A 57,671-nucleotide genomic window follows, 5' to 3' on the forward strand; every position below is an offset into this window, starting at 1 on the left:
TCAGGAAATTTGAACAATAACGCGTGGAAAACCCGAACACCAATCCCGATTGACAGCGGGAGTCATATCAGCCGTTCAGCACGTACGGCTGCGTCATCACTTCGAGGAAGTGACCGTCCGGATCGTCGAAGTACACGCCGCGTCCGCCGTTGTGGCGGTAGATGTCATCGGCTTGCCGCTTCGCCGGATCGGCCCAGTGCGGCAACCCGCGTTCGCGGATGCGTGCGAGCACGCGATCGAAGCCGGCTTCGTCGATCAGGAACGCGTAATGCTGCGACCGGATCTCCCCCGCCTGTTCGTAAAAATCGAGCGACACGCCATTGTCGAGCGCGACGACCAGCATCGCGCCAAACGGCGTCGGCGGCGGCAGTTCCAGCAGGTCGGTGAGGAAGCGGCTCGATGCGCGCTTGTCGCGGCACCAGACGATCGTGTGGTTGAGCTGGACGTTCATGGCGGGTTCCCGGGAAGGGCGCGGCCGTGGGCATGCACACACGATAGCTGATTGCTGCCGGTGTTCAAGCGCGGAAAGCGCCCGCCTGGGCGGCGGCCGCTTTCCGTCACTCGCCGGCGACCGCCGGCCCGCCGGTATTGCCGCGGCGGTTGCGGCGCTTCTCGGCCCACACGCGCAGCCGGTCCATGTACAGGTAGACGACCGGCGTCGTATAGAGCGTCAGCACCTGCGACACGATCAGGCCGCCGGCGATCGCGATCCCGAGCGGCGCGCGCAGCTCGGCGCCGTCGCCGCTGCCGAACGCGAGCGGCAGCGCGCCGAGCAGCGCCGCCATCGTCGTCATCATGATCGGCCGGAAGCGCAGCAGGCACGCCTCGTGGATCGCATCGAACGACGACTTCCGGTTGTTGCGCGTCTGGTCGATCGCGAAGTCGACCATCATGATCGCGTTCTTCTTCACGATGCCGATCAGCAGGATCACGCCGATCAGCGCGATGATGCTGAACTCGGTCTTGAACAGCAGCAGCGCGAGCAGCGCGCCGACGCCGGCCGACGGCAGCGTCGACAGGATCGTGATCGGGTGGATGTAGCTCTCGTACAGGATCCCGAGCACGATGTAGACGGCCAGGAGTGCCGCGAGGATCAGGATCGGCTGATCGTTCATCGATTGCTGGAACGCCTGCGCGGTGCCCTGGAAGCTGCCGACGATCGTCGGCGGCACGCCGATCTGCGCCATCGTCTGATAGATCACCTGGGTCGCCTGCGACAGCGACACGCCCGGCGGCAGGTTGAACGAGATCGTGGTCGCGACGAACAGCCCCTGGTGGTTGACCGACAGCGGCGTCGTGCTCGGCCCGAACGTCGCGATCGCCGACAGCGGGATCATCGTCGACTTCGACGTCGACACCGACGCGCCCGACGACGCGCTCGACTTGCCGCTCGCCGCGATCGCGTTGAGCGCCTGATTGCGCGCGGAATCGGATGCGATCGCCGCGGCGCTCTGCGTGGCCGTGCCCGCGCTCGACGTGCCGGCCGAGGTCGCGACGAAGGTGCCGGCGGCCGCGTTGGTGGTCTGCGAGCCGTTCGCGCTGCCGCCCGACGTGCTGATCCACACCTGGTTCAGCATCTCCGGGCTCTGCCAGTACTTCGGCGCGACTTCCATCACGACGTGGTACTGGTTCAGCGGGTTGTAGATCGTCGAGACCTGGCGCTGGCCGAACGCGTCGTACAGTGTGTTGTCGATCTGTGCAGGCTTGATGCCGAACCGTGCGGCCGTCGCGCGGTCGATCGTCACCATGGCCTCCATGCCGCCTTGCTGCTGGTCGGAGTTCACGTCGGTCAGCTCGGGGCGCTTCTGCAGCGCCTCGGTCAGGATCGGCCCCCACTTGTACAGGTCGGCGCTCGAATCGCCGAGCAGCGTGAACTGGTACTGCGCGTTGCTCTGCCGGCCGCCCACGCGAATGTCCTGCGCGGCCTGCAGGAACGTGCTCGCGCCTGCCACGTCCGCCAGCCGCGGGCGCAGTTGCTGGATCACCTGGTCGGCCGACAGCTTGCGCTCGGTGCGGTCCTTCAGCGTGACGAACATGAAGCCGGAGTTGGTCTGCGTGCCGCCGGTGAAGCCCGCGACGCTCTTCACGTTCGGGTTGGCCTGCACGATCCGCATCATCTCGGAGAACTTCAGCTTCATCGCCTGGAACGACGTCGACTGGTCGGCCCGAATGCCGCCGATCATCAACCCGGTGTCCTGCTGCGGGAAGAAGCCCTTCGGCACGACGACGTACAGGTAGACGTTCAGCCCGATCGTCGCGAACAGCGTCAGCAGGATCAGCAGAGGCCGGCGCAGCGCCCACGACAGCGAGCGCTCGTAGCCGCGCTGCATGCGCGCGAAGCCGCGTTCGAGGAAGCGCCCGAAGCGGCCCTCGTCGCGCGGGTCGTGCTTGTCGGGCAGCAGGCGCGCGCACATCATCGGCGTGACCGTGAGCGACACCGCGAGCGACACGGCGATCGCGAGCGACAGCGTCAGCGCGAACTCGCGGAACAGCCGCCCGACGATCCCGCCCATCAGCAGGATCGGCAGGAATACCGCGACGAGCGAGATGCTCATCGACAGCACCGTGAAGCCGACTTCGCGCGCGCCGTCGAGCGCCGCCTGCATCCGCGACTTGCCGTTCTCGATGTGCCGCGCGATGTTCTCGAGCACGACGATCGCGTCGTCGACGACGAAGCCGGTCGCGACGATCAGCGCCATCAGCGACAGGTTGTCGATGGAAAAGCCGAGCAGGTACATCGCGCCGAACGTGCCGACGATCGAGATCGGCACCGCGACGCTCGGGATCAGCGTCGCGCGCCAGTTGCGCAGGAACAGGAACACGACCATCACGACGAGGCTGATCGCGATCAGCAGCGTGTGTTCGGTGTCCTTCAGCGACGCGCGGATGGTGGTCGAGCGGTCGAGCACCGGCGTGACCGTGATGTCGGCCGGCAGCGACGCGGTGAGCTGCGGCAGCGCCGCGCGCACGCGATCGAGCGTCTCGATGATGTTCGCGCCGGGCGAACGGTAGAGGATCACGAGCACCGCGCGCTTGCCGTTCGACAGGCCGAGGTTGCGCAGGTCCTCGACCGAATCGACGACGTCGGACAGATCGGACAGCCGCACGGCCGAGCCGTTGCGGTACGCGACGACGAGGTCGCGGTATTGCGACGCCTGGGACGCCTGGTCGTTCGTATAGAGCTGGAAGCGCTGCGGGCCGAACTCGATCGCGCCCTTCGGCGCGTTGGCGTTCGCGGAAGCCAGCGCCGCGCGCACGTCCTCGAGGCCGATCCCGTAGTGGAACAGCGATTGCGGTTCGAGCTCGACGCGCACGGCCGGGTTCGCGGAGCCGCTCACGGTGACCTGGCCGATCCCGTCGATCTGCGACAGCGACTGCTGCAGCACCGTCGACGCCGCGTCGTACACCTTCGCCGGCGACGCCGTCTCCGACGTCAGCGACACGACCATGATCGGCGAATCGGCCGGGTTGACCTTGCGGTAGGTCGGATTGCTCTTCAGCGCGGCGGGCAGGTCGGCGCGCGCCGCATTGATCGCGGCCTGCACGTCGCGCGCGGCGCCGTCGATGTCGCGGTTCAGGCCGAACTGCAGGATGATCCGTGCGTTGCCGACCGTGCTCGTCGACGTCATTTCGGAGACGTCCGCGATCGATCCGAGGTGCCGTTCGAGCGGGCTCGTCACGCTGGTCGCGACCGTTTCCGGGCTCGCGCCCGGCAGCGACGCCTGCACCGAGATCGTCGGGAAGTCGACCTGCGGCAGCGGCGACACCGGCAGCTTGATGAACGCGAACAGGCCCGCGAGCGCGACGCCGAGCGCGAGCAGCGTCGTCGCGACGGGGCGGTTGATGAAGGGGCGCGACAGGTTCATGTCGGCACTCGCTGGGCCGCCGCGTGTTCCGACGGATGCGTTTTCGGGAGATGGGGGGGCTGCGCCCCCCCACGCGAACGAAGTGAGCGTGGGGGTTGTTTCATTTACGCACCCGTGTGCTTGCCTGCATCGGCGCCCGGCCCGTGGCGTTCGAACCAGCCGCGCACGCGGCGCGCGAGCGAGTCGAAGCCGAGGTAGATCACGGGCGTCGTGAACAGCGTCAGCACCTGCGACACGATCAGGCCGCCGGCGATCGCGATCCCGAGCGGCTGGCGCAGCTCGGAGCCCGCGCCCGAGCCGACGATCAGCGGCACCGCGCCGAGCAGCGCGGCGAGCGTCGTCATCAGGATCGGCCGGAACCGCAGCAGGCACGCCTGGTAGATCGCCTCGCGCGGCGGCTTGCCTTCGATGCGTTCGGCCTCGAGCGCGAAGTCGATCATCATGATCGCGTTCTTCTTCACGATGCCGATCAGCAGCACGATGCCGATGATCCCGATGATGTCGAGGTCGTGCCCGGTGATCATCAGCGCGAGCAGCGCGCCGACGCCGGCCGACGGCAGCGTCGACAGGATCGTGATCGGATGGATGTAGCTCTCGTACAGCACGCCGAGCACGATGTACATCGTGACGACCGCCGCGAGGATCAGGAACAGCTGGTTCGACAGCGACGCCTGGAACGCGAGCGCCGCGCCCTGGAAGCGCGTCTGGAACGAGCCGGGCAGGCCGATGTCCTTCTCGGCGGCCTCGATCGCCTTGACCGCTTCGCCGAGCGACGCGCCTGGCGCGAGGTTGAACGAGATCGTCGTCGACGGAAACTGCGACAGGTGCGCGACCAGCAGCGGCGACGGCCGCTCGTGGAACGACGCGATCGACGACAGCGGCACCTGGCCGCCGCCGGCCGACGGCAGGTAGATGTCGTTCAGCGATTGCGCGTAGTGCTGCTCCTTCGGCTCGGACTCGAGAATCACGCGGTACTGGTTCGATTGCGTGAAGATCGTCGACACGATGCGCTGGCCGAACGCGTCGTACAGCGCGTTGTCGACGGTCGCCGGCGTGATGCCGAAGCGCGCGGCGCTCGCGCGGTCGATCTCGATGTACACCGACTGCCCGTTGCTCTGCAGGTCGGTCGCGACGTCGGCGAGCGACGGCTCCTGCTGCAGCCGCGCGACGAGTTTAGGCACCCAGGTCGCGAATTCGTCGGCGTTCGGGCTCGTCAGCATGAACTGGTACTGCGTGGGGCTGACCGTCGAGTCGATCGTCAGATCCTGCACCGGCTGCATGAACAGCGAAATGCCGGTGATGTTCGACACGCGCTGCTGCAGGTCGCGGATGATCTGCGCGGCGGTTTCGTTGCGTTCGTCGCGTGCTTTCAGGTTGATCAGCATCCGGCCGCTGTTCAGCGTGATGTTGCTGCCGTCGACGCCGATGAACGACGTGAGGCTGTCGACGTTCGGATCCTTCAGGATCTCGGCCGCGAGCGCCTGCTGGCGTTCGGCCATCGCGCCGTACGAGATCGACTGCGGCGCCTGCGTGATCGCCTGGATCACACCGGTGTCCTGCGCGGGGAAGAAGCCCTTCGGCACGTAGACATAGAGCAGGGCGGTCAGCCCGAGCGTCAGCAGTGCGACGACGAGCGTCGAGCGCTGCCGGTTCAGCACCCATTCGAGCGCCACCGCGTAGCGCGCGATCACCCAGTCGATCGCGCGGTGCACGCGCGCCTCGAAGCGATGGCTCTCCGGCGGCGGCGAATGGCGCAGCAGCTTCGCGCACATCATCGGCACGAGCGTGAGCGACACGATCGCCGAGATCACGATCGTCACCGCGAGCGTGATCGCGAATTCGTGGAAGAGGCGCCCGACCACGTCACCCATGAACAGCAGCGGGATCAGCACCGCAATCAGCGAGACCGTCAGCGAGATGATCGTGAAGCCGATCTGCCGCGAGCCCTTCAGCGCGGCCTCGAGCCCCGATTCGCCTTCCTCGACGTAGCGCGCGATGTTCTCGATCATCACGATCGCATCGTCGACGACGAAGCCGGTCGCGATGGTGAGCGCCATCAGCGACAGGTTGTTCAGCGAGAAGCCGGCCATGTACATCACCGCGAGCGTGCCGATCAGCGACAGCGGCACCGACAGGCTCGGGATGATCGTCGCGTAGACGTTCGCGAGGAACAGGTACATCACCAGCACGACGAGCGCGACCGCGAGCAGCAGCTCGAACTGCACGTCGCGCACGGCCGCGCGGATCATCGTCGTGCGATCGGTGACGATCTCGACGTCGAGCGCGGCCGGCAGCGTCTCCTGCAGCTTCGGCAACTGCGCCTTGATCGCGTCGACGGTCGCGATCACGTTCGCGCCCGGCTGGCGCTGCACGTTCAGGATGATCGCGGGGTCCGAATTCACCCACGCGCCGAGCTTGGTGTTCTCCGAGCCGGCGACGACCGTTGCGACGTCGGTCAACATCACCGGGCGGCCGTTCTTGTACGCGACGACCGCGCTGTTGTACTGGTCGGCGCTCGTCAACTGGTCGTTCGCGTTGATCGTGTACGCGCGCGTCGGGCCGTCGAAATTGCCCTTCGGCGTGTTGACGTTCAGGTTCGAGATCGTCGTGCGCAGGTCGTCGAGGTTCATCCCGTACTTCGCGAGCGCGGTCGGGTTCGCCTGGATCCGCACGGCCGGCCGGTTGCCGCCCGACAGGCTGACGAGGCCGACGCCGGCGATCTGCGAGATCTTCATCGCGAGGCGCGTGTCGGCCAGGTCCTGCACCTGCGTGAGCGGCAGCGTCTTCGACTTGACGGCGAGCGTCAGCACCGGCGCATCGGCCGGGTTCACCTTCGCGTAGATCGGCGGGGCCGGCAGATCGGACGGCAGCAGGTTGCCGGCCGCGTTGATCGCGGCCTGCACTTCCTGTTCGGCGATGTCGAGCGGCAGGTCGAGCGAGAACTGCAGCGTGATCACCGATGCACCGGCCGAGCTTTGCGACGACATCTGGTTCAGCGACGGCATCTGCCCGAACTGGCGTTCGAGCGGCGCGGTGACCGACGACGTCATCACTTCCGGGCTCGCGCCCGGATAGAAGGTCTGGACCTGGATCGTCGGGTAGTCGACCTCGGGCAGCGCGGCGAGCGGCAGGAACCGCAGCGCGACGAGACCGGCCAGCATGATCGCCGCCATCAGGAGAGCGGTGCCGACCGGCCGGAGAATGAAGAGGCGGGATGGATTCATCGAGCGGCCCGCGCGTTACTGGGCCGCGGGGGCCGCTGCCTGCGACGCGCCGTGCCGGTGTCCGCCGCGATGACCGCCGGCACCCGATGCGCCCGATGCCGCGCCTGCGCCGTGCGCGCCCGACGCGCCTTTCGGCTTGTCGGCCGGAATCGAGATCTTCGCGCCTTCGCGCAGGCGATCCGAGCCGTCGGTCACCACGCGCTCGCCGAGCGCGACGCCGCTGACGATGCTCGTGCGTTCGCCGTCGACCGGGCCGACCGTGACCTTGCGCACGGTCACCGTGTTGTCGGGTTTCACGACGTAGACGAACTGGCCGATCGAGCCCGTCAGCACGGCGGAGGTCGGCACGATCGTCGCGTTGCGTATCACGTCGACGAGCAGCCGCGTGTTCACGAACTGATTCGGGAACAGCATGCCTTCCTTGTTATCGAAGTTCGCGCGCAGCTTGACCGTGCCAGTGCTCGTGTCGATCTGGTTGTCGAGCGTCGCGAGCGAGCCCGTCTCGAGCGGCACCGTGTTGTTGCGGTTGTAGGCGGTGACCGACAGCTTCCGGCCCGCGTTCACCTGCTTGAGAATCTGCGGCAGATTGTCTTCCGACGTCGTGAAGATCACGCTCATCGGCTGCAACTGCGTGATCACGACGATGCCGTTGGTGTCGCCCGGCGTCACGTAGTTGCCCGGGTCGACCTGGCGCAGGCCGACGCGACCGGAGACGGGCGCCGTGATGCGCGCATACGTGAGATTGAGTTTCGCGGAATCGATCGCGGCCTGGTCGGTTTTCACCGCGCCTTCGTACTGCTTGACGAGTGACGCCTGCGTATCGACGGTTTGCGACGCGATCGAGTCCTGCGACAACAGCGTCTGGTAGCGCTTCAGGTCGAGGCGGGCCGTCGCGAGCAGCGCCGCGTCGCGGGCATGCGTGCCTTCGGCGTTCTCGAGCGCGACCTGGTACGGGCGCGGATCGATCTGCGCGAGCACGTCGCCCTTCCTGACGATCTGACCTTCCTGGAACGACACCGACTGCAGGTAGCCCGACAGTTGCGTCTTCACCGTCACGTTCGCGAGCGGCGTGACGGTGCCGAGCGCGGACAACACGATCGGCATCTCGCCCTGCGTCGCGGTGGCGACCTGCACCGGCTGCGGCACGTTCGCCATCGCAGCAGGGCCGCCGCGGCCGCGATGGCTGCCCGCAGCGGCGCTGGCGCCCGCGCCTTTCGCGGTGTTGCCTGCCGCCGGCGTGCGGTTCCACGGGTGCCACCACAACAGGCCGCCGATGACGACGACCGCGACGGTCCCGAGCAGCAGCGTGCGGCGCGGGCGGCGTGCGATGGTGGGTGCGGGGTCTTTCGAAGGGGGCGTGGGCTTTTGTTCGTTATCCATCGTGTTCTGTCAGGAAGACGGCGCGGCGGCCCGGAAATCGGGCTGCTCGGCTGCGCGTGGGGCGACGCGACGGGGCGGCCCGGCTCGGTCCGGGGCCCCGCCGATCCGCGCGGGAAAAGAGCGGTGCACACCGCGAATGCGGTGCGACGATGGGCATGATCCTACGTGCCGTCCCCGTTACAGTCCAGCGGTCTATCTTTCAACGGGTTACGGTCGTTACACAACGCGACACGCCGATGACGAAACGATTACGAGCCGACACGCCGGGCCGGCGCGCCGCCGATTTCGCGGGTGATTTTCGCGATGCATTCGTGCAGTGCGGGCACGACGTGTTCCTGCAGCCATTCGGGCGGACACTGGTGCGACGCGCCGCCGCAATTCACCGAATAGCGCTGGCCCGACGGGCCGACGAAACCGGCCGCGACCGCGTTCAGGCCTTCGCGCCATTCGCCGATCGCGATCGCGTGGCCGTCGCGCATCGCATCGTCGAGCGCGGGCGTCAGGCGGGCGGACACATGCGGCCAGTCGTCGCCGGCGGTGGTGCGCAGCGACTCGAGCAACTGGCGGCGCTCGTCGTCCTCGAGCGCGGCGAGATACGCGCGGCCCACGGCCGTACGTGCGATGTCCATCCGCGAGCCGATTTCGAGGCGCGTGACGAGCACGGCCGAACGCGGGCGGATCACGTCGATCGCGACCATGTCGAGCCGGTCGCGCACCGCGAGGTGCACGGACAGCGACGTGCGTTCGGCCAGCTCGATCATGAACGGCCGGGAACGCGCGCGGATGTCGAAGTTGCGCAGGAAGCCGTGGCTGAGTTCGAGCACCGACGCGGTCAGCACGAAGCGCTCGCTGTCGGGCAACTGGAACAGGAAGCCGGCGCTGACGAGCGTCGCGGTGATGCGCGAGACGGTCGGCTTCGGGATGCCGGTCAATTCGGTCAGTTCGCGGTTGCTGACGGGGGCGTCGGCAGCCGCGATGCGGCGCAGCACGGCGAGACCGCGGGCGAGGGCGGTGATCTCGTCGGGCGACGATTCACGGTCCCGCGACGCGGGAGAGGTTACAGTGGTCGACACGAGGGATTCTCTCTAATTCCGAAACTCGATTTCAATTTTGTTGGTATTGTAGGACTATTGCCAAAAGATGCATGTTCCGCGGGTGAATCGGTCATTGGATGAGATTTTACGGGTTCACCCTTGGTTTATTGGGAAAACACTCAAATGAGCGTTGTCGGAAAGTGCATGAACCGGTGCAAATACCGCTTGACTTGTCGGGCGGAAACGGAAAGAATGTCTCACGTTTTCGAAACATCGTTTCAAGAGTTTAACCGGCAACGATGTTTCGCGCAGTCTCTCAGGTTCTAGCACGGCCCTCGGAATGGCTAGAACTTTTTTAGCGCCACGGTCTCCGTGGCGCTTTTTTTTGCCCGTTTCCGACCGTCCGCCCGGACGCGTCAGGCCCGTATTATCCCCCGATCGCCGTAATCGCCCGTCTGGGCCAATTTCGTGGCTGCTTGCACGCGGGATTGACGTCGCTTGCACGAGATCCCCACGCGCAAAAAAAAGCGCGATGCCGCAATGGGCATCGCGCGTGAAACGGCGTGGAGCGCCGACGAATGAACGGTGATGAAGAAAAGAAGCTTGCCCAGGGGCGCCCGGCCAGGCGCCCTGCAAGGAGCAACGCCCCTCGCGCGCGGCCCGTCAGCCCTTCGCGAGCTTGATGCTGGTCTGCTCCGCAGTCAGGTAGCCGACGCTCGCGCCGAAGCGATCCTTGTAGTTCGCGCGCACGAGCGGGTCGAGGGTCGGCTTGACCTTGTCGTGCAGCGGCGATTCCCAGTCGCCCGCGTGCTGGAAGTTGCTCATGATGTAAGTCCAGCCGTTGATCTCGTCGACCGCGTGCAGGCCTGTCGATTCGGCGCCCGCCGGGCACGACAGCACGCGCGCGAGCGACTTCGTGTCGACGTTGTAGGCCCACAGGAAGTTGTTCACGTGCATGCCCGAGTCTTCGCCGATGAACAGCGTGCGCAGCTTTTCGGAGAACTTCAGGTTGTCCGGGTTCGCGATCTTGTCCGGGTTCGCGAGGTTGCCGAGCGCGTCGGCCGCGGCGAGATCCTCGCCGACGAGCGCGGCGGGCGCGCCCATGTCGACCGGCACCCATTCGCTGTCGATCGCGCCGCCCGTCGTGTCGCGCTGGCCGGCCTTCAGGTTCAGCGCATAGACGGCGCCCGCGGCGATCTTCTTGTCGACCGCGACGTCGCGCGACACCGCGTTGCCCTTGACCATCGACGTTTCGATCCGCGACATCGCCGTGTAGACGATCTTGTCCTTTGCGTTCACGGTCGTGCCTTCGAGCTTCGTGAACGCCATGCTGCCGCCGAGCAGCGCCGCGTAGCGGTGCGTCTCGAGGAACGCGGCGGCCTTTTCCATCCCCGGCTTCACGCGTATCCAGTTGAACTTGCCGCCGAAGTGGATCTTCGTGTAGCTCGCATCGTTCGGATCGGCGGTCACCAGGTCCATGATGTCCGACGCCTTCAGCGTGTTCGCGAGCGTTTCGATTTCGCTGCTGGTCGCGTGGCCGATCTTGATCCACGTGAGCGTCGCGGTGCCCGCGCCCGCGGACGACGTCTGCGTCCACTTCGCGACGTACAGCGTGCCGGCCGACAGGTCGGCCGCCTTGTCCGCGACGAACATGAACAGGCCGCCGTTGGTCGCATCGTCGCCCATCATCACAGTGCGCTGGTCCGGCATCACCTGGATCAGCTCGTGCGAGATGCGGCCGAGGCAGTAGTGCTTCTTCACCGTGCCGGTGCCGTCCGGATTCACGGTGATCTCCGGCAGATGGCCGTAGTGATACGGATTCGCCTTCGTCTCGTCGCCGAACGTGTTCTTGCTGAACGCCTTGAACTGCGCGTCGGTCGCGGCCTTGGTCGCATCCGGCTCGTATTCCTCGCTCGACAGGTGCGTGCCCCACGGCGACAGGCTGGCGCCGCAGGTGATCCACAGGCCGTGCGCCTTCGACGTGTCGACGTTGTGGTACTTCACGACCTTCAGCGCGCCGGTGGCCGGATCCTGGTCGAGCGTGAGCACGGCGATCGGCGACGGCAACTGGCCGTACTGCGACGCGCTGGCCTGGTCGCGCGTCGCGTATTCGAACTGCACGACCGCGAACACGGTGTTGCCCTTCACGCCGGGCACGTTCGCGTTCTTCAGCGTCAGCAGCGAGCTGCCGTCCGGGCAGTCCGAATAGAACTGGCGCTCCTTGCCGGCCACCGAGCGATCGATGATCGGCTGGTTGTTGATATCGTAGTAGCCGCCCGCGAGCGTCGTGCCGCCGTTGCCGTCCGGCACCATGTCGCCCGTCACGAAGAACGGCCGGTATGCGAGCTTGAAGTTGCGCGACGAGCCGTCCGAGAACGACACCGACAGCGTCGAGCCGACCGTCGTCGTGGCCATCGCGGCCGCGTTGTCGAGCGTAGGCGCGGCCATCGTCGAGAATGCCGCCGACGTATAGGCAGCGGCGACCGGGGCCGGCGTCGACGCGGGATCGTTGTCGCCGCCGCAACCCGTCAGCAGGGCCGGCAGCGCGAGGCCGGAGAGGGGAAGCATGGGCGCGCCGGCGAGGATCTTCAGGGCCTGACGACGGGAAGCATTGGGCAACGCGGGCATGTGGAGTCCAGTTTCGGTTGTTGGAAGAATGGCCTTCGCGAAGCAGGCGAGCGGCAAGCTTCGCGAAGGCAAGTTGAAATCTGGACCGAAGTGTAGGGACGCTAGATGAAAGTTTTTTGAATTGGAAACGTAATGATGTGTCGGGCATCCGTCAGGCATGCTGCGGGATGCCCATCGGATGCTTGCTCGCGCTCAATCGCGCTCGGGCGTGGCCGAGATGCGGTGAATCGACAGGTCGGCGCCGTCGAATTCGGCTTCGCGATCGAGACGCAGGCCGAGGGTCGCCTTCAGCGCGCCGTAGACGAGCGTGCCGCCCGCGGTCGCGATCGCGATGCCGCCGAGCGTGCCGACGAGCTGCGACAGGAACGACACGCCGCCGAGACCGCCGAGCGCCGGCAGTCCGAACACGCCGGCCGCGAGGCCGCCGAGCGCGCCGCACATCCCGTGCAGCGGCCAGACGCCGAGCACGTCGTCGATGCGCCAGCGGTTCTGCACGCAGGTGAACATCGCGACGAACAGCGCACCGGCCGCCGCGCCCGTGACGAGCGCGCCGATCGGATGCATCACGTCGGAGCCCGCGCATACTGCGACGAGGCCCGCGAGCGGCCCGTTGTAGGTGAAGCCCGGGTCGTTGCGGCCGGCCATCCACGCCGCGAGCGTGCCGCCGACCATCGCCATCAGCGAGTTCACCGCGACGAGGCCGCTGATCTTGTCGAGCGTCTGCGCGCTCATCACGTTGAAGCCGAACCAGCCGACCGCGAGCACCCAGGCGCCGAGTGCGAGGAACGGGATGTTCGACGGCGGATGCGCGGCGATGCGGCCGTCCTTCGCATAGCGGCCGTGGCGCGCGCCGAGCAGCAGCACGGCCGGCAGCGCGACCCAGCCGCCGAACGCATGTACGACGACCGAGCCCGCGAAGTCGTGGAACGGCGCACCGAACGCGTGCGTGAGCCAGGCCTGCACGCCGAAGCGCTCGTTCCAGGCGATTCCTTCGAAGAACGGATAGATGAACCCGACGATGATCAGCGTCGCGACGAGCTGCGGGTTGAACTTCGCGCGCTCGGCGATGCCGCCGGACACGATCGCCGGGATCGCCGCCGCGAACGTCAGCAGGAAGAAGAAGCGCACGAGCGCGTAGCCGTTGTGCTGCGACAGCGTGCCGATGTCGTCGAAGAATTCGACGCCGTACGCGATCGTGTAGCCGATGAAGAAATACGCGAGCGTCGACACCGAGAAGTCGACGAGGATCTTCACGAGCGCGTTGACCTGGTTCTTCTTGCGGACCGTGCCGAGTTCGAGAAATGCGAAGCCCGCGTGCATCGCGAGCACCATGACGGCGCCGATCAACAGGAACAGTGTGTCGACGCCGGATTTCAGACCATCCATGCCCTGGCTTCCTTGCGCAAAAAACGGGCAAGGAATGCAAGTATCGAGCCAACCTGGTGAACGGCTGCGTGGAATTGGTGCCCGGATACCGCACGATGCGGTATTCCGGTGAATCGTGCACGGGATCGGGGCGGGGCGGACGCCGAAGGAGCGCCCGGTCCTCTGCACGCGTGTGGTGCGGTACGTGCCGAATCGGTGCGTGCGACGATTGGAGCGGTGCGCAATGCCGCGCCGCCGTGCACCGATCTGGCGCGTCAGTGGCGCGCGAACAGCGCGGGCGGCCGACGCAGCCGCAGCGCGCACGCCGACCAGTAGCCGGCGACGGTCGCCAGCCCGAGCGCGGCCAACGCGAGCGCCGCGAAGCCGGCGACGGACTGGCCGTCGCCGTCGGCGCCGAGGATGCCTTGCGCGACGATCAGCGCGGCCGTCCAGAAACCGATCACGGCCTGCGTGAGCAAGCGCGCGCAGGCGATGCGGCGCGGACGCCCGGATTCGGCAAGGCGGCGCGCCGACGGCGCGCGCAGGCTCATGAACAGGGTGGCGGCGAGCAGCGCGGCCAGGGCGATGAGCCAGTCGACGAGGAAAGCCATAACGAGAAAAAGAGGGTACGGAAGAAGCGAATTGAAGCGTGCCCACTTTAGAGGTGTGGCGCCCGCGATTGAATCAGACGAATCCGAAATTGAAAGGGATTTTTAATGGCGGGTCGTCATTGAGCCTGTTCCACAGGCGGTATCATCGACACCGGTCCAACCACGAGGTCGTGCAACGCGCGGCCGGAGATTGCTGATGAACATGAAGACATCGCGGGCGCGTCGCGTGCCGGGGTCCGTGCTGGCGGCCGTGGCCGCCGGCGCGTTGCTGTTGCTCGCGGGCTGCGAGAAGTCCGGCACGCCGGCCGCGCAACCCGATACGGCCGCGAGCGCGGCCGCCGATGCGGCGAACAATGCGGCCAAGGCGCTCGATCAGGTGGCGAGCACCGTCAACCAGCAGATCAACGCGGCGAAGGCGGGCCTCGCATCCGCGGCGTCGGCCGTGCCGCCGTTGTCCGCAAGCGGCCTCGCGTCGGCCGCGCAGGCGCAGATCGACGCGGCGGCGTCCGCCGTCGTCGCGCATGCGGCTTCAGAAGCGGGCGCGAAGATCGCCGAAGCCGGCAAGAAACTCCAGCAGTGGAGCCAGCAGAACGCCGCGGGGGCGAAACCCGCCAGCGGCGAATGACGCGGGCTTGCACGATCCGCAAAATGTAATTATGATGGTTACACATGTCGCCGGCCGCGGGTCGGGCCGGTGTCGCCGAGTGAGTCAGGAATGAATACCAGCAGCCGGTTCGCGTTCGCCGTTCACGTGCTCGCCTTGCTGTCGATGCAGGAAGGCGTGCCGTTGTCGTCCGACGTCATCGCGGGCAGCGTGAATACGAATCCGGCGCTGATTCGCCGGTTGCTGTCGATGCTGGCAGCAGCCGGGCTGACCACGTCGCAGCTCGGTGCGGGCGGCGGTGCGCTGCTCGCGCGCGAGCCCGGCGAGATCACGCTGCTCGACGTGTATCGTGCGGTCGACGATGCGCAACTGTTCGCGCTGCACCGCGAGGCGCCGAATCCGGCGTGTCTCGTCGGGCGGCACATCCAGGGCGTGCTGACCGGCTATATCGGCGACGCGCAGCGCGCGATGGAGGCTTCGCTCGCCACGCGCACGTTGGTCGACGTGACGGCCGACATGCTGGATCTGGAACAGCGCACGCAACGAGCGGCGCGCGCCGGCGGGTAACCGGCGGCGGGCGACCGGCAGCGGGGCGACTTGCGGCGGACAACCGACGACGGGTGCCCGGCGGCAGGGCAGGCAGAAAGCCGGACGGCGCGGACGCGCGACGATCGGCGCAACGGGGGCTTCGCCCCGTTTTTTTCGGTCTTATATGTAATTAATGGTGTTACATATTTTTATTTCTGGAGAATCGATATGACGCAACGTTCGTTGAATATCGCGCTGTTCGGCGCCACCGGCATGATCGGCTCGCGCATCGCGGCGGAAGCCGTGCGGCGCGGCCACCGCGTCACGGCGCTGTCGCGCCATCCGGGCGCATCCGGCGACGGCATCACCGCGAAGGCGGCCGACCTGTTCGACGCCGCCAGCATCGCGGCCGCGCTGCCGGGCCATGACGTCGTCGCAAGCGCGTACGGCCCGAAGCAGGAAGATGCGGCGCAGGTCGTCGCGGTTGCGAAGGCGCTGGTCGCCGGCACGCGTCAGGCCGGGTTGAAGCGGCTCGTCGTGGTGGGCGGCGCCGGTTCGCTCGAAGTCGCGCCGGGCAAGCAACTCGTCGACACCGAAGGTTTCCCGGACGCGTACAAGCCGCAGGCGCTCGCGCACCGCGACGCGCTCGGCTACCTGAAGACGGTCGCCGATCTCGACTGGACCTTCTTCGCACCGGCTGCGCTGATCGCGCCGGGCGAGCGCACGGGCACGTTCCGCACCGGCATCGGCAAGCTGATCGTGGACGCGCAAGGCAACAGCAAGATCTCGGCGGAAGATTACGCGGTCGCGTTCGTCGACGCGCTTGAGCAGGACAGCTTCGTGCGCGAGATCGCGACGGTCGCGTATTGAGCGGCGTGACGGCCGGCGGCGGGTAAGCGCCGGCCCGGGTGCGACTGCAAGCGGCGGCGCGCAGCCATTTCAGGCGATTCCGCCCTCGCGGGTTGCGTCGCCTGTTTCATTTGGCGCGCGAAAGCGTCGCATGCATGACGGATCGGTATTTACACCGGTCGACGCAACGAAGCAGTTTTCATATTGTTCCCCGTCGGACAGGATGAATAGAATAAATTTCTATCGACGAGGGAATGGAGAAATGGACGCCATCGATCGCAAGCTGCTGGAGCTGCTGCAGGCGGATGCCACGCTGCCGATCGCCGAGCTGGCGCAGCGCGTGAACCTGTCGCAGACGCCGTGCTGGAAGCGCGTGCAGCGGCTGAAGGAAACCGGCGCGATTCGCGCGCAGGTCGCGCTGTGCGATCCGCGCAAGCTCGGGGTCGGCACGACCGTGTTCGTCGCGATCCGCACGAACCAGCACACCGAGGAATGGGCGCAGCGTTTCACGCAGGCGGTGCGCGACATGCCGGAAGTGGTCGAGGTCTACCGGATGAGCGGCGAGACCGATTATCTGCTGCGCGTCGTCGTGGCCGGGATCGACGACTACGACCGCGTCTACAAGCAATTGATTCGCACGGTGCCGCTGTTCGACGTCAGTTCGTCGTTCGCGATGGAGCAGATCAAGTATTCGACCGCGCTGCCCGTGCGCGATCTGGCCGAGCCCGCCTGACGGACACGCCGCCGCGCCGGCGGCGCGGTGTCAGCGGCCGCGCGCGCGTGCGCGTGCGCGCTCGTCGGCCAGTGCGTCGCGGCGCACGAAATCCGCGACGAACGGGCTGGCCGGATGATGGTGCAGCGCGTACGGCGTATCCCATTGCGCGAGCCGGCCGTCCTTCATCACGCCGATCCGGTCGGCGATCGCGAACGCTTCCGCCTGATTGTGCGTGACGAGGATCGCGGTGTGCCCCGTGTGCTTCAGGATGTCGCGCAGCTCGAACGCGAGCCGCTCGCGCGTATCGACGTCGAGATTCGAGAACGGTTCGTCGAGCAGCAGCAATTCCGGCGACGGCGCGAGTGCGCGCGCGAGGGCGACGCGCTGCTGCTGGCCGCCCGACAGTTCGTGCGGATACGCGTCGCCGGAATCGGCGAGGCCGACGAGCTCGAGCATCTGCGCGACGCGCAGGCGCCGTTCGGCCTTCGGCCTGCGCCGCAGGCCGAACGCGACGTTGTCGGCCGCGCTCAGGTGCGGGAACAGCGCGTAATCCTGGAACATCATGCCGATGCGCCGCCGCTCGGGCGGCACGTCGAGCGACGGCGCCGCGACCGGCGTGCCGTCCAGCACGATGCGCCCCATGCGCACGGGTTCGAAGCCGGCGATCGCGCGCAGCACGGTGGTCTTGCCGCAGCCGGACGCGCCGAGCAGGCAGCCGATGTCGCCGCGCGGCAGCGCGAGGCTCAGGCCGTCGACGACGGTGCGGCGGCCGTGCGGCGTGTCGTAGGCGATGCAGAGGTCGTCGAGTTCGAGCAGGTTCACGGTATCAGCCTCCGATCTTGTGGCGGGTGCGTGCGAGCAGGATCACGGGCACGAGCCCGGCCAGCACGATCGCGAGCGCGGCGACCGCGCCTTCTTCATAGGTGCCGCGCGCGGCTTCCGCATACAGCCACGTCGCGAGCGTGTCGAAGTTCAGCGGGCGCAGCAGCAGCGTGGCCGGCAGCTCCTTCATCGCGTCGACGAACACCAGCAGCGCGCTCGTCGTGAGCGCGGGCCGCAACAGCGGCAGATGGACGCGGCGCAACGTGCCGCCGGCCGTCTCGCCGAGCGAGCGCGCGGCCTGTTCGAGCGATGGCGGAATGCGCGCGAGGCCGGCTTCGATGCCGCCGGCCGGAATCGCGAGGAAGCGCACGGTGTAGGCGATCACGAGCGCGGTGGCGGAGCCCATCAGCAGCAGTCCGTCGCGGCCGAGCGCCACGCCGAACAGCCGGTCGGCCGCCGCGAACGGAATCAGCAGGCCGATCGCGAGCACGGTGCCCGGCACCGCGTACCCGAGGCTCGCGATCCGCGTGCACAGGCGGGCAGGGCCCGCACGCGCGCTGTCGCGCTGCGCGCGCGCGGCCCATGCGACGACGAGCCCGCATGCGAGCGTCGCGGCGGTGGCGGCGGTCGCGATCGTCAGCGTGTTCGCGAGCCCCGTCATTAGTTGCGCGGATACGCCGCCGACGAGGTGCAGCCGCTTGCCGGTCTCGACCGCGAGATAGGCGGCCGGCGCGCCGAAGCCGAGCAGGACGGGCAGCCAGCCGAGCGCCGCGGCACCCAGCGCGGCCGTGCCGGCCAGGCGGCGCGGCGCGATCGGCCGCATGCGCCGGCCGTGCGCGTAGCGCTGGCGGCGGCGCCCGTAGCGTTCGAGCGCGATCATGCCGACGACGATCGCGAGCATCGCAAGGGCGATCTGCGCGGCGCCGGCGAGATCGGAGCGCGTGATCCACGTCGTATAGACGGACACGGTCAGCGTCTGCACGCCGAGAAATTCCGACGCGCCGATATCGTTCAGCGTTTCGAGCAGCGCGAGGCTCATGCCGACCGCGATCGCCGGCCGGGCAAGCGGCACGACGACGCGCCAGAATGTCGCGACGCGGCCGGCGCCGAGTGTGCGCGCGGCCTCGAGCAGGCTCGCGGATTGCGTGACGAACATCGCGCGCGTACTCAGATAGACGTACGGATACAGTACGAAGCCCAGCACGAAGATCGCGCCGGGCAGCGAGCGCAGATCGGGCAGGCGGAACTGGCGCGGGCTGTCGAAGCCGAGCAGCCAGCGGATCGCGCCCTGCACGGGGCCGATCGGATGCAGCAGGTCGAGATACGCGAACGCGACAATGTAGGTGGGCACCGCGAGCGGCAGCAACAGCGCCCAGGTCAGGATCCGGCGGCCGGGAAATTCGTACGCGGTGACGAGCCATGCGCAGCCGGTGCCGACGATCGACACGATCGTGCCGACGCCCGCGAGCAGCAGCAGCGTATTGACGAGCGCCTGCGGCAGCACGAATTCGGCGAGATGCCGCCAGTGCGCGAGATCGGCGTCGAACGCGGCGGCCACGAGCACCGCGAGCGGCGCCGCTACCGCCGCGGCGATCGTCAGCGCCGCGAGCAGCCACAGGCTGCCCGCGCGCGGCCGCGACCGACGCGGCTCTCGATAGACGCGGGCAGGCGATGCGTCAGTTGTCAAAGCCGACCTTGTCGACGAGCTGGCTCGCCTGCTTGCGATGCTTCGCGATATCCGCCAGCGGCAGCGGGTCGATCTTCAGCGTGCCGAAGCTCGCGATCACCGGGTCGAGCTTCACGTTCGCGCGCACCGGGTATTCGTAGTTCGCCTGCGCATACAGCGCCTGCGCTTCCGGCGACACCAGGTATTCGAGCAGCTTCACCGCATTGGCCTTGTGCGGCGCATGCTTCGCCACCGTCGCGCCGCTGATGTTCACGTGCGTGCCGCCGCTCTTCGCGTTCGCGAACGTCGGGCGCACGACCTTGATCGCGTCGCCCCATTTACGCGCATCGCTGCCGGCTTCGGCATGCTTCATGTGGCCGACGTAGTACGCGTTCGCGAGCCCGACGTCGCAGATCCCGCCGAGGATGTCGCGCGCGACGTCGCGATCGCCGCCCGTCGCCTTGCGCGCGAGATTCGCCTTCATGCCGCGCAGCCATTGCTCGGTCGCGGCCTCGCCGTCGTGCGCGATCATCGCCGCGACGAGCGCCGTGTTGTACGGATGCTGGCCCGACCGGATGCAGACCTTGCCCTTCCATTTCGGATCGGCGAGATCCTCGTAGCGGAACGCATCGACCTTCAGGTCCTTTTCGACGTACAGCACGCGGTCGCGCAGCGACAGCGCGTACCAGTCGCCGTTCGCGCCGCGCAGGTTCGCGGGAATCGCATCGTCGAGCGCCTTCGAGCGCACCGGTTGCGTGACGCCGCCGTCGACGAGGTCGAGCAGGTTGCCGACGTCGACCGTCATCAGCACGTCGGCCGGCGACTGCGCGCCTTCCGCCTTCACGCGCTCGAGCAGGCCGTCCTTCACGAACACCGTGTTGACCTTGACGCCGCTCTGCTTCGTGAACGCATCGATGAGCGGCTGGATCAGCTTCGGCTCGCGGGTGGTGTACAGGCTCACTTCCTCGGCCGCCTGGGCAAGCGGCGCGAAGGCGGCCGCAGCCAGGGCGAGGGCGCCGGCGAGCGGCAGCAGGCGGGTGCGCGGATTCGACATGGAGAACTCCGGTGGGGCAGGTGGACGAGGAAGCGTTCCGGAGCGCGCCTGCCGCCCGAACGACCCGGAACATTACAAAATGAAAGATTAGCGATTCTAGATCGAAATGGGAATGATTAACAAACGAAAGCTTGCGGAAAGCGGCGGAGATGCACGGGGCGGGGATCGGCGAACGGGGCGGCGCAGCGCGGGCGCAAGCGCGTAGAATGCCCGCTTCGACGAATTTGACGGAGCCGCACCGACCATGAACGATCAGCGCAAGAAGAACCCTGTCCGCAACGTGAGCATCCTGATCGTCGTGGCCGTGCTGCTCGTGATCGGGACGATCCTGTACAACGCGATTTCGCAGAAGCACGCGTACGACGAGGCCCATCCGGCCGAGGCCGCGAGCGCCGCGTCGCACTGAACGCCGGCGTGCATGATCGCTGCGCGGCGCGATGGAGCCGTGGGCGAGACGCAGGGGGCAGGAGGAGACGGGGGCGGCGCGACGCGTGATCCATCGCATCGCGCCGGACAGACGCAGGCGCCGAGGCCGGCGCGCCGCATGGAACAATCAGTCGAGCGTCATCGTGACGCAGGGGCGAACTTCGGGCGGATCCGTGCGTAGAACACGGCCGCGAGCAGCGCGAGCCACGCCGCGCCGACATACAGCGCGACGCGCGTATCGTCGAACCAGCCGAGCATCACGATCACGAAGCCCATGAATGCAATCGTCAGCGCGGGCGCCACGGGCCACAGCGGCACCTTGAACTTCAGCGCCGCGACTTCCGCGCCCGACAGGCGGCGACGCATCGCCACCTGCGACAGCAGGATCATCAGCCAGACCCACACGGTCGCGAACGTTGCGATCGCGGCGACCACCAGGAACACGTCCTTCGGCATCAGGTAGTTGAGCAGCACGCCGACCAGCAGCGCGGCGGCCATCACGAGCACCGTGACCCACGGCACGCCGTGGCGCGACGTCGTCATCAGCACGCGCGGCGCCTGACCCTGCCGCGCCATCCCGAACATCATCCGGCCCGCGCCGAAGATGTCGCTGTTGATCGCCGAGATCGCCGCGCTGATCACGACGAGGTTCAGGATCGTCGCGGCGGATTTCACGCCGAGCGCCGAGAAGATCTGCACGAACGGGCTGCCGTCGCTGCCGACGCCGGTCCACGGGCCGATCGACATCAGCACCACCATCGTCAGCACGTAGAACAGCAGGATGCGCGCGGGCACCGCGTTGATCGCGCGCGGAATCACGCGCTCCGGGTCCTTCGCCTCGCCGGCGCTCATCCCGATCACCTCGATCCCGCCGTACGCGAAGATCACGACCGACAGCGACGCGATCAGCCCGCCGATTCCGTTCGGCAAGAAGCCGCCGTGGTTCCACAGGTTCGCGAACGTCGGCACGTCGGCGGAATGACCGAGGTGCATGCCGGTCAGCAGGATCGCGACGCCGCCGCCGATCATCGCGACGATCGCGCCGACCTTGATGATCGACAGCCAGAATTCAAGCTCGCCGAACACCTTCACGTGACACAGGTTCAGCCCGCAGATGATCGCGACGACGCCGAGCACCCAGATCCATTGCGGGACATCCGGAAACCAGAAGCCCATGTAGATGCCGAACGCGGTGATGTCGGCGATCGCGACGATCACCATTTCGAGCGTGTAGGTCCAGCCGGTGACGAAGCCCGCGAACGGGCCGAGGTTCTCGGTCGCGTAGTGGCCGAACGAGCCCGCGACGGGTTCGCGCACGGCCATCTCGCCGAGCGCGCGCATCACCATGTAGACGGCCGCGCCGCCCAGGAGGTACGCGAGGATCACCGCCGGACCCGCGAGCTGAATCGCGGACGCCGACCCGTAGAACAGGCCCGTGCCGATCGCCGAGCCCAGCGCGAGAAAGCGGATGTGCCGCGCGCTCAGGTGGCGCTGCAAGTTTTTCATCGAGTCTCCGATATCGTTATGCGACGAACCGGGCGAGCGGGGCCGGCCCGATTGGCTCAAGTTGTCTATACAACTTGAATGTGAACGAATGATAACAAGCCGGGCCCGGTGACCGGAATCGGGTATTCCCTGACTGGCGCGGCGAGCGGAACGGCGCTTGAGGCATTCGCGCGTCCGCAGGTGCGGGCCGCGTGGCGCGGGTGGGCATGCTTCGGGGCAATCGTCAAGCCGGAGCGCGCCGATGGCCGAGCCGCGACGTGCGCGGGCCGGCCTGCCGGCGCGGACATGCGGGGTCAGGCGGGCAGGCGGATCACGCTCGCATCCTTGCGGATCAGCAGCGACGACGCGAGCATCTGCTTGCACTGGTGCGCGAGCACCTTCAGGTCGTGCGTGAGCTCGGCGCCGACCGCGTCGGATTTCTCCGCGGACACGACCATCGCATCGAGATCGCGCGTGATCTGCTTCGACGTTTCGAGCTGGTCGGCAGGCGGCGGCTCGCCGGCTTCGGCTTTCTCGAGATTCTCGAGCACGGCGGCGAGGCCGCGCTGCAGTGCGTCGTCGTGGACGAGGCCGCCATCGGCCGCGCATGCGCTGCGAATCAGCGGTGCGGCAGCCGTGATCTGCGCGCCGAGCACGTGCGTCTGCACGAGCAGGTCGTTCAGTTCGGGCACGAAGCGCTGGTGCGCCTTCGGCTCGATCATCATCCGCTGGAACGCCTGCCCGAGGTTCGCGAACGCGATGTGCACGTCCTTGCGGGCGAGGCGGTAGCGGTAGTCGTCGTCGAGCGTGCTGGCCGGCGTTTCGATCGCCGCGGCGACGACGGGTACGACGGCCGCGCCGTCGGCGGTCGGCACCGGCGGCGGCGACATGCCGCGCCCGGCGCGCCACACGGCCTCGAAATACTTGCGGGTGGACGTCAGCATGTCGGTGACGAGCTTGCCCATCAGCCGGTATTCCCAGTACGGGAACAGCCGGCTCGCGGCGATCGCGATCATGCAGCCGACCACCGTGTCGATCGCGCGCTCGCCGATGATCCGCATGCTGCCCGGTGCGAGCAAGTGGAACATCAGCAGCACGTACGACGACGTGAACACGACGCTTGCCGCATAGTTGAACAGCAGCAGGCTGTAGCTCATCACCATCGACCCGAACATGATCGCGATCAGCAGGTGCGGCTCCTTCACCGTGTAGATCAGCGCGATGCTCGCCGCGCAGCCGATCAGCGTGCCGATGATCCGCTGTGCGTTGCGCTGCTTGGTCAACGAGTAGCCGGGCTTCAGGATGATGATGGTGGTCATCACGATCCAGTACGCGTTCGTAAGCGGCAGCAGCCGGCCGATCCAGAAGCCGACCGCCACGGCGATCGTCACGCGCAGTGCATGGCGAAAGCTCGGCGAACGCATGTTCAGGTTCGAGAAGATCAGCAGCGGCGACATGCGGCGGCGCTGCAGGAAACGCGTGAGCGCCTTGTCGATCTTCAGTTCGGTTTGCTGCGGATCGGCATGGCCCGACAGGTTGCGGCGCATCCGGTCGATCAGGCGCGTCGCGCTCCAGATGCGCCGGAACGTCGCGAGCACGGCCGCATACGCTTCCGCGTTGGTGGCCGCGAAGTTCTTCTTGCGCATCAGCTCGATCTCGTACTCGATCGCGCGCAGCTCGGCCTTCACGCTGATGCGCGAATGCGGCGCGCGGTTCTCGAGCACCGCGAGGCCGATCTGCTCGAGATCGGCGGCGGCCTTGCGGATCAGGTCGCGGTAGAAAATGATGAGATCCGAGCCGCCGAACGTGTTGCGCACGAGCGGGTAATCGGTGTGCGCGCCGACGAACAGCTCGTGCAGGTCGACGCTGTTGATGAACAGGTTGTACATCGTCGTGCGGCCGGGGTCGAGCTTGCCGCGCCGCAGCTTCGGCAGGTTGCGCAGCACGATGTCGCGCGCGGTTTCCTGCGTTTCGACCGCGGTGATCTGCCGGGCGACGAGATTGCGGTAGCACTCGTCGAGATCGGCGTCGAGATCGTAGAACTGCGCGCGCGCGAGCAGGTAGTCGGCACAGGCGAACAGGCTTTCGGCCAGCGCCTGCTGCTCGATCCGGCGCGCCTGCCATTGCGACACGAGCGTGGCCCAGTACGTGTACCAGAGGCCGCCCGCGAGAATCCAGCCCGCGTTGACGAACGCCTGCAGCGGCGTGAACTTCTCCTCGAGCGTCATCACCATCATGAACAGCGTCGCGAAGCTGATCTGCGGCCAGCGGTTGCCGTAGACGACGATCAGCGACAGCACGAACGTGAGCGGCACGATCGTGAGCCACAGCGCGAAGATGTTCGGTGTCGCGAGGCCGGTGGCGAGCGCGGCGAGGAAGCCGATCACGCTGCACGCGAGCATTTCGTTGTGCTTGTACTTGAGCGGGCCCGGCATGTCGACGACGCACGCGCCGAGCGCGCCGGTCGAGATCGTGAAGCCGAGCTCCCGGTTATGAAACACGATCAGGCACAACACGGCCGGCAGTGACACGCCGACCGCGATCCGCAGGCCGCCGAAAAAGTACTGGCTGTAGAAAAACTTTCTGATTTCGACCGAATAGCGCATCGATGGGCTGAATGGCAGACGAAGACGCCCGGGGGCGGCGTATTGACTGGCGACGAGTCTATCGTATTTCGCCGCTCGCAAAAGCTGGCTTTCCGGCCGAGGTTCGCGGCGGCGGCCCATTTGCTATCCTTGGTGATCCTGTTCGCCCGATCCCGCCGGTGCGAGGTTCCGACGCCCGCTTCATGCTCCATCTTTTCTATTCGAACCGTCACGAAACGCTGGCCGACGCGCTGCTCGAAGATCTGGCCGCGTTTCCGGCCCGCAACGGCCCGTGGGCGCCGCAACAGGTCATCGTGCCGAGCGCGGCGCTGCGCCGCCGCCTCGAGCTCGACATCGCCGCGCGCAACGGCGTGTGCGCGAACGTCGAGTTCACGTATCTCGCGCAGTGGCTGTGGGCGCAGATCGGCCGTGTGCTGACGGTGCCCGCGCGCTCGCCGTTCGCGCCCGACCGGCTCGTGTGGCGCTGCTACCGGCTGTTCGCGCAGGCGGCCGACGGTGCGCCGTGGCTCGCGTCACCGCGGCTGGCCGCGTATCTGTCGGCCTCCGACGATGCGATGCGCTACGAACTGGCTCATCGCGTCGCGGCCGTGCTCGATCACTACCTGACCTATCGCCCCGAATGGCTGGCCGCGTGGCACGCCGGCGAATCGGTGCTCGCGGGCGACGGCGCGCCGCGCGGGATCAGCGACGCCGCACGCGACGACGAGCGCTGGCAGGCCGCGCTGTGGCGCGCGCTGCTCGCCGAGCTGAGCGACAGCGGTACGCCGCCGGCGCACCGCTTCCTCGTCGAAGCGCGCCATCTCGATGCCGATGCGCTCACGCGCGCCGACTGGCCCGAATCGGTCAGCGTGTTCGCGTTGCCGACGATGCCGCCGCTGCACGTCGCGCTGTTGCGCGAACTGTCGCGCTGGATCGACGTGCGCGTCTACGCGCTGAATCCGTGCCGCGAATTCTGGTTCGACATCGTGACCGCCGCGCACGCCGAGGCGCTCGATGCGGCCGGGCGGCGCGATTACCAGGAGGTCGGCCATCCGCTGCTCGCCGAATGGGGCAGGCAGACGCAGGCGCAATTGCACATGCTGCATGAACTGACCGAAAGCGCCGCGTCAGGCGATGCGTCGCGTTTCGTCGAGAATCCCGCGCCTACCTGGCTGGCGCGCGTGCAGAACGCGATCCTCGAACTGCAACCGGAGGCCGAGCTCGGCGACACGCCGGTCGAGCGCGGGATCGAGGTGCACGTGTGCCACAGCCTCGCGCGCCAGCTCGAGGTGCTGCACGACCGGCTGCTCGCGTGGTTCGACGCCGATGCGAGCCTGCAGCCGTCCGACGTGCTCGTCGCGGTGGCCGATCTCGCCGCGGCCGGGCCGTTGATCGACGCGGTGTTCGGCACGGCCGGCGCCGGCGGTGCGCGGGTGCCTTACCGGATCACCGGCCTGCCGCCGTCGCAGGCGAATCCGGTCGCGCGCGTGCTGCTCGACTGGCTCGCGTTGCCGGAGCGGCAGGTCGGCGCGCCGGAGCTGGTCGAATGGCTGCGCGTGGATGCGGTGGCCGCGCGCTACGACATCAACGCGGCCGCGCTCGAAACGGTGCAGACCTGGCTCGCGGCCGCCGGCGCGCGGCGCGGGCTGTCGCCGCTCGCGAGCGACGACGCGGCCGTGCCTGCGCCGCGCCATACGTTCTCCGATGCCCTCGCGCGGCTCTTTCTCGGCTATGCGATGCCCGAAGGGGCGGCGCCGATCGGTGCGTGGCTGCCGATCGAGGCGGCCACGGGCAGCGAGGCCGAACTGCTCGGCCGGCTCGCACGGTTTACCGACGATCTCGACGGCTTCGCGCGGCGGCTCGCGGAGTCGCACACGCCGCGCGGCTGGAGCGAACTGTTTGCGGACACGCTCGCGCGCTTCTTCGACTCGGGCGCCGCGTATGCGGACGCGCTGGCCGGCGTGCGCGACGCGCTCGACGCGATGCTGGCCGCGATGACGGAGGGCGCGCCCGACGAGGCGTTGCCGGCGGCCGTCGTCCGCGCGGGGCTCACCGCGGCGCTCGACGATCCGGCCCGCGGCGGCGTGCCGTGGGGCGGCGTCACGTTCTCGTCGCTGACGAGCTTGCGCGGGCTGCCGTATCGCGTCGTCTGCCTGCTCGGAATGGATGACGGCGTGCTGCCGAGCCTCGCGCGCGCGGACGAGTTCGACCTGATGGCCGTGCTGCCGAAGCTGGGCGATAGGCAGCGCCGCGACGACGAGCGCAATCTGTTTCTCGACCTGTTGCTCGCCGCCCGCGACCGGTTGCTGATCGCCTATACGGGCCGCAGCATTCGCGACAACGCGCCGTTGCCGCCCGCGGCGCTGGTCGACGAACTGCTCGATCATCTCGCGGACGTCACGGCCGGGCCCGGCGCCGCACCGGACGCGGTCGATGCCGCGCGCCGCGCGTTCATCGTCGAGCATCCGCTGCAACCGTTCGCGGCCGCGTATTTCCAGCCGGGCAGCGACCTCGTTTCGTATGACGCCGAGCGGGCGACGCTCGCGTCGCTGCTGGCCGCTGAGGCGTCGCGCGACGGGCCGCGCGAGCAGCCGTTCTTCGCGCAGCCGCTGCCGACGGAGCCGGTCGAGCCCGTCGCGTTCAGCGAATTCGAACGTTTCTGGCGCCATCCGGCGCGTGCGTTGCTGCGCGGCCGGCTCGGCATCGTGCTGGCCGATGCGCAGGCCGAACTGCTCGATACCGAGCCGTTCGCGCTGGACTTCGCCGGCAGCGACGCGCTTGCCGAGCGCGTGCTGCCGCTCCTGATCGAAGCGGGCGACGGCGGCGTGCACGATCATGCGCTGCGCATTGCGGACGCGAGCCCCGAACTGCCCGGCGGCGCGACGGGCGCGGTGTGGCGCGATCAGGCGCTCGGTTCGATGACGCAGCTTGCGTCGAACGTGCGCCGTGCGCTGGCCGACGGCATCGAGCGGCGGCCGTTCTCGCTCACCGTCGTGCCGGCGTGGCCCGATACCGAGCAGGCGCTGTTCGGCGCCGACGACGCAATGCTGGCGGCCGACGCGGTAGGCGCGCCGCTCGAATTGCATGGCACGCTGAATCGGCTGACGCCGGCCGGGCAGGTCATCTATCGCTATGCGCGGCCCAGTGCGCGCGATTACCTGTCCGCTTGGCTCGCGCATCTCGTCTACTGTGCGGTCGAGCCCGGCGGCCCACGCCGCACGCTGTGGTTCGGCAGCGGCGGTGCGTTCGAGCTGACGCCCGTCGCGGCGCCGCTCGAACGGCTCGCGCCGCTGGCCGCGCTGTTTCGCGCGGGGCGGCGCATGCCGCTGCGGTTTTTCCCGCGCAGCGCGTGGGCGCGGGTGTCCGACGGCGAGGCCAAGGCCGCGAGCGTGTGGATCAACGAGCGAGTGGTCAGCGAAGCCGACGATCCGGCCATCGCGATCGCATGGCGCGGCGCGCATCCGTCGCTCGACGAGCCGTTCGGCACGCTCGCACGGCTCGTGTTCGAGCCGCTCGTCGAGCATCTGAAGGAGGTCGCATGAGCGCTGTGTCGCAGCCGCAGGCGCTCGAACTCGACGTGTTCGCGTGCACGCTCGACGGTGTCAACCAGATCGAGGCGTCGGCCGGCACCGGCAAGACGTGGAACATCTGCGCGCTGTATGTGCGCCTGCTGCTCGAAAAGGATCTCGGCGCGGACGAAATCCTCGTCGTGACCTTCACGAAAGCGGCGACGGCCGAACTGCACGAGCGGATTCGCAGCCGGCTCGCGCAGCTTGCGCATGCGCTCGACACGGGCGACGACGGCGGCGATCCGTTCATCGCGCGTCTGTGGGAGACCACGCTCGGCGTCGACGGCGCGCTCGATCCCGAGACGGCTGCGAAGCGGATCCGGCGCGCGCTGCGCGCGTTCGATCAGGCCGCGATCCATACGATCCACGCGTTCTGCCAGCGCGCGCTGCAGGAGGCGCCGTTCGCGGCGGCGATGCCGTTCGCGTTCGACATGGAGGCCGACGATGCGTCGCTGCGCTTCGAACTCGCCGCGGATTTCTGGCGCACGCGCGTCGAACCGGCGGCCGCGCGCTGGCCGGGCTTCGCGACCTGGCTCGTCGAATCGGGGGCCGGCCCGGCCGCGCTCGATGCGCAGCTCGCACGCCGGCTGAAGAAGCCGCTTGCCGCGTTGCGCTGGGACGGCGTGACCGAGCCGGACGAATCGGCCGAAGCGGCCGCAGCCGAATGCTTCGCGGAAGCCGCGCGCATGTGGGCTGCCGAGCGCGACGCGATCGATGCGCTGCTGCGCGCCGCGCAGCCCGCGCTCAATCAACGCTCGCACAAGCCCGACGCGCTCGCCGATGCGCTCGCGGCGTGGGCGGTGCATTTCGAGCAGGGCGATGCGACGGCCGCGCTGCCGAAAGCCGCACTGAAGCTCACGCAAACCGCGCTGACGAAGGCGACGAAAAAAGGCGGTGCGACGCCCGCACACGCGTTCTTCGAGGTGGCCGACGCGCTCGAAGCGGCCGTGGCCGCGGCCGAGGCCGCACAGCGCGCGCGCTGGCTCGCGTTGATCGCCGAATGGCTCGACATGGCGCCGGGCGAATTGGCCGAGCGCAAGCGCACGCGGCGCGTCGTGTCGTTCGACGATTTGCTCGCGAACCTGTATCACGCGCTGCACGCGCATCCGTGGCTCGCCGACACGCTGCGCGCACGCTATCCGGCCGCGCTGATCGACGAGTTCCAGGATACCGATCCGCTGCAGTTCGCGATCTTCGACCGGATCTTCGCGCCGGGCGGCCCGCTGTTCCTCGTCGGCGATCCAAAACAGGCGATCTACAGTTTCCGCGCGGCCGATCTGCATACCTATCTCGCCGCGCGCGCACGGGCGAGTGCGTGCTACACGCTCGCGGTCAATCAGCGCTCGACGCCCGCGATCGTCGATGCGTGCAACCGCTTCTTCATGTCGAATCCGCGCGCATTCGTGCTCGACGGGCTCGACTATTACGCGGTGCGCGCCGGCACGCGCGTGCGGGCGCCGTTCGTCGACGAGACCGATCCGGGGCCGGCCGGCGATTTCCGGATATGGGCGCTGCCGGGCGGCGAAGGCACGTTGCTCAAGCGCGACGCGCAAGCGCAGGCTGCCCAGGCCTGCGCGGCGGAGATCGCGCGGCTGATGCGCGGCGCACGTGAAGGGCGCGTGCGGCTGGGGGACACGCCGTTGTCGCCTGGCGACATCGCGGTGCTCGTGCAAACGCACCGGCAGGGTAGCCTCGTGAAGCGCGTGCTCGCGACGTGGGGCATCGGCAGCGTCGAGCTGGCGCAGGCATCGGTGTTCTCGACCGGCGACGCCGAGCAGCTCGAACGCGTGCTGGCGGCGATCGATGCGCCAGGCGACCTGCGGCGTTTGCGCGCGGCGCTCGCGTCCGACTGGTTCGGGCTCGACGCCGGCGCGCTGTGGCGCATGGAGCAGGGCGACGGCGATGCGCCACCTGGCGCGTCGCCGGCCGACAGCGCCGATGCGATGAGCTGGGTCGAGCGTTTCTCGCGGTATCGGCTGCTGTGGCGCGAACGCGGTTTCGCGGTGATGTGGCGCACGTTCACGCGCGAGCTGCGGATCGCCGAACGGCTGATGGCCGGGGCGGACGGCGAGCGCCGCGTGACCGACATCAACCATCTGGCCGAGTTGACGCAAGCGCGGGCATCCGCACAGCCCGGCATCGCGCCGACGCTGCGCTGGCTCGCCGCTCAACGGCTCGACGGCGGCGGCGAGGAAGCGCAACTGCGGCTCGAATCCGATCGCAACCTGGTGCAGATCGTCACGGTGCACAAGTCGAAGGGGCTCGAATACGCGATCGTGTTCTGTCCGTTCCTGAACGATGGCGGGCTGCGCGAGCCGCCGTCGTCCGCGCTGCCCGATGCGCGCGAGTATCACGACGACGCAGGCGATGCGGTGCTGCATTACGGATGCGACGACGAGGCGGCCGCGCACGCGGCGCGGCAGGCGCTGCGCGAGCAGGCCGCGGAACGCGCGCGGCTCGTCTACGTGGCGCTCACGCGCGCGGTGTATCGCTGCTATGTCGTCGCCGGGCCCTACCTGTCGTCGCGCTCGACGCGCGAAGCGCGGCGCAGCGTGCTCAACTGGCTCGTCGCGGGTGCCGGCCATGCGTTCGACGCGTGGCTCGACGAGCCGCCCGACGAGGCCGCGCTCGATGCGGCATGGCGCGCGCTCGCGGGCGGCCCCGTGAGCATCGCGCCGCTGCCCGTGCCTGCGCGCCGCGAGCGTCTCGCGGCCGGGCACGATGCGTCGCAGACGCTCGCGGCGCGCCATGCGACGCGCATCCTGCGCGATGCGTGGCGGATGGCGAGCTTCAGCTCGTTGACTGCGTCGATGGCGCGCGAGGAGGCGGGCGTCGCGGCCGTGCCCGACGACGAATTGCGGCCCGATCACGATGCGCTTGCCGCGGTGGCGCCGGACGGCGAACCGATACTGGCCGACACGGTGACGGCTCCGCCTGACGACGACATCCTGATGTTCCCGCGCGGTGCGGCGGCCGGCGAATGCTTGCACCGCCTGTTCGAACTCAGCCGGTTCGCGGAGCCCGAATCGTGGCACAAGGCCGCGCTCGGCGCGCTGCACGACCGTCCGGTCGAGGCCGAGCCGGCGCTTGCGGCACGCCTGCCGGCGATGATGGCGCGGCTCGTCGACGACGTCGTGCACACCGAGCTCGTGCCGGGCATGCGGCTCGCCGATCTCGATCCGGCCAGACGGCTCGACGAAATGGGTTTCCTGTTCCCGGCGCCGTCGCTCGACCTGACGGCGCTGCGGCGGCTGCTGGTCGCGCACGGCTATCCGGACGTTGCACTGGAGGCGGGCACGCTCGCCGGTTTCATCAAGGGTTTCATCGACATGATCGTCGAACACGACGGCCGTTTCTGGATCGTCGACTGGAAGTCGAACCACCTCGGCACGACGCCGGATGCCTATGGCCCGCGCGCGCTCGATGTCGCGATGGCCGATCACGCGTATCACCTGCAGGCGCTGCTCTATACGGTCGCGCTGCATCGCTACCTGCGCGGCCGGCTGCCCGATTACGACTACGACACGCACATCGCCGGTTACCTGTACCTGTTCGTGCGCGGCGTGCGGCCCGGCTGGCGCAGCGGCGGCGAGCCGGCCGGCGTGCACGCGCGGCGGCCCGCGCGTGCACTCGTCGACGCACTCGACCGGATGATGGAAGGGGGCCGCGCATGACCGCGTCCGACGACATGCTCGAATTCACCGGCGGCCTCGTCGCGCGGCTGCCCGAGCCGGCCGATTTCGGCATCGCGCTCGCGGAAGGCTTCGCACGCCGCATCGGCGACCTCGCGCGCCGTGCCGGTGCGCCGGCCGCGGCGGCGCGCTGGGCCGCGCGCGCCGCGTTCGCGACGAGCCGTGCGACCGCCGGCGGCCACGTGTGCGTCGCGCTTGGCGCGCTCGCGCAGCGCTACGAAGCGTCGCTCGACGAGGTGCGCGCGGCGCTGGCCGCGAGCGGCGTGGTCGCGTTCGGCACGCTCGCACGCGGCGACGAGCGGCCGCTGATCGTCGACCGGCTCGATCATCTGTACCTGTCGCGCTATTTCGATTACGAACGGCGGCTCGCCGATGCGCTCGTCGCGCAGGCCGGTGTCGCCGCGCCGGACGAAAGCCTGTCGCCCGACCGGTTGCGCGACAGTCTCGCTCGTTACTTCGGGCCGGCCACCGGCGAAGTCGACTGGCAGCGCGTGGCGGCGATCGTCGCGCTGACCGGCCGCGTGACGATCGTCAGCGGTGGGCCGGGCACGGGCAAGACCACGACCGTCGTCGGCGTGCTGGCCTGCCTGCTCGATGCGCATCCGGGGCTGCGCATCGCGCTGGCCGCACCGACCGGCAAGGCCGCGCAACGGATGCAGGAGGCGCTGCACGCACGCGCCGGCGATTTGCCGCCCGAACTCGCGGCGCGCCTGCCCGACACGTCTTATACGCTGCATCGGCTGCTGGGCGGCGGCGGGGCGGCCGGCTTCCGGCATCATCGCGACAATCCGTTGCCGTACGATCTGATCGTCGTCGACGAGGCGTCGATGATCGACGTCGCGCTCGCCGCGCATCTGCTCGACGCGCTCGCACCGGGCGCCCGGCTCGTGTTGCTGGGCGACAAGGATCAACTGGCCGCGGTCGAGGCCGGCGCCGTGTTCGCGGAGCTGAGCGCACGGCCGGCGTTCACCACCGCGGCCCGCAAGCGCATCGCGCAGGCGCTCGACATCGACGAGGCGGCATTCGTCGCGGCGTTGCCGGTGCCGGACGAAGCCGCGCCGGCAGCGGATGCGCGTGCGCATCCGGCATCCGCTTCCGCACAGGCTTCGGCGTTGCCATCGGCATCCGCGCCTGTTGCGCGCAAATCGGCGCCTCGGCCGAAAGTCGATGCGCGACAGGCGTCGCTCTTCGACGACGAACCGCAGGATGCCGAAGCGTCGTCGGCCGACATCGCGCCGTCGCCGTCATCCGAGTCGGCACCGGCCGATGCCGGCGCACCGGGCAATGCGCCGGCCTGGATCGAGGCCGACGAGCTCGCTTGGCTCGACACCGTCGAGCTGGCGCCGTTCCACGCAGACGATGCGGCGCTGGCGTCGGCGGCCGCATCGCCATTGGCCGGCGAAGCCGCTGCCGCGTCTCCCGGCACGCCCGCTCCGGCACCGCTCGCGGACTGCGTCGTATGGCTCGAACGCAATTACCGCTTCGGTCTCGATTCGCCGATCGGCCGGCTGTCGCTCGCGATCCGCCGCGGCGACGTGCAGGCGGCGCTCGATGCGCTGCCCGCCGACGACTCGGCAGCCGCATCGTTTCACGACGATGCGGGCGACACGCTGGCGTCGTCGACGGTCGAGCGGCTCGCGCGGCGTTTCGGCGCATACCTCGATGCATTGCGCGACGCGCTGGCCGCGCCGGCGCCCGATCCGCTACCGCTATTCGACGCGCTCAACCGGTTCCGGATCCTGTGCGCGACCCGCAGCGGCTCGCGCGGGGCGGAACACGTCAATGCGCTGGTGGCCGCGCACGTGCGGCATGCGGCGCGCGTGCCGCTCGCGGTCGGCGCGCACTGGTTCACCGGACGGCCGATCATGGTCACGCGTAACGACTATGCGCTCGGGCTGTTCAACGGCGACATCGGCATTGCGCTGCCCGACGCGCACGGTGTGCTGCGCGTGTGGTTCCGGCGTGCGGACGGCGCCGCGCGTGCGGTGTCGCCGGCCGCGCTGCCGCCGCACGAAACGGCGTTCGCGCTGACGGTGCACAAATCGCAGGGCTCGGAATTCGACGAAGCCGCGCTCGTGCTGCCTGCGTCGTTCGGCCGGGTGCTCACGCGCGGGCTCGTCTATACGGCCGTCACGCGCGCACGCACGCGCGTGCAGGTCATCGGGCCGCGGCGCGTGCTGGCGCAGGCGGTCGCGACGCGCACGCAGCGCGATTCGGGGCTCGCGGCCCGCGTCGACGAGGCGCTCGCCCGGCGCCGCACGGAGGCTTCGCAATGATGATTCGCTACACGCTCGATCCGGCCGAGGTCGAATGGACGGCCGTGCGCGCGCAGGGCGCGGGCGGGCAGAACGTGAACAAGGTGTCGAGCGCGATTCATCTGCGCTTCGACATCCGCGCGTCGTCACTGCCGCCGGTCATCAAGGAGCGGCTTCTCGCGTTGTCCGACCAGCGCATCACGCGCGACGGCATCGTCGTGATCAAGTCGCAGGAATATCGGACGCAGGAGAAAAACCGCGAGGCCGCGCTCGCGCGGCTCGATGCGCTGATCGGCAGCGTCGCGCACACGCCGCGTGCCCGGGTCGCGACGCGGCCGACGCGCGCGTCGAAGGAGCGGCGGCTCGAGCACAAGTCGCGCCGCAGCGTGGTGAAGTCGGGGCGCGGGAAGGTGGTCGACTGACCAATGATCGCAGACGCGCGTCGCATGCGATCGTCCGCCGCGCGCGGCGGCTAACGCATCACGGTTCCCGCACTGTCGAGCACGAAGTCGACGCAGAACACGACGAGCCGGCTCTGCGCGCGGATCGCGACGGCGGCCGTATAGCAGTCGCGGCCTTCCGTCAGCGAGAAGTGAGGGCCCATCAGCGCGACGCGCCCGGGGGCGGCGACCGCGCGCTGGAAATACGGGCGCCGCGACCAGTTGCTGTGGGTTTCCGGGAATAGCGGCGCGAGGCGGGTCACGCTCGCCTGGCTGTCGTCGGGCGGTGCGCCGATCGAAGGCAGGAACTGTTCGCCGGTCTCGTCCGTGACGAACACGCGTCGCGCGGCCGGCACCGCGAACACGCGTTGCGCGGCGTCCTGCAGGTTGCCGCTTGCCGAAAACGCGGCCGCACCGGTGAGCACGAGCCGTTCGATCGCATCGAAGCCCGGCTGCTGGGCGATCACCGGCGTGTGCCGGCGGGCGATGAAGCGCCGCCACGCGGCATCGAGCATCGCGGGCGCCGCCGCGCTCGCGTGCGCGATCGATGCATCGGGCTGGCCGAACTGGAAACCCTGCACGAAATCGATGTCGGCTTCCATCAGCGCCTGCAGTGCGTCGTCGCTTTCGACGCCTTCGGCCAGCACCATCGCGCCGGCCTGGTGCAGCATCGACACGAGGTGATGCATGATGCGGCGATCGTCGGCCGAGGCGGTCGAACGCTCGACGAGCGAGCGGTCGAGCTTCACGATGTCGGGTCGCGCCCGCCACACGCGGTCGAAGTTCGAGAACCCCGTGCCGAAATCGTCGATCGCAATCAGGAAATCGCGATGCTGGATCATGTCGATCGTGCGGGCAAGCGCGGCTTCGTCGCGTGCCGGCTGCTCGACCACTTCCAGCACGATGCGGTTCGGCGGCAGGGCGAAATGCCGGCACAGCGCCTCGACGAACTCGCGCTGCACGAGGCCCGTGTCGAGCACGCGCGGCGTCACGTTCAGGAATAGCCAGCCGTCGCCGATTCCTTGCGTGACGAAGTTGGCCGTGTGGAGGCAGCGCGCGAGCCGGTCGAGCAGCAGCGCGTCGGCGTCGCCGCGCGTCTTGTCGAACAGGGCGGTGGGCGACACCAGCGCACCGTTCCCGTCGACGACGCGCAGCAGCGCCTCGTAGCCGACGACGCGCTTGTGCGTGATCGACAGCACGGGCTGGAACACGCTGCGCAATGTCGTGGTGCGGTAGGTGGCGAGCCAGCCGTGGGGCGTCGGCGTGAGACGTTCGAGCAGGGCGTCGAGCGACAGGTCGCGGGAGGACTTCATGTCAACGGTGCCCGGGAGCGGGCGGCGGCGTACCGCCACGCCGATGCAGCCGCATGCGCTGGCGGACGCGAAAGAACGGGAGGCATCGAGACCGCCTTCTGCGGATGAGTGTTCCGAGTGTAACGGGATTGCCGCGGCGCGCGTATCAGGGTAACTCCAGACGCAAACGGTACACCGCGATTGCGGCCCGCGCGCTGCGGCGCGGCGACCGGCCCCGCGTGCATGCGTACGGTGCATGACCGTCGCGAAACGAAGCGCGCCGCGGCGGCGGATGACGATCCCGCCTCCTGCCACTGGGCGGCGGCATGACCGTGCGTCGCTGCCGCCCGATGCGCAGGCCGATGCGGGAAATCCCGGCGGCCGGCCGCTGCCGTCAGACGAATGAGTCGAATGCCCGCGCGCCGCGGTGCGACCGGCGGCGCGTTAGCGCACCCGCGTCGCGTCGCCATCGGCATGGCCGCGCAGCGGCCGGCGATTTCTGCGCGCCGGGCGCGCCGATCGTCACGCCGCTTCGCCGCCGCGCGGTCGGACGCCGGGAATCCGCTTGATCACGCCGGTTGCGAGCGCGGTGCCGACGAGCACGATCGCACAGCCTCCGATCATCACGGCCGACACGTGTTCGCCGAGGAACAGCGCGCCCCATAGCAGCCCGAACACCGGGATCACGAACGTCACGGTAATCGCGCGGGCGGGCCCGATATGCGCGATCAGGTAGAAGAAGATGAAATACGCGATGCCCGTGCACGCGATGCCGAGGGCGAGCACCGCGCCCCATGCGTGCGCGCCGACCGGCGCGGCCGGCCACGTCGCGATCGCGAACGGCAGCAGCAGGACGGTCGAGCCGATCATGCTGCCGGTTGCGTTGACGAGCGGATCGACGCCGCCGAGCTTGCGTTTCGTATAGTTGGCCGCGATGCCGTACAGCAGCGTCGCGCCGAGCGCGGCCGCCGCAGCGAGCGCGGTCGCGCTGGCGCCCGTGTCGCCGTGCGCGTTCGCGATCTGGTTCCATACGAGCGTGAGCACGCCGGCAAACCCGATGACGAGGCCGAGCGCGCGCGGCAGCGACAGCTTGTCCTTCAGCCACAGGTAAGCGACGAGTGCGCCCCACAGCGGCGTCGTCGCGTTGATCACCGACGTCACGCCGGCCGACAGCGTCAGCTCGGCGAACGCGAACAGGCAGAACGGGATGCCCGAATTCAGCGCGCCGACGACGAACAGCGGCCACGCATGACGGCGCAGCCGGGCGCCGAGATCGGCAGGTTTGAAGCGCGTCAGCGCGAAGCCCGCGAGAAACAGCGCGCCGATGCCTACACGCAGCGCCATCAGCGGCGCGACGCCGAAATCGACCACGCCGATCCGGATGAACAGGAAGGATGCGCCCCACAGGGCGGCGAGCACGGTCAGCAGGAAAGCGTTCTTGGGCGACATCGATCGGCGAGGGCGGGGACGGGATGCGACGAATCTTACACCGCGTTACCGCACCGTCGTTTCACGATCGAATGAAACGACAAGAAACGGGAATTCCGCCGTTTGGCACCGGCGGCGGACGGCCGGCCACACGCACGCGGCGCGGTCGATCAGTGATGACGCCAGCCGCCGCGTCCGCCGAAGCCGAAATTGAGCGACAGCGCGGGGCCCCAATAACTGCCCCACGCGGGCGCATACGCCGGGGCCGGATAGTAGTAGGCGGGGCCGGGATCGACATACACGGGCGCGGGCTGTACCGGCACCGGCGCCGCCGTGTAATAGCCGCCCGGATAGTAGCCGTACGGGTAATAGCAGCCGGCGAGCGTCGTGCAGGCGAGCGCCGCGGCGACGAAGGTCCTGTTCATGATGTGTCTCCGGCGAAAGCCGGCCATCGGCAGATGCTTGAAGCTTAGGCCGAGTACCGATGACACGGTATGAGAAACGGTAACCGATCATTTCCGGGTCGCGGCCGGGCCGGCTGCGATGCCGCATGCGAAAACGGCGCTTCCGCAGTGCGGAAACGCCGTTTGAACCGACCGGCCGATGGCTGGGCGACGCCCAACCGGCCGATGCGACTGCTTTACTTGCCGACCTGGTTACCGATGATGCCGCCGGCCGCCGCGCCGCCCAGCGTCGACAGCGCGTTGCCGCCGATCGCCGCGCCGGCGACGCCGCCGACACCCGCACCGATTGCCGTATCGCGCTGACGTCGCGACATCGAATCGCAGGCCGACAGGCTGGCCACCGTCGCGACGAGGAGCGCGCATACCCCAAAACGCCGAATCGAGTTCATGATCGTTGTCCTTGTGGTAGTGAACGGAAGGCACACGGCCGGCTGGCGGCCGCGCATGTCCCCAATCTACGCGCCGTCCCGCGACGCTGCTGTAAGGACTTGTTAAGGCTCGCGCGGTTTCGTAATCAATTGTTTCGTATGGGCCGGCAGGCACGCGACATGCGCAAAAAAGCCCGCTCGAAAGCGGGCTGCGTGCATCGCGATGCGAGCCGATGCGGCTCGCGGCGCGCTTACTGACGGTGGTAGATTTCGGCGCCGGTCTTCACGAACTCGACCGCCTTGACCTCCATCCCTTTCTTCAGTGCCTCGGTTTCCGACACGCCCTGCTGGGCCGCGAATTCGCGCACGTCCTGCGTGATCTTCATCGAGCAGAAATGCGGGCCGCACATCGAGCAGAAGTGCGCGACCTTGGCCGAATCCTTCGGCAGCGTCTCGTCGTGGAATTCGCGCGCCTTGTCCGGGTCGAGACCGATGTTGAACTGGTCTTCCCAGCGGAACTCGAAACGCGCTTTCGACAGCGCGTTGTCGCGCACCTGCGCGCCCGGGTGACCCTTGGCGAGGTCGGCTGCGTGCGCGGCGAGCTTGTACGTGATGATGCCTTCCTTCACGTCGTCCTTGTTCGGCAGGCCAAGGTGCTCCTTCGGCGTCACGTAGCACAGCATCGCGGTGCCGAACCAGCCGATCATCGCGGCGCCGATGCCCGACGTGATGTGGTCGTAACCCGGCGCGATGTCGGTGGTCAGCGGCCCGAGCGTGTAGAACGGCGCTTCCTTGCACCAGTCGAGCTGCAGATCCATGTTCTCCTTGATCAACTGCATCGGCACGTGGCCGGGGCCTTCGATCATCACCTGCACGTCGTGCTTCCACGCGATCTGCGTGAGCTCGCCGAGCGTCTTCAGCTCGCCGAGCTGGGCTTCGTCGTTCGCGTCGTAGATCGAGCCGGGGCGCAGGCCGTCGCCGAGCGAAAAGCTCACGTCGTACGCCTTCATGATCTCGCAGATCTCTTCGAAGTGTTCGTACAGGAAGCTTTCCTTGTGATGCGCGAGGCACCACTTCGCCATGATCGAGCCGCCGCGCGACACGATGCCCGTCATCCGGTTCGCGGTGAGCGGCACGTACTGCAAGCGCACGCCCGCGTGGATCGTGAAGTAGTCGACGCCTTGCTCGGCCTGCTCGATCAGCGTGTCGCGGAAGATTTCCCACGTCAGGTCCTCGGCCTTGCCGTTGACCTTCTCGAGCGCCTGATAGATCGGCACCGTGCCGATCGGCACCGGGCTGTTGCGAATGATCCACTCGCGCGTTTCATGGATGTGCTTGCCGGTCGACAGATCCATCACCGTGTCGCCGCCCCAGCGGATCGCCCACGTCATCTTGTCGACTTCCTCGCCGATCGACGACGTGACGGCCGAGTTGCCGATGTTCGCGTTGATCTTCACGAGGAAGTTGCGGCCGATGATCATCGGCTCGGATTCCGGGTGGTTGATGTTCGCGGGAATGATCGCGCGGCCGCGTGCGACTTCGTCGCGCACGAATTCGGGCGTGATCTCGGCGAGCGCGTTCGCGCCGAAGGCCGCGGCGCCGAACGCCTGGCCGGGGTGCTGGCGGCCCATCATCGCGGCGAGCTTCGCGCCGTTCGGGCCGCTCGACTTCAGGCTCTCGATGTACTCGGCGCGGCGCTGGTTCTCGCGGATCGCGATGTATTCCATTTCCGGCGTGATGATGCCCTGGCGCGCGTAGTGCATCTGCGTGACGTTCTTGCCGGCCTGCGCGCGGCGCGGGTTGCGGTGCAGGCCCGGAAAGCGCAGGTCGGCGGTGGCCGGGTCGGCCGCGCGCTCGAGGCCGTACCGGCTCGACAGGCCGGGGAGCACCTCGGTGTCGCCGCGCGCTTCGATCCAGCGCTGGCGCAGCGCGGGCAGGCCCGCGCGGATGTCGATCTTCGCGTCCGGATCGGTGTAGGGGCCCGACGTGTCGTACACGTAGATCGGCGGATTCTTTTCGCCGCCGAAGCCGGTCGGGGTGTCGGCCTGCGTGATTTCACGCATCGGCACGCGGATGTCGGGCTGCGAGCCGGTTACATACACCTTTCGCGAATTGGGCAGCGGCGCGACGGCAGCGGCGTCGACATGGGCGTCGGCGGACAGAAACTTCGGATTGGCGTTCATGCAATCTCCTGTGTGAGCGCCGGACAGGCGCTTCGGCGCTTGCCCGGAGCCCTTGACGAATGTGGGGCTCGAGCTAAGCAGGAGACGAGGCTTGGTGAGGCGGCGGATTTCGTCAGAAGGATGGCGGCGAAACCCGTACGCTTCCCTGCGCTGGCATTATCCAGATCAGGTTCAAAGGGTATTTCTCACCCGCAATGCCGGTCGTTCGACCGAACGCATTGCAGGACCCCCGCGTTAGCAAGGGCACACGATACACCGGCTTGCCGGCGGTTTCAACCGGGTGCGAAGCCGATGGTGCCGGGCGGCCGGCGGATCGCGGCCGCCGGTGCGCGCACGGTGCGCCGCAGCAAGCGCTGCCGTCGATCCGCCATGTCGTCCGGGACGGAAGGGGCGGGCAGTGCAGCATTTCCATCCCGTGTTTCCGGTTTCAAAAAATTTTTCGACATCGCTGTCATTTCCGGCGGCGTCCTCCGTCTATTCGGCTCCCAAACCCATGTATCGGAGAGATGTCATGAAAAACGTATTCCTCGCCGCCTGTGTCGCCGCGCTTGCCACGATCGCAACGGGCGCCTACGCGCAGAACGACGCAATGTCGAAGGACGGCATGTCGATGTCGAAGGACGCGATGGGTCACGACGCGATGGCGAAGGACGGTGCGATGAAGAAGGACGGCATGAAGAAGCATGCGATGAAGAAGGACGCGATGGGCCACGACGCGATGAAGAAGGACGACGCGATGAAGAAAGACGCGATGAGCCCGTCGAACTGACGAATGCGTGCGCGGGGCGCGGCCGGCCGGTTGCCGGCGCGCACCGCGTCCCGCCGCTTCATCCCCGGAGTCATCATCATGCAAACGGTTCCTGTCACGGATCGCGCGGGCGTGCCGCCGCCCGCGCCGACGATCCATCCGCGCTGGGTGCGCGCGAGCCACTGGCTCAACGCGCTCGCGGCGATCCTCATGGTGTTGTCCGGCTGGCGCATCTACGACGCGTCGCCGATCTATCCGTCGTTCACGTTCGCGCACGGCATCACGCTCGGCGGCTGGCTCGGTGGCGCGCTGCAATGGCATTTCGCGGCGATGTGGCTGCTGGTCGGCAACGGGCTGTTCTACCTCGCGATGTCGATCGCGACGGGGCGCTTCGCGCGCAAGTTGCTGCCGGTGACGCCTGCGTCGGTGTGGCGCGACGTGCGCGCCGCGCTCGGCGGCCGGCTGTCGCACGACGACCTGAGCGTCTACAACGCGGTGCAGCGTGCCGCGTACCTGACCGCGATCGTCGATCTCGTCGTGTTGGTGCTGTCGGGCCTGACGATCTGGAAATCCGTGCAATTTCCGCTGTTGCGCGAGCTGTTCGGCGGTTACGACGACGCGCGCATCGTGCACTTCTGGGCGATGTCGCTGCTGGTCGCATTCGTCGTCGTTCACGTCGCGATGGCGTTGCTGGTACCGCGCTCGCTGCTCGCGATGCTGCGCGGCCACTGACCCGCGCGTGGCGGGCGAAGGAAATCATCATGTCGGAATCCGAAAAAAACCGCGGCGAGTCGCGCTGGACGCTCGACAGGCAGTCGCTCGAACTCGACGTGCGCCGCACGCTCGAGATGCCGTCGCGACGGCTCTTCAACCGGCGCGTGCTGACGCTCGGCGGCCTCGCGATGCTGACCGGCTGCACGTTGCAGGACGACGTGTCGGTCAACACGTTCCTCGAGAAAGTGTCGCGCATGAACGATCGCGTGCAGGCATGGCTGTTCAACCCCAACCGGCTCGCGCCGACCTACACCGAAGCCGACATCACGCGGCCGTTCCCGTTCAATGCGTACTACGGGATCGACGACGTGCCGCACGTCGACGAATCGACGTATCGGCTCGTGCTGTCCGGCCGCGTGACGGGCAAGCGCGTGTGGACGCTCGACGAGCTTCGGGCGCTGCCGCACGCGGAACAGATCACGCGGCATATCTGCGTGGAAGGGTGGAGTGCGATCGGCCGCTGGGGCGGCACGCCGTTCGGCGCGTTTCTCGCACGCGCGGGTGCCGATACCGGTGCGAAATACGTCGGCTTCAAATGTGCGGACGATTACTACGAAAGCATCGACATGCCGACCGCGCTGCATCCGCAGACGCTGCTCGCGTTCGACTACGACGGCCGCCGGCTGCCGCCGGAATACGGTTTCCCGATGAAGCTGCGGATGCCGACCAAGCTCGGCTACAAGAACCCGAAGCACATCATGGAAATCTTCGTGACCGATACGTTTCCGGGCGGCTACTGGGTCGATCAAGGGTACAACTGGTTCGGCGGCTCGTGACCGGCGCATGCGCGCCGAGATGCATCGCGCATCGGCGTCATGCGGATTCCCGCACCTGAAGCTCGACGTGCAGGCCGGCCGCCGCCGCCATGTTGACGAGCGCGTCGAGCGCGAACAGGTTGATCTTGCCGCGCATCAGGTCGGACACGCGGGGCTGCGTGACGCCCAGCAGTTTCGCGGCCTGTGCCTGGCTGAGTTCGAGCTGCGCGAGGCGTTGCTTGAGCGCGATCATCAGTTCGGACCGCAGCTTCATGTTCTCGGCCTCGGCGGGCTGCTCTTCGATCGCGTCCCAGATGCTCTTGTAGCGTTCGTTGGTCATCGTTTCCACTCCGTCAACAGGGCGCGATAGCGCCGGGCGGCCAGTTCGATATCGGCCTTGCTCGTGCGCGCCGATTGCTTCCGGAAGCAATGCAGCACATAGACCGCGTTGGCAAACGTCGCGACATAGACGATCCGGAATGCGCCGCTCGCGTCGCGCAGGCGAATCTCCCGAACGCCGACGCCGATGGTGCGCATCGGTTTCCAGTCGTCGGGCGCCAGGCCGCGCTGCGCCTGATCGATCTGATGACCGGCTTCGCGTCGTACGGCAGGCGGGAAATCGCGAAGCGCGTCGAGGGCGCTACCGATGAAAACGACCGGCTTCGGCGGGAGAATGGCAAGATTATACAAAATTTTGTATGGACGTGAAGGTGCAGTTCGAACGGAGCGTGCGGCGCGCAGCACGCGTCGCCCCGTCACGATAAGGGCGAAACGGCGACGGCCATGTACAACTGGCCGTTCGGCCGACGGCTCGCGTGAACGCGGCACGGGCGGCAATGTCGAGCCCCATTTTTCAGCCGCCGCTTTCATCCGGCGTCGCGCGAAAAATGTCGCGCCGAAACATCAGTCGATATGCTTTCAGACAGGTCCGACGATGCTTTCGAATCCTTGATGCCATAATGCCGAGCGTGTGCAGCCGATACGGTTGCGCACGTTTTTTTTGCCTTTTGCCGCCGCTCGCCGGTTCTCTTTCGTCGCCGTTCGCACTGCCATGTCGTTCCGCACGTTCGCTCTGCCTTCCCGGTCCCGCGTGGGCCGTTTGCCGGCATCGCCGGCGTCTTTCAGCGGAGCACGCGGCGTGACGTGCGGGCGGGCCGCACGATGACGCCGCTCGACCGCCTCCTCGATTTCCTCGCCCGCTTTTCGTTCCGGATCCGCCTGCCGCAAAGCCGCGGCGGCCGCGTGGCGCTCGCGCTCGTCTTCATCTATTTCGTCTGGGGCTCGACCTACAGCGGGCTGCATTTCGCGCTGCAGTCGTTCCCGCCGCTGTTGCTGTCGGGGCTGCGCAACCTGCTCGGCGGGGTTGGCCTCTTCATCTTCGCGCTGCGGCGCAAGCCCGAATGGCCGACGCTGCTGGAAATCCGCAACGCGGCGATCGTCGGCACGATGCTCGTCGCGTTGTCGTCCGGCACGATCGCGCTCGGCATGCGCACGGTCAGCAGCGGTTCGGCCGCGGTGATGGTGGCCACGGTGCCGTTGTTCGCGACCGTGATCGCGGCGGTCGCCGGGCGGCCGGTGACGAAGGGCGAATGGGCGGCCGTCGCGCTGGGGATGGTCGGCATCGTCGTGCTGAATTCGGGCGGCGCGGCCGCCGCGAACTCGGCGCTCGGCACGATCTGCGTGCTGGCCGGCGCACTGTTCTGGGCAGGCGGTGCGCATCTCGCGACGCGGCTCAAGCTGCCGTCCGACCTGTTTCTGTCGACGTCGCTGCAGATCGGCCTCGGTGGGCTGATGTCGACGATCGTCGCGTGGCTGCTCGGCGAACGCGTCGAACAGCTGGCCGTCGGGTCCGTGTTCGCGTTCGTGTACCTGATGGTGTTCTGCACGATGGCCGCGTACGTCGCGTACGGCTATCTGATCCGCCACACGAGCCCGATCATCGCGAGCAGTTGCATGTACGTGAATCCGATCGTCGCGGTCGCGCTCGGTGCGTTGCTGCTGGGCGAACCGGTGACGATGGCGACCGTGGTCGCGACCGTCGCGATCCTCGGCAGCGTCGGGTTGTCGTTCGTGTTCGATCCGGCGCGCCGGCCCGCGGCGGCGGCGGCGGCCACGGCCACGGCCACGGCCACAGGTTCGCCGGCCGTCGCGGCCGAGCAGGCGGGTGCGGCGGACGCTTCCGCCGTCGCCGAGCAGAGCGCCACGCCGGATGCGGCGCCGATCCTCGCGCCTTCCGCTGTCCCGCTCGCGGTGCCGGCACCCGCGGCGGTGATGGATCCCGGCGCGGTGATCGACCCGGCTCCGGCGTTCGCGCCGCCGCCCGCGGCCGAGCCGGCCGCCTCGCGCACCGACGCGTGACGCCGCGGTGGCCGGCCGCGCTCAGCCGCGCCGGCCGCCGCGATGGTGGAACCAGCCGGCGAGCGCGGTAAACAGCAGGCCGGCAGCGCACATGCCGGTCCAGCCGAACGCGCGCCATGCGGCGACGCCGGCCGACGAGCCGAGCGCGCCGCCGATGAAATAGCACACCATGTACACCGTGTTGACGCGGCTGCGCGCGTCGGGCTTCAGCGCATAGATGCGCGACTGGTTCGAGATCTGCGCGGCCTGTACGCCCACGTCGAGCACGACCACGCCGATCACGAGCCCGACGAGGCTCGACCCCGACAGCGCGAAGATCACGAACGACAGCGCGAGCAGTGCGATCGCGAGCGAGATGATCGCCCGCGGGCCGCGCGTGTCCGCGAAGCGGCCCGCATACGGCGCGGCGAGTGCGCCTGCGGCGCCGACGATCCCGAACAGGCCGGCCGCCTGCGGGCCGAGATGGAACGGCGCGCCGGCGAGCAGCAGCGTGAGCACCGGCCAGAACGCGCTGAACGCCGCGAACAGCGCGGCGCCTGTGAGCGACGCCTCGCGCAGCCCGCGCAGTTCGACGGCCAGGTGCCACATCGAGCCGAGCAGCTTGCCGTACGACAGCGTCGACGTCGGCGAGCTGCGCGGCAGCCGCAACACGATCACGACGGCGAGTGCGACCAGCGCCGCGACCGATGCGGCGAACACCGCGCGCCAGCCGAAATACTCGGCGACGAAGCCGGCGGCGGTGCGCGCGAGCAGGATGCCGAGCAGCAGGCCGCTCATCACGGTGCCGACCGCGTGGCCGCGTTCGGCCGGCGGCGCGATTTCGGCGGCGAACGGCACGGCCTGCTGCGCGATGGTCGCGAGGATGCCGATCGCGAGGCTCGCGGCCGCGAGCACGGCCAGCGACGGCGCGGTGGCCGCCACGATCAGCGCGATCGACAGCCCCGCGATCTGCAGCAGGATCAGCCCGCGGCGATCGAAGCGGTCGCCGAGCGGCGCGAGCAGGAACATGCCGGCCGCATAGCCGAGCTGCGTCGCGGTCGGTACCGCGCCGATCCACGATGCGCCGTCCGGAAAGGCCGAGCGGAAGCTGTCGAGCAGCGGCTGGTTGTAGTAGATGTTCGCGACCGACACGCCCGCGATCGTCGCGAGCAGCAACAGCAGGCTGCGCGAGTAGTGGGGCGAGGCGGCGTCGGTCGGGCGGTCGGTGGAGGCGGTGGACATGGCGGCAGGCACGGAGTGGGGCGGCGCGGCAGGCGGCGCACGCGTCGGGTGCGCAGGCGGGCCGGGCGCCGGTCGAGGTTGCCGATCATACCGGAGCGACGTGAATCCTGCCGGCGGCGAACCGGCGAACCGGCGAACCGGCGAACCGGCGAACCGGCCCAACGGACCGGCCGCCGCCTGTCACGGCACGCGCTTCACGTCGTTCAGTCGACCAGCTCGCCGGTCGGCTCATAGAACGGATACGGTCCCGCCCCTTCGTCCACGTAGACGTGATGCGACGTCATACCCGTCTCGGGTGCATGGCGATGGACCGCGAACGCCGGCGGTTCGAGCCGGAATGCGGACGGCGCATCGGCTCGCAGGTCGAAGGCGACCTGGTGCGCGGGCGACGGCACCGCGCACGCGAGCGTGCCGCCGAAGCGCGTGAACATCGTGCGGTGCACGTGGCCGCACAGCACGCGCTCGACGTTCGGATGACCGCGCAGCAGCGCATCGAGTTTCGCGGCGGCGGCGGGCGCGAGACGCAGCTTGTCCATGTGGCCGATGCCCGACGCGAACGGCGGGTGATGCAGCGCGACGATCGCGGGCCGGTCGCGCGCGGCGTCGAGCTGCGCGGCGAGCCAAGCGAGCCGCGCGTCGCAGAGGTCGCCGTGGCTCGCGCCCGGCACTTGCGAATCGAGCGCGAGCACGCGCACCGCACCGACGTCGAGCGCGTACTGCACGAATTCGCCGTTCTGAAGCTCGGCGCGATCGGCGAACGCGCGGCGCAATCCGGCGCGGTCGTCGTGATTGCCGATCATCAGGTAGTACGGAATCTCGAGCGCCGCGAGCAGCCCGCGCAGGTTGCCGTACTCTTCATCGTGGCCGAAGTCGGTCAGGTCGCCGGTGACGAGTACGGCGTCGGGGCGCGGCACGAGCGCGTTCAGCTTCGCGATGCAGCGGGCGAGCGCGGCCGCCGTATCGACGCGCCGGTACGCGAGCTGGCCCGGGCGCTTGATGTGGAGATCGCTGATTTGAGCAAGCAGCATCGTCGTTCCTCGGAATCGTCTGGTTGTTGTCCCGGCGGCGTGCGCCGCCGTGGGGTGTTGCGTGAATGATGCCCGATCGAAGGCTTACGCGCCGAGCGCGATCAGGCCTTCCGGCGCGATCGTGAGGCCGACCGCCGTACCGCGTGCGAGCGCGATGCGGCCCGGCACGTCGATCACGAGCGCGTCGGGCGCCGCATGCTCGATCGTGAGCCGCGTGCGCTCGCCGAGGAACGCGCACGCGCCGACGGCGCCGCGCAGCGGCGCATGGGCGGGATCGGCGAGCTGCGCATCCTCGGGGCGGAAGAACCATTCGTCGGCCGCATGCGGCGTGACGATCGCGCCGCCCGTCGTTACGAGCGCGCCGTCGCGCCACTGGCCCGCCAGCCGGTTCAGCGTGCCGATGAACTGCGCGACCGTCCGGTTCGCGGGGTGGTAGTAGATCTCGCGCGGCGTACCGATCTGCTCGATGCGGCCCGCGCCCATCACGACGATCCGGTCGCCGAGCTCCATCGCTTCGGCCTGATCGTGCGTCACGTAGACGGTCGTTACGCCGAGCGCGCGCAGCAGCGTGTTCATGTCGCGGCGCAGCACGTCGCGCAGCTTCGCGTCGAGCGCGGTCAGCGGTTCGTCGAGCAGCAGCACGCGCGGGCGCACCGCGAGCGCGCGCGCCAGCGCGACGCGCTGACGCTGGCCGCCCGACAGTTGATCGACCGGTTTGTCCGCATGCGCATCGAGCCGCATCATCGCGAGCAGCTCGTCGACGCGTTCGCGCAACGCGCGCGGTTCGGTCTTGCGGATCTTCAGCCCGTAGCCGACGTTGCCGCGCACCGTCAGGTTCGGAAACAGCGCGTAGTTCTGGAACACCATGCCGACCTGCCGGCGCTCGATCGGCAGCAGGGTGACGTCGTCGTCGCCGAATGCGATCTTGCCGCCGGCGTCCGGCGTGTCGAGGCCCGCGATCAGGCGCAGCGTGGTCGTCTTGCCGCAGCCCGATGGCCCGAGCAGCACGAGCGTTTCGCCGGCGCCGATCGACAGGTCGAGCGGTTCGAGCACGCGGGTGCCGCGGAACGTCTTCGCGCAGCCGGTCAGGGTGATGGGAGTGGAATCGAGTTTCATGTCTGCAAGAAATCAGCGCGGTCGCTTCTTCGGCGCGCGCGTACCGGACGGATCGACGCCGAGCCACTGCATCGCGACGAGCAGCGGCAGCGTCATCAGCAGGAACAGGATCGTGTACGCGCTGCCGACCTCGAGGCGCAGCGACGCATACGTATCGGCGAGCCCGACCGGCAGCGTCTTGGTGTCGGGCGTGTGCAGCATCCACGTGAGATTGAATTCGCCGATCGACAGCGTGAGCACCGCGAGCGCGCCGGCGACGATCCCGGGCCGCAGGTTCGGCAGCACGATCGTGACGAAACGCGTGACGAACGACGCACCGAGGCTCGCCGCGCCTTCCTCGAGCGTGCGCAGGTCGGCGCCGGCCGCGATGGCCGCCACCGCGCGCACCATGAACGGCAGCGTGAACACGACGTGGCCCACGACGATGAACCACAGGCTCATCCGGAATGCGGTGAAGCCGCCGTACACGACCAGCAGCGCGAGCGCCGAAGCCAGCCCCGGCAGCGCGACCGGCAGCACGAGCGCTTCCTCGATCGCACGCGCGATGCGGCTCTTGCTGCGCGCGAGCGCATAGCCGGCCGGCACGCCGACGACGAGCACGATCGCGAGCGTCGCGAACGCGACGTAGAGCGACAGCGCGACCGAGCCGTGATACTGCTGCCACACTTGTTCGAGCCAGCGCAGCGTGAGGCCGCTCGACAGGCCGCGGAAATAGTTGACGGTGAGGCCCGCGAGCACCGACATCACGACGGGCACGATCAGGAACGCGCACAGCAGCAGCGTGACGCCCCATTGCAGCGCGGCGATCGCACGCGCGCCGGCGACGCGCGGCGCATGCCGCGCGGCGCGCGTCGTTTGCAACGGAGCCGGGGCGGGGGCCGGCGACGGCGTGGAAGAGCCGGAAAGCGATTGCATGCGGGAATCCTCAGGCCGCGGCAGCGGCGGTGTGACCGGTGAAGCGGCGCGCGAGCGCGAGCACGGCCCAGGTGACGATGCCGAGCACGATCGACAGGCCGGCCGCCGTCGCGATGTTCGCGTTCAGCGTGAATTCGGTATAGATCGTCATCGGCAGCACGTTCAGATCGGTGGCGAGCGTGAACGCGGTGCCGAACGCGCCCATCGCGGTCGCGAAGCAGATCGCGCCGGCCGCGATCAGCCCCGGCGCGAGCGCGGGCAGCACGATGTCGACGAAGATGCGCCACGGTGACGCGCCGAGCGAACGCGCGGCTTCCTCGAGCGACGCGTCGAGCTTCGACGCGGCCGCGATCACGGTGACGATCACGCGCGGAATCGAGAAGTACAGGTAGCCGACGAACAGGCCCGCCACCGAATAGGCGAACACCCATTTGTCGCCGACGAGCTTCGCCGACAGCATGCCGATCAACCCCTGGCGCCCCGCGAGCATGATCACCATGAAGCCGACGACGACGCCCGGGAACGCGAGCGGAAACGTGAGCAACGCGAGCAGCACGCGCTTGCCGGCGAATTCGCGGCGCGCGAGCAGCAGGCCGGAAACGGTCGACAGCGCGAGCGTCGCGAGCGTGACGCCCGCGGACAGCGCAACCGTCTCGCCGAGGCTCTTCATGTAACGCGCGTTGCCGAGCAGCGCCGCGTAGTGCGAGAAGAAGGCGCCGTCGGCGGACACCTGCACGAGCGCAGCCATCGGCAGCAGCCAGAACGCGGCGAATACCGCCAGCGCCGGCGCGACGAGCGCGACGCGCCAGCGCAGCGGGAAAGTCAGGTCGAGCATGACGTGGGACCGGCCGCTTACTGCATCACCTGCAGGTACTGCTGGCCGAACGCCTGCTGGCCGGCCGCCATCTTGCCGAAGTCGACCGACTTCGCCCGCGCGTATTCGCTCGCCGGCAGGAACTTCGCGGCGACGTCGGCGCCGAGCGCCTGCGCGCGCACCGGGCGCAGGTACGCGTTGGCCCACAGCTTCTGGCCTTCGTCGGACAGCACGAAGTCGAGCACCTTCTTGCCGTTCGTGTCGTGCGGCGCACCCTTCACGAGGCTCATCACGTACGGCACCGCGATCGTGCCTTCCTTCGGGATCACGAACTCGACGTTCGCGTTGTCCTTGTATTTCGCGCGATACGCATCGAAGTCGTAGTCGAGCAGGATCGGAATCTCGCCGGACAGCACGCGTGCATACGCGGTCTGCTTCGGCACGATCGGCGCGTTCGCCTTCAGCTTGCGGAACCAGTCGAGGCCCGGCTTGAAGTCGTCGAGGCTGCCGCCGAGCGCCTGGTTGACGGCGACCGCGCCCGCATAGCCGACGAACGCGCTCGACGGATCGAGATAGCCGACCATGCCCTTGTATTCGGGCTTCAGCAGATCGGACCACGAACGCGGCACCGGCTTGCCGTCGAGCGCGTCCTTGTTCACGAAGAAGCCGAGCGTGCCCGAGTGGATCGCGAACCAGTAGCCTTGCGGGTCCTTCAGGTTCGCGGGAATATCGTTCCAGTGTGCGGGCTTGTACGGCGCGATCACGCCCTTGTCCTTCGCCTGGAACGCAGACGACACGCCGAGGTAGACGACGTCGGCCACCGGGCTCTTCTGCTCGGCGATCAACTGCGCGATCGACTGGCCCGAATTCTTGTTGTCGAACGGCACGCGGATGCCGGTCTTCTGCTTGATCGCGGCGATCTGCGCGGCCCAGTCGGCCCATTCGGGCGGGCAGTTGTAACAGATTGCCGTTTCGTCGGCGTGGGCCGCAGGGGCGCAGGCGACGAGCGCGGCAAGGGCGAGCGGCGCGGCAAGCGCGCGCAGCAGCGAGGTCAGGCGAAAGGACACGGTGAGTCTCCGGGCGAGTGGGTGTAGCGCTGGGGGGGATATCGGTATGCGTGGCGGCGGCTTGCGATCACGCCTCGCGCAAGTGCAGCTCGGCAGCCGGCGGCGCAACCGTCGCGCCGTCGCGCACCGCATGCGGCAGGATCATCGACGTGCGCTCGATCGCCGCGCCGCCGATGCATTCGACGAGACGCTGCCACGCTTGGCGGCCGATGTCGCGGTTCGGCGTCGCGACGCTCGCGAGCGGCGGCGCGAGCAGCTCGCCGATCGCGATCCCGTCGAAGCCGAGCACCGACAGGTCGTCGGGGATCGAGAAACCCGCGCGGCGCAGGCCGCGCATCACGACCATCGCGAGCAGGTCGTTGCTGCAGAAGAGGGCGGTCGGACGCGTGGCGTGCGCGGTGAGATGCGCGAGCACCGCATCGGGCAGCTCGGGCGCGGTGAAGTCGACTTCGACGGGCGGCAGCGGTGCGACGCCGGCTTCGTCGAGCGCTTGCGCATAACCGAGATGACGCTGGCGTGCGCGATCCGACGCCGCGAGCGAACCGGCCAGCATCAGCACGCGGCGATGACCGTGCGCGGTCAGCATCTTCACGCCGTCATAGGCGGCGCGGCGGTTGTCGACCGACACCGACGGGCGGCGCTGCGTGTCGTTGTGCATCAGCACGTAGTGCGGACCGTCGCGGTCGAGCATGTCGAGCAGCGGATGCGTGTCCGCGTCCGCGACGGTGAGGATCAGCCCTTCGACGCGCTGCTCGCGCAGCGTCTCGATCGCATGACGTTCGCGCGCCGCGTCGTATTCGGTCGTCATCAGGATCAGCTTGAAACCGGCCGCGGTCGCGAGCGCGTCGATGCCTTGCAGGCAGTCGGCGAACACCGGGTTCGACAGCGTCGGCACGACGACGCCGACGAGCCGCGTGCGCTCGCCGCGCAGTTGCCGGCCGAGCGGGCTCGGGCGGAACTGCAGCGTGTCGATGGCGGTGCGGATCGTCTGCAGCGTGGCGGGGCTGACGGTATGCGGCGCGTTGATCGCACGCGAAACGGTGGCGATCGAGAAGCCCGCGAGGGCGGCGACGTCCTTGATGGTCGAGGTCATGAAGTCATGCGATGTAAACGTTTTCGGCCGGGGAATTATCGAAAACGTTTGTGACTTCGCGATGACGCATGCGACGTTGTTTCGCGACAAGCACGATACAAACGTCAGACGGTTGAGGCCGTCGGACACGCGCGGTCGATTGTATCGGCACGAAGGTGCGGCGCGGGACGAAATCGTCGGCCGTGTGGTATCGGTGTCGTATCGGTGTCGAATGCGCGGGAGGAAACGGTGCGACGATGGCCGGTGTCGCGATGCGGCGCGGCGGAATGAGGGAACGCATGCGCCAAGCAATGGTAGAATCGCGTCCGCCCTCTTGCCGGGGTGATGAAATTGGTAAACATAGCGGACTTAAACGATTGAGTGCCCGGCCGGAAACGGTCGGTGCAGAACCCTTCAAATTCGGCGAAACCCCTGATGTACGCATCGAGGCAACGCCGAGCCAAGCCTCGCGGCACTCGCGAGGAAGGTGTAGAGACTAGACGGGGGGCACCTAAGGCGCACGGGCAGCGGTCACGCCCGCGCGCGACGGTGAAGGCATAGTCCAGCGCACGAACGGTTCGCGCATGCGACGCCGGCTTCGAAAGAAGCAGTGTGACGAAAATCCGCCGCCTTAATTGGCTTGCCGGTTCAAGTCCGGTCCCCGGCACCATCGATCGCGCCGATTCGATGGAGGTGTGAAAAACCCGCGAGAAATGCAGCGCTCGCGGGTTTTTTTGTTTGGTGCGGATGCATGCAGCGCCACGCGCTGCGCGTCGATGCGACGAAAGCGACGCCATGTGATACTTGGCACGCGCTTCTTACCGACGCATTCCAACGCAGTTCGCCTCTCGCAATCCCATCCGTCATGACCGACTCGACCCATCATTATTACGAACCCTCGCAAGGCCACGGCCTGCCGCACGATCCGTTGAACGCGATCGTGGGCCCGCGCCCGATCGGCTGGATCTCCTCCCGCGGCAGCGACGGCACGCTCAATCTCGCGCCGTACAGCTTCTTCAACGCGTTCAACTATCGCCCGCCGATCATCGGTTTTTCGAGCACCGCCGCGAAGGACAGCGTGCGCAACGTGCAGGAGACCGGCGAGTTCGTGTGGAATCTCGCGACACGCGATCTCGCCGAGCAGATGAACCAGACCTGCGCCGCCGTGCCGTACGACGTGAACGAATTCGAACTGGGCGGCTTGACCGCGGTGCCGTCGCGTCTCGTCGACGTGCCGCGCGTCGCGGAAAGCGGCGTGAACTTCGAATGCAAGGTGACCGACGTGATCCGGCTGCGCGATCATCGCGGTGTCGAGACGCCGGCCACGCTGGTGCTGGGCGAGGTCGTCGCCGTTCATATCCGCCATGACCTGCTGAAGGACGGCATTTTCGACACGTTCGGCGCGGGCATCATTCTTCGTGCGGGCGGCCCGTCGGCCTACGTGCACGTGACGCCCGACAGCCGCTTCGACCTGTTCCGTCCCGACGCGTGATCGATCGCGCGTCGCAGTAAGCTGGCAAGCGGGCGCACGCGCGCCCAAACCTGAAAGACCCCGCAGAGATCGAGGATTTCGCGGGGTCTTTTGCTTCGTACCCTCACATGATCGGGACGCGCCGATCCGTCGGCGACGCCCGATCGTCGCCCGCCCGACGACCCTGCACCGCAAAACCCGTGCTGCGCCGACTCCGCCGGCCGCACCTCACGCGCTGCGGCGATCCGCCATGGCAAATCTGCTCACCGCGAACGAGCGGCTTGGGCATCGACGTCCGCCGCTGCAAGGCATAGATTTCCAAGGTTGACGTGCTTATCCGCGCGTCAGCTCGCGCGCAGGCCGGCAACCGGCCTGCGCGTTCCCAAACAGCGTGAGACACAATCGAGCGTGGAGACGACACGATGAGCCTGTCAGAGCCATTGCGTCTGCATGTGCCGGAGCCCACCGGGCGCCCGGGCTGCAAGACGGACTTTTCCTATCTGCATCTATCGCCGGCCGGCGCCGTCCGCCGCCCGCCGATCGACGTAGCCGCGGCGGACACCGCCGATCTCGCCCGCAGCCTCGTGCGCGTGCTCGACGACAACGGCAAGGCCGTCGGCCCGTGGGCGCCCGATCTCGACGATGCGCGCCTGATCGCCGGGCTGCGCGCGATGCTCAAGACCCGCATTTTCGACGCGCGCATGATGATCGCGCAGCGCCAGAAGAAAATCTCCTTCTACATGTTGAGCCTCGGCGAGGAGGCGATCGGCACAGCGCACGCGATGGCGCTGCGCGACGGCGACATGTGCTTTCCGACGTACCGGCAGCAGAGCATCCTGATCGCGCGCGACGTGCCGCTCGAACGGATGATTTGCCAACTGATGTCGAACGAGGGCGATCCGCTGAAGGGCCGCCAACTCCCGGTGATGTACTCGGATCGCGAGGCCGGTTTCTTCTCCATTTCCGGCAATCTCGCGACGCAGTTCATCCAGGCGGTCGGCTGGGCGATGGCGTCGGCGATCAAGGGCGACACGAAGATCGCGTCCGCGTGGATCGGCGACGGCGCGACGGCCGAAGCCGATTTCCACACCGCGCTCACGTTCGCGCACGTGTACCGCGCGCCGGTCGTATTGAACGTGGTCAACAACCAGTGGGCGATCTCGACGTTTCAGGCGATCGCGGGCGGCGAGGGCACGACCTTCGCCGGACGCGGCGTCGGCTGCGGGATCGCGTCGCTGCGCGTCGACGGCAACGACTTCCTCGCGATCTACGCGGCGTCGAGCTGGGCGGCCGAACGCGCGCGCCGCAATCTCGGCCCGACGCTGATCGAGTGGGTGACCTACCGCGCGGGCGCGCATTCGACGTCGGACGATCCGACCAAGTACCGGCCGAGCGACGACTGGTCGCATTTCCCGCTCGGCGATCCGATCGAGCGCTTCAAGCGCCACCTGATCGCGAAGGGCATCTGGTCGGACGGCGCGCACGATGCGCTGACGGCCGAGCTCGAGGCCGAGGTGCTCGCCGCGCAGAAGGAGGCGGAGAAATTCGGGACGCTGGCCGACGACCGGATTCCGTCGCCGGCGTCGATGTTCGACGACGTATACAAGGAGCTGCCCGCGCACCTGCGCCGTCAGCGCCAGGAACTGGGAGCGTGATCATGGCGCAACACGAGACAGAAACGGCGACGCAGCCGATGACGATGATCCAGGCGCTGCGCTCCGCGATGGACGTGATGCTCGGGCGCGACAGCGACGTGGTCGTGTTCGGGCAGGACGTCGGCTACTTCGGCGGCGTATTCCGCTGTACCGAAGGACTGCAGAACAAATACGGCAAGTCGCGCGTGTTCGATGCGCCGATCTCGGAAGGCGGGATCGTCGGCGCGGCGGTGGGGATGGGCGCGTACGGGTTGCGCCCCGTCTGCGAGATCCAGTTCGCCGACTATTTCTATCCGGCGTCCGACCAGATCGTGTCGGAAGGCGCGCGGCTGCGCTACCGCTCGGCCGGCCAGTTCACCGCGCCGATGACGATCCGGATGCCGTGCGGCGGCGGCATCTACGGCGGGCAGACGCACAGTCAGAGCCCGGAGGCGATGTTCACGCAGGTGTGCGGGCTGCGCACGGTGATGCCGTCGAATCCGTACGACGCGAAAGGGTTGCTGATCGCGTCGATCGAGAACGACGATCCGGTGATCTTCCTCGAACCGAAACGGCTGTACAACGGCCCGTTCGACGGCCATCACGAACGGCCCGTCACGTCGTGGCTCAAGCATCCGGCGAGCGCGGTGCCCGAAGGCTACTACACGGTGCCGCTCGATACGGCCGCCGTCGTGCGCCCCGGCAACGACGTGACGGTGCTCACGTACGGCACGACGGTGCACGTGTCGCTCGCCGCGGCCGAGGAGACGGGCATCGACGCGGAAGTGATCGACCTGCGCACGCTGTGGCCGCTCGATCTCGACACGGTCGTCGCGTCGGTGCGCAAGACCGGGCGCTGCGTCGTGGTGCACGAGGCGACGCGCACCTGCGGCTATGGCGCGGAGCTCGTGGCGTTGGTCCAGGAGCACTGCTTCTACCACCTCGAAGCGCCGGTCGAGCGCACGACGGGCTGGGACACGCCGTATCCGCATGCGCAGGAGTGGGCGTACTTTCCGGGCCCGGCCCGGGTCGGTGAAGCGTTGCGACGCGTGATGGAGGCGTGAGATGGGGATTCATGTCATCAAGATGCCGGATATCGGCGAAGGGATCGCCGAGGTCGAGTTGGTGGCCTGGCATGTGGAAGTCGGGCAGACGATCAAGGAAGACCAGCCGCTCGCCGACGTGATGACCGACAAGGCGGCGGTCGAGATTCCGTCGCCGGTGGCGGGCAAGGTGATCGAGCTGGGCGGCCGGATCGGCGAGATGATGGCGGTCGGCAGCGAGCTGATTCGGCTGGAAGTCGAAGGCGACGGCAATCTGAAGGCCGCGCCACCGGTGCGGGAAACAAAGGTAGCAACCGCACCGGTCGCGGCGGCGGCGCCGTCGAAGCCGGCGGCCGACGCGCCGGCCGAGCCGCCTGCGCAGCCCGCGGCGCCGCGTGCACCGGCGAAACCGCGCCGCGACGAACCGGCCGCGCAGCCGCGCGCGGCGCTTGCGCCCGGAGAGCGGCCGCTCGCGTCGCCGGCCGTGCGTCAGCGCGCGTGGGACATGGGCATCGAGTTGCGCTACGTGCGCGGCACCGGCGAAGCCGGGCGGATCCTGCATGCGGATCTCGACGCGTATGCGCGCACCGGCGGCAGCTCGGCGCACGGATCGCAACCGCGCGGCTACGACGAACGCCACGACGAAACCGAAGTGCCGGTGATCGGTTTGCGGCGGGCGATCGCGCGCAAGATGCAGGAAGCGAAGCGCCGCATCCCGCATTTCAGCTACGTCGAGGAGATCGACGTCACCGAGCTCGAATCGTTGCGCACGGAACTGAACCGCCGCCACGGCGACACGCGCGGCAAGCTCACGCCGCTGCCGCTGCTGATCCGCGCGATGGTGATCGCGCTGCGCGATTTCCCGCAGATCAACGCGCGTTTCGACGACGAAGCGGGCGTCGTCACGCGTTACGGCGCGGTGCACATGGGCGTCGCGACGCAGACGGACGGTGGCCTCACGGTGCCGGTGCTGCGGCATGCGGAAGCGCGCGACGTGTGGTCGATCTCGGCGGAAATCGCGCGGCTCGCCGATGCGGTGCGCGCGAACCGCGCGCAGCGCGACGAGCTGAGCGGCTCGACGATCACGATCTCGAGCCTCGGCGCGCTCGGCGGCATCGTGTC

45 protein-coding genes and 1 riboswitch (1 of these 46 running past the window's edge) are annotated in these 57,671 nt (G+C 68.4%); of the genes, 17 read left to right on the plus strand and 28 right to left on the minus strand.

What is annotated here, in order from left to right; translation table 11 throughout:
• Positions 1-67 precede the first annotated feature (67 nt).
• The 8 genes from WS89_RS17520 to WS89_RS17555 all read right to left on the minus strand — a co-directional run bounded on the left by WS89_RS17520 (position 68) and on the right by WS89_RS17555 (position 14,108).
• Positions 68-451 carry a VOC family protein gene (locus tag WS89_RS17520; protein WP_059501832.1) on the minus strand — a complete coding sequence of 128 codons (384 nt, stop codon included), beginning with the start codon at positions 449-451 and terminating at the stop codon, positions 68-70.
• A 106-nt stretch (positions 452-557) separates the two neighbouring features.
• Entirely contained in the window at positions 558-3,866 is a 3,309-nt protein-coding gene (locus tag WS89_RS17525; RefSeq protein ID WP_059501834.1) for an efflux RND transporter permease subunit, read from the minus strand.
• A 104-nt stretch (positions 3,867-3,970) separates the two neighbouring features.
• Positions 3,971-7,090, minus strand: coding sequence for an MdtB/MuxB family multidrug efflux RND transporter permease subunit (locus WS89_RS17530; RefSeq protein ID WP_059792308.1), 3,120 nt, complete (start codon positions 7,088-7,090; stop codon positions 3,971-3,973).
• A 15-nt stretch (positions 7,091-7,105) separates the two neighbouring features.
• On the minus strand, positions 7,106-8,470 hold the full coding sequence (locus tag WS89_RS17535; protein ID WP_059792311.1) for an MdtA/MuxA family multidrug efflux RND transporter periplasmic adaptor subunit: 1,365 nt from the start codon (positions 8,468-8,470) through the stop codon (positions 7,106-7,108).
• 248 nt (positions 8,471-8,718) lie between these two features.
• On the minus strand, positions 8,719-9,543 hold the full coding sequence (locus tag WS89_RS17540) for an IclR family transcriptional regulator (protein WP_059501840.1): 825 nt from the start codon (positions 9,541-9,543) through the stop codon (positions 8,719-8,721).
• Between the two features lie 624 nt (positions 9,544-10,167).
• Complete coding sequence (locus tag WS89_RS17545) at positions 10,168-12,132, minus strand: PhoX family protein (protein ID WP_059792313.1); 1,965 nt, start codon at positions 12,130-12,132, stop codon at positions 10,168-10,170.
• A gap of 192 nt (positions 12,133-12,324) precedes the next feature.
• Positions 12,325-13,518: an ammonium transporter gene (locus tag WS89_RS17550; RefSeq protein WP_059792314.1), complete on the minus strand. Its 1,194-nt coding sequence runs from the start codon at positions 13,516-13,518 to the stop codon at positions 12,325-12,327.
• A 254-nt stretch (positions 13,519-13,772) separates the two neighbouring features.
• The gene (locus tag WS89_RS17555; protein ID WP_059501846.1) at positions 13,773-14,108 is read right to left on the minus strand and encodes a hypothetical protein; all 336 of its coding nucleotides are present in this window, start codon (positions 14,106-14,108) and stop codon (positions 13,773-13,775) included.
• A 196-nt stretch (positions 14,109-14,304) separates the two neighbouring features.
• On the opposite strand from WS89_RS17555, the gene WS89_RS17560 reads away from it, so the two are divergent.
• The 4 genes from WS89_RS17560 to WS89_RS17575 all read left to right on the plus strand — a co-directional run bounded on the left by WS89_RS17560 (position 14,305) and on the right by WS89_RS17575 (position 16,822).
• A complete protein-coding gene (locus WS89_RS17560) occupies positions 14,305-14,733 on the plus strand; it encodes a hypothetical protein (protein WP_059501848.1) in 429 nt (142 codons plus the stop codon).
• Positions 14,734-14,823: 90 nt separating this feature from the next.
• A complete protein-coding gene (locus tag WS89_RS17565; RefSeq protein WP_059501849.1) occupies positions 14,824-15,279 on the plus strand; it encodes an Rrf2 family transcriptional regulator in 456 nt (151 codons plus the stop codon).
• A gap of 189 nt (positions 15,280-15,468) precedes the next feature.
• The gene (locus WS89_RS17570) at positions 15,469-16,110 is read left to right on the plus strand and encodes an NAD(P)-dependent oxidoreductase (RefSeq protein ID WP_034206850.1); all 642 of its coding nucleotides are present in this window, start codon (positions 15,469-15,471) and stop codon (positions 16,108-16,110) included.
• 241 nt (positions 16,111-16,351) lie between these two features.
• Complete coding sequence (locus tag WS89_RS17575) at positions 16,352-16,822, plus strand: Lrp/AsnC family transcriptional regulator (RefSeq protein WP_006484401.1); 471 nt, start codon at positions 16,352-16,354, stop codon at positions 16,820-16,822.
• Positions 16,823-16,852: 30 nt separating this feature from the next.
• Here the strand turns inward: WS89_RS17575 and WS89_RS17580 are convergent, their stop codons facing one another.
• From WS89_RS17580 to WS89_RS17590, 3 genes are read right to left on the minus strand one after another with little or no spacing between them, the layout of a single operon-like run.
• Positions 16,853-17,626 (minus strand): ABC transporter ATP-binding protein, encoded by a 774-nt coding sequence (locus WS89_RS17580; RefSeq protein ID WP_059792317.1) that lies wholly within the window; start codon positions 17,624-17,626, stop codon positions 16,853-16,855.
• Positions 17,627-17,630: 4 nt separating this feature from the next.
• Positions 17,631-19,313 carry an ABC transporter permease gene (locus WS89_RS17585; protein ID WP_059792319.1) on the minus strand — a complete coding sequence of 561 codons (1,683 nt, stop codon included), beginning with the start codon at positions 19,311-19,313 and terminating at the stop codon, positions 17,631-17,633.
• Positions 19,303-20,346 (minus strand): Fe(3+) ABC transporter substrate-binding protein, encoded by a 1,044-nt coding sequence (locus WS89_RS17590; RefSeq protein ID WP_059792320.1) that lies wholly within the window; start codon positions 20,344-20,346, stop codon positions 19,303-19,305. Before WS89_RS17590 ends, WS89_RS17585 begins: the two co-directional genes overlap by 11 nt.
• Before the next feature lie 244 nt (positions 20,347-20,590).
• Here WS89_RS17590 and WS89_RS33820 point away from each other — a divergent pair, with 244 nt between their 5' ends.
• Positions 20,591-20,752, plus strand: coding sequence for a hypothetical protein (locus WS89_RS33820; RefSeq protein WP_006476417.1), 162 nt, complete (start codon positions 20,591-20,593; stop codon positions 20,750-20,752).
• Between the two features lie 158 nt (positions 20,753-20,910).
• Here the strand turns inward: WS89_RS33820 and WS89_RS17595 are convergent, their stop codons facing one another.
• Positions 20,911-22,278 carry an amino acid permease gene (locus WS89_RS17595; protein WP_059792322.1) on the minus strand — a complete coding sequence of 456 codons (1,368 nt, stop codon included), beginning with the start codon at positions 22,276-22,278 and terminating at the stop codon, positions 20,911-20,913.
• Between the two features lie 293 nt (positions 22,279-22,571).
• On the minus strand, positions 22,572-24,863 hold the full coding sequence (locus WS89_RS17600) for an FUSC family protein (protein ID WP_059501861.1): 2,292 nt from the start codon (positions 24,861-24,863) through the stop codon (positions 22,572-22,574).
• Between the two features lie 182 nt (positions 24,864-25,045).
• On the opposite strand from WS89_RS17600, the gene recC reads away from it, so the two are divergent.
• From recC to arfB, 4 genes are read left to right on the plus strand one after another with little or no spacing between them, the layout of a single operon-like run.
• The gene (recC, locus tag WS89_RS17605; RefSeq protein ID WP_059792324.1) at positions 25,046-28,384 is read left to right on the plus strand and encodes an exodeoxyribonuclease V subunit gamma; all 3,339 of its coding nucleotides are present in this window, start codon (positions 25,046-25,048) and stop codon (positions 28,382-28,384) included.
• The gene (gene recB, locus WS89_RS17610; protein WP_059792326.1) at positions 28,381-32,085 is read left to right on the plus strand and encodes an exodeoxyribonuclease V subunit beta; all 3,705 of its coding nucleotides are present in this window, start codon (positions 28,381-28,383) and stop codon (positions 32,083-32,085) included. The genes recC and recB overlap by 4 nt, the downstream gene beginning before the upstream one ends.
• Positions 32,082-34,379, plus strand: coding sequence for an AAA family ATPase (locus tag WS89_RS17615; RefSeq protein ID WP_059792329.1), 2,298 nt, complete (start codon positions 32,082-32,084; stop codon positions 34,377-34,379). The genes recB and WS89_RS17615 overlap by 4 nt, the downstream gene beginning before the upstream one ends.
• A complete protein-coding gene (arfB, locus tag WS89_RS17620) occupies positions 34,376-34,780 on the plus strand; it encodes an alternative ribosome rescue aminoacyl-tRNA hydrolase ArfB (protein WP_059792331.1) in 405 nt (134 codons plus the stop codon). Before WS89_RS17615 ends, arfB begins: the two co-directional genes overlap by 4 nt.
• Positions 34,781-34,830: 50 nt before the next feature.
• On the opposite strand, the gene WS89_RS17625 is transcribed toward arfB, so the two are convergent.
• From WS89_RS17625 to WS89_RS33825, 6 genes are all read right to left on the minus strand, one after another.
• Positions 34,831-36,111: a sensor domain-containing phosphodiesterase gene (locus tag WS89_RS17625; protein ID WP_059792605.1), complete on the minus strand. Its 1,281-nt coding sequence runs from the start codon at positions 36,109-36,111 to the stop codon at positions 34,831-34,833.
• Between the two features lie 501 nt (positions 36,112-36,612).
• Entirely contained in the window at positions 36,613-37,539 is a 927-nt protein-coding gene (locus WS89_RS17630) for a DMT family transporter (protein ID WP_059501871.1), read from the minus strand.
• A 149-nt stretch (positions 37,540-37,688) separates the two neighbouring features.
• Positions 37,689-37,943 (minus strand): hypothetical protein, encoded by a 255-nt coding sequence (locus WS89_RS17635; RefSeq protein WP_027784015.1) that lies wholly within the window; start codon positions 37,941-37,943, stop codon positions 37,689-37,691.
• A gap of 215 nt (positions 37,944-38,158) precedes the next feature.
• Positions 38,159-38,371 (minus strand): glycine zipper 2TM domain-containing protein, encoded by a 213-nt coding sequence (locus WS89_RS17640; RefSeq protein ID WP_011545020.1) that lies wholly within the window; start codon positions 38,369-38,371, stop codon positions 38,159-38,161.
• A gap of 230 nt (positions 38,372-38,601) precedes the next feature.
• Positions 38,602-40,533 (minus strand): phosphomethylpyrimidine synthase ThiC, encoded by a 1,932-nt coding sequence (gene thiC, locus WS89_RS17645; protein ID WP_059792333.1) that lies wholly within the window; start codon positions 40,531-40,533, stop codon positions 38,602-38,604.
• Between the two features lie 124 nt (positions 40,534-40,657).
• A riboswitch (TPP riboswitch) is annotated at positions 40,658-40,774 on the minus strand.
• A gap of 31 nt (positions 40,775-40,805) precedes the next feature.
• A complete protein-coding gene (locus tag WS89_RS33825) occupies positions 40,806-40,988 on the minus strand; it encodes a hypothetical protein (protein ID WP_156440566.1) in 183 nt (60 codons plus the stop codon).
• 56 nt (positions 40,989-41,044) lie between these two features.
• Here WS89_RS33825 and WS89_RS17650 point away from each other — a divergent pair, with 56 nt between their 5' ends.
• From WS89_RS17650 to WS89_RS17660, 3 genes are all read left to right on the plus strand, one after another.
• Positions 41,045-41,302 carry a pentapeptide MXKDX repeat protein gene (locus WS89_RS17650; RefSeq protein ID WP_059792334.1) on the plus strand — a complete coding sequence of 86 codons (258 nt, stop codon included), beginning with the start codon at positions 41,045-41,047 and terminating at the stop codon, positions 41,300-41,302.
• Positions 41,303-41,380: 78 nt separating this feature from the next.
• Complete coding sequence (locus tag WS89_RS17655) at positions 41,381-42,013, plus strand: cytochrome b/b6 domain-containing protein (protein WP_059502106.1); 633 nt, start codon at positions 41,381-41,383, stop codon at positions 42,011-42,013.
• Positions 42,014-42,042: 29 nt separating this feature from the next.
• A complete protein-coding gene (locus tag WS89_RS17660; RefSeq protein ID WP_059792336.1) occupies positions 42,043-42,831 on the plus strand; it encodes a molybdopterin-dependent oxidoreductase in 789 nt (262 codons plus the stop codon).
• Positions 42,832-42,868: 37 nt separating this feature from the next.
• On the opposite strand, the gene WS89_RS17665 is transcribed toward WS89_RS17660, so the two are convergent.
• Together WS89_RS17665 and WS89_RS17670 are read right to left on the minus strand one after the other, a co-directional pair.
• The gene (locus WS89_RS17665; RefSeq protein WP_034206864.1) at positions 42,869-43,150 is read right to left on the minus strand and encodes a helix-turn-helix domain-containing protein; all 282 of its coding nucleotides are present in this window, start codon (positions 43,148-43,150) and stop codon (positions 42,869-42,871) included.
• Positions 43,147-43,500 carry a type II toxin-antitoxin system RelE/ParE family toxin gene (locus WS89_RS17670; RefSeq protein ID WP_059792338.1) on the minus strand — a complete coding sequence of 118 codons (354 nt, stop codon included), beginning with the start codon at positions 43,498-43,500 and terminating at the stop codon, positions 43,147-43,149. The genes WS89_RS17665 and WS89_RS17670 overlap by 4 nt, the downstream gene beginning before the upstream one ends.
• Before the next feature lie 471 nt (positions 43,501-43,971).
• Between WS89_RS17670 and WS89_RS17675 the strand changes: the two genes are divergently transcribed.
• Positions 43,972-45,168 carry an EamA family transporter gene (locus WS89_RS17675; RefSeq protein ID WP_059792607.1) on the plus strand — a complete coding sequence of 399 codons (1,197 nt, stop codon included), beginning with the start codon at positions 43,972-43,974 and terminating at the stop codon, positions 45,166-45,168.
• A 21-nt stretch (positions 45,169-45,189) separates the two neighbouring features.
• On the opposite strand, the gene WS89_RS17680 is transcribed toward WS89_RS17675, so the two are convergent.
• The 7 genes from WS89_RS17680 to WS89_RS17710 form a co-directional block, all read right to left on the minus strand.
• The gene (locus tag WS89_RS17680; protein WP_059501877.1) at positions 45,190-46,389 is read right to left on the minus strand and encodes an MFS transporter; all 1,200 of its coding nucleotides are present in this window, start codon (positions 46,387-46,389) and stop codon (positions 45,190-45,192) included.
• Positions 46,390-46,592: 203 nt separating this feature from the next.
• The gene (locus tag WS89_RS17685) at positions 46,593-47,417 is read right to left on the minus strand and encodes a phosphodiesterase (protein ID WP_059792340.1); all 825 of its coding nucleotides are present in this window, start codon (positions 47,415-47,417) and stop codon (positions 46,593-46,595) included.
• An 84-nt stretch (positions 47,418-47,501) separates the two neighbouring features.
• Positions 47,502-48,533, minus strand: coding sequence for an ABC transporter ATP-binding protein (locus tag WS89_RS17690; RefSeq protein ID WP_059792341.1), 1,032 nt, complete (start codon positions 48,531-48,533; stop codon positions 47,502-47,504).
• A 12-nt stretch (positions 48,534-48,545) separates the two neighbouring features.
• Positions 48,546-49,448 (minus strand): ABC transporter permease, encoded by a 903-nt coding sequence (locus WS89_RS17695; protein ID WP_059792343.1) that lies wholly within the window; start codon positions 49,446-49,448, stop codon positions 48,546-48,548.
• Between the two features lie 10 nt (positions 49,449-49,458).
• Positions 49,459-50,283 (minus strand): ABC transporter permease, encoded by an 825-nt coding sequence (locus tag WS89_RS17700; RefSeq protein ID WP_059501884.1) that lies wholly within the window; start codon positions 50,281-50,283, stop codon positions 49,459-49,461.
• Positions 50,284-50,300: 17 nt separating this feature from the next.
• The gene (locus WS89_RS17705; RefSeq protein ID WP_059792345.1) at positions 50,301-51,329 is read right to left on the minus strand and encodes an ABC transporter substrate-binding protein; all 1,029 of its coding nucleotides are present in this window, start codon (positions 51,327-51,329) and stop codon (positions 50,301-50,303) included.
• 67 nt (positions 51,330-51,396) lie between these two features.
• Positions 51,397-52,422, minus strand: coding sequence for a LacI family DNA-binding transcriptional regulator (locus WS89_RS17710; protein WP_059792347.1), 1,026 nt, complete (start codon positions 52,420-52,422; stop codon positions 51,397-51,399).
• A gap of 844 nt (positions 52,423-53,266) precedes the next feature.
• Here WS89_RS17710 and WS89_RS17715 point away from each other — a divergent pair.
• The 4 genes from WS89_RS17715 to WS89_RS17730 all read left to right on the plus strand — a co-directional run.
• On the plus strand, positions 53,267-53,893 hold the full coding sequence (locus WS89_RS17715; protein WP_059501889.1) for a flavin reductase family protein: 627 nt from the start codon (positions 53,267-53,269) through the stop codon (positions 53,891-53,893).
• 401 nt (positions 53,894-54,294) lie between these two features.
• Positions 54,295-55,527, plus strand: a complete 1,233-nt coding sequence (locus WS89_RS17720) for a 3-methyl-2-oxobutanoate dehydrogenase (2-methylpropanoyl-transferring) subunit alpha (protein WP_059501890.1) — start codon at positions 54,295-54,297, stop codon at positions 55,525-55,527.
• Positions 55,528-55,529: 2 nt separating this feature from the next.
• On the plus strand, positions 55,530-56,570 hold the full coding sequence (locus WS89_RS17725; protein ID WP_059501892.1) for an alpha-ketoacid dehydrogenase subunit beta: 1,041 nt from the start codon (positions 55,530-55,532) through the stop codon (positions 56,568-56,570).
• A gap of 1 nt (position 56,571) precedes the next feature.
• Positions 56,572-57,671: the 5' portion of a dihydrolipoamide acetyltransferase family protein gene (locus WS89_RS17730; RefSeq protein WP_059792349.1), read on the plus strand. Its footprint extends 214 nt past the window's final position; only the first 1,100 of its 1,314 coding nucleotides appear in the window; the start codon lies at positions 56,572-56,574; its stop codon lies beyond the right edge, outside the window.

Origin of the sequence: Burkholderia sp. MSMB1072, assembly GCF_001524725.1 — a bacterium.
Classification (GTDB): domain Bacteria; phylum Pseudomonadota; class Gammaproteobacteria; order Burkholderiales; family Burkholderiaceae; genus Burkholderia.

Bases quoted from the DNA above. Each gene is read 5' to 3' on its own strand.
- WS89_RS17555 (WP_059501846.1), bottom strand. From the start codon at position 14,108: ATGGCTTTCCTCGTCGACTGGCTCATCGCCCTGGCCGCGCTGCTCGCC.
- WS89_RS17530 (WP_059792308.1), bottom strand. From the start codon at position 7,090: ATGAATCCATCCCGCCTCTTCATTCTCCGGCCGGTCGGCACCGCTCTC.
- WS89_RS17615 (WP_059792329.1), top strand. From the start codon at position 32,082: ATGACCGCGTCCGACGACATGCTCGAATTCACCGGCGGCCTCGTCGCG.
- WS89_RS17695 (WP_059792343.1), bottom strand. From the start codon at position 49,448: ATGCAATCGCTTTCCGGCTCTTCCACGCCGTCGCCGGCCCCCGCCCCG.
- WS89_RS17545 (WP_059792313.1), bottom strand. From the start codon at position 12,132: ATGCCCGCGTTGCCCAATGCTTCCCGTCGTCAGGCCCTGAAGATCCTC.
- WS89_RS17675 (WP_059792607.1), top strand. From the start codon at position 43,972: ATGACGCCGCTCGACCGCCTCCTCGATTTCCTCGCCCGCTTTTCGTTC.
- WS89_RS17720 (WP_059501890.1), top strand. From the start codon at position 54,295: ATGAGCCTGTCAGAGCCATTGCGTCTGCATGTGCCGGAGCCCACCGGG.
- WS89_RS17640 (WP_011545020.1), bottom strand. From the start codon at position 38,371: ATGAACTCGATTCGGCGTTTTGGGGTATGCGCGCTCCTCGTCGCGACG.
- WS89_RS17660 (WP_059792336.1), top strand. From the start codon at position 42,043: ATGTCGGAATCCGAAAAAAACCGCGGCGAGTCGCGCTGGACGCTCGAC.
- recB (WP_059792326.1), top strand. From the start codon at position 28,381: ATGAGCGCTGTGTCGCAGCCGCAGGCGCTCGAACTCGACGTGTTCGCG.
- WS89_RS17600 (WP_059501861.1), bottom strand. From the start codon at position 24,863: ATGCGCTATTCGGTCGAAATCAGAAAGTTTTTCTACAGCCAGTACTTT.
- WS89_RS17700 (WP_059501884.1), bottom strand. From the start codon at position 50,283: ATGCTCGACCTGACTTTCCCGCTGCGCTGGCGCGTCGCGCTCGTCGCG.
- WS89_RS17520 (WP_059501832.1), bottom strand. From the start codon at position 451: ATGAACGTCCAGCTCAACCACACGATCGTCTGGTGCCGCGACAAGCGC.
- WS89_RS17690 (WP_059792341.1), bottom strand. From the start codon at position 48,533: ATGAAACTCGATTCCACTCCCATCACCCTGACCGGCTGCGCGAAGACG.
- WS89_RS17665 (WP_034206864.1), bottom strand. From the start codon at position 43,150: ATGACCAACGAACGCTACAAGAGCATCTGGGACGCGATCGAAGAGCAG.
- WS89_RS17570 (WP_034206850.1), top strand. From the start codon at position 15,469: ATGACGCAACGTTCGTTGAATATCGCGCTGTTCGGCGCCACCGGCATG.
- thiC (WP_059792333.1), bottom strand. From the start codon at position 40,533: ATGAACGCCAATCCGAAGTTTCTGTCCGCCGACGCCCATGTCGACGCC.
- WS89_RS17565 (WP_059501849.1), top strand. From the start codon at position 14,824: ATGAATACCAGCAGCCGGTTCGCGTTCGCCGTTCACGTGCTCGCCTTG.
- WS89_RS17525 (WP_059501834.1), bottom strand. From the start codon at position 3,866: ATGAACCTGTCGCGCCCCTTCATCAACCGCCCCGTCGCGACGACGCTG.
- WS89_RS17655 (WP_059502106.1), top strand. From the start codon at position 41,381: ATGCAAACGGTTCCTGTCACGGATCGCGCGGGCGTGCCGCCGCCCGCG.
- WS89_RS17595 (WP_059792322.1), bottom strand. From the start codon at position 22,278: ATGAAAAACTTGCAGCGCCACCTGAGCGCGCGGCACATCCGCTTTCTC.
- WS89_RS17625 (WP_059792605.1), bottom strand. From the start codon at position 36,111: ATGAAGTCCTCCCGCGACCTGTCGCTCGACGCCCTGCTCGAACGTCTC.
- WS89_RS17630 (WP_059501871.1), bottom strand. From the start codon at position 37,539: ATGTCGCCCAAGAACGCTTTCCTGCTGACCGTGCTCGCCGCCCTGTGG.
- WS89_RS17535 (WP_059792311.1), bottom strand. From the start codon at position 8,470: ATGGATAACGAACAAAAGCCCACGCCCCCTTCGAAAGACCCCGCACCC.
- WS89_RS17550 (WP_059792314.1), bottom strand. From the start codon at position 13,518: ATGGATGGTCTGAAATCCGGCGTCGACACACTGTTCCTGTTGATCGGC.
- WS89_RS17710 (WP_059792347.1), bottom strand. From the start codon at position 52,422: ATGACCTCGACCATCAAGGACGTCGCCGCCCTCGCGGGCTTCTCGATC.
- WS89_RS33825 (WP_156440566.1), bottom strand. From the start codon at position 40,988: ATGACAGCGATGTCGAAAAATTTTTTGAAACCGGAAACACGGGATGGA.
- WS89_RS17575 (WP_006484401.1), top strand. From the start codon at position 16,352: ATGGACGCCATCGATCGCAAGCTGCTGGAGCTGCTGCAGGCGGATGCC.
- WS89_RS17560 (WP_059501848.1), top strand. From the start codon at position 14,305: ATGAACATGAAGACATCGCGGGCGCGTCGCGTGCCGGGGTCCGTGCTG.
- WS89_RS33820 (WP_006476417.1), top strand. From the start codon at position 20,591: ATGAACGATCAGCGCAAGAAGAACCCTGTCCGCAACGTGAGCATCCTG.
- WS89_RS17725 (WP_059501892.1), top strand. From the start codon at position 55,530: ATGGCGCAACACGAGACAGAAACGGCGACGCAGCCGATGACGATGATC.
- arfB (WP_059792331.1), top strand. From the start codon at position 34,376: ATGATGATTCGCTACACGCTCGATCCGGCCGAGGTCGAATGGACGGCC.
- WS89_RS17715 (WP_059501889.1), top strand. From the start codon at position 53,267: ATGACCGACTCGACCCATCATTATTACGAACCCTCGCAAGGCCACGGC.
- WS89_RS17635 (WP_027784015.1), bottom strand. From the start codon at position 37,943: ATGAACAGGACCTTCGTCGCCGCGGCGCTCGCCTGCACGACGCTCGCC.
- WS89_RS17680 (WP_059501877.1), bottom strand. From the start codon at position 46,389: ATGTCCACCGCCTCCACCGACCGCCCGACCGACGCCGCCTCGCCCCAC.
- WS89_RS17590 (WP_059792320.1), bottom strand. From the start codon at position 20,346: ATGTCGAATCCGCGCACCCGCCTGCTGCCGCTCGCCGGCGCCCTCGCC.
- recC (WP_059792324.1), top strand. From the start codon at position 25,046: ATGCTCCATCTTTTCTATTCGAACCGTCACGAAACGCTGGCCGACGCG.
- WS89_RS17685 (WP_059792340.1), bottom strand. From the start codon at position 47,417: ATGCTGCTTGCTCAAATCAGCGATCTCCACATCAAGCGCCCGGGCCAG.
- WS89_RS17650 (WP_059792334.1), top strand. From the start codon at position 41,045: ATGAAAAACGTATTCCTCGCCGCCTGTGTCGCCGCGCTTGCCACGATC.